The sequence below is a fragment of the Bacteroides sp. CAG:633 genome (assembly GCF_000435115.1).
Classification (GTDB): Bacteria; Bacteroidota; Bacteroidia; order Bacteroidales; family Bacteroidaceae; genus Bacteroides; species Bacteroides ndongoniae.
The window spans coordinates 1-45,844 of sequence record NZ_FR883103.1 but is presented as its reverse complement, the minus strand read 5'-3'; the positions used below and the strand labels follow the sequence as shown (position 1 = coordinate 45,844).

Annotated in this window: 44 protein-coding genes and 3 pseudogenes; 24 read left to right on the top strand and 23 right to left on the bottom strand. The window is 46.0% G+C overall.

The window, feature by feature from the left end:
* The 13 genes and pseudogenes from QVP67_RS10735 to QVP67_RS10675 all read left to right on the top strand — a co-directional run.
* Positions 1-67, top strand: a pseudogene (locus tag QVP67_RS10735) (DUF4133 domain-containing protein); the annotation flags it as partial.
* 13 nt (positions 68-80) lie between these two features.
* Entirely contained in the window at positions 81-2,915 is a 2,835-nt protein-coding gene (locus QVP67_RS10730; protein WP_022163567.1) for a TraG family conjugative transposon ATPase, read from the top strand.
* Positions 2,909-3,649, top strand: coding sequence for a hypothetical protein (locus tag QVP67_RS10725; protein WP_022163566.1), 741 nt, complete (start codon positions 2,909-2,911; stop codon positions 3,647-3,649). The genes QVP67_RS10730 and QVP67_RS10725 overlap by 7 nt, the downstream gene beginning before the upstream one ends.
* Before the next feature lie 24 nt (positions 3,650-3,673).
* Positions 3,674-4,375, top strand: coding sequence for a hypothetical protein (locus QVP67_RS10720; protein ID WP_022163565.1), 702 nt, complete (start codon positions 3,674-3,676; stop codon positions 4,373-4,375).
* Positions 4,365-5,048, top strand: coding sequence for a DUF5045 domain-containing protein (locus QVP67_RS10715; protein WP_022163564.1), 684 nt, complete (start codon positions 4,365-4,367; stop codon positions 5,046-5,048). The genes QVP67_RS10720 and QVP67_RS10715 overlap by 11 nt, the downstream gene beginning before the upstream one ends.
* Before the next feature lie 47 nt (positions 5,049-5,095).
* Positions 5,096-6,245 (top strand): annotated as a pseudogene (locus QVP67_RS10710) (hypothetical protein).
* A gap of 18 nt (positions 6,246-6,263) precedes the next feature.
* Positions 6,264-6,860, top strand: a complete 597-nt coding sequence (gene traK, locus QVP67_RS10705; protein ID WP_075316817.1) for a conjugative transposon protein TraK — start codon at positions 6,264-6,266, stop codon at positions 6,858-6,860.
* A gap of 11 nt (positions 6,861-6,871) precedes the next feature.
* On the top strand, positions 6,872-7,363 hold the full coding sequence (locus QVP67_RS10700; protein WP_022163561.1) for a hypothetical protein: 492 nt from the start codon (positions 6,872-6,874) through the stop codon (positions 7,361-7,363).
* Positions 7,360-8,559, top strand: a complete 1,200-nt coding sequence (gene traM, locus QVP67_RS10695; RefSeq protein WP_022163560.1) for a conjugative transposon protein TraM — start codon at positions 7,360-7,362, stop codon at positions 8,557-8,559. Before QVP67_RS10700 ends, traM begins: the two co-directional genes overlap by 4 nt.
* 49 nt (positions 8,560-8,608) lie before the next feature.
* On the top strand, positions 8,609-9,496 hold the full coding sequence (gene traN, locus QVP67_RS10690) for a conjugative transposon protein TraN (protein ID WP_022163559.1): 888 nt from the start codon (positions 8,609-8,611) through the stop codon (positions 9,494-9,496).
* Positions 9,493-9,966, top strand: a complete 474-nt coding sequence (locus tag QVP67_RS10685) for a hypothetical protein (RefSeq protein WP_022163558.1) — start codon at positions 9,493-9,495, stop codon at positions 9,964-9,966. Before traN ends, QVP67_RS10685 begins: the two co-directional genes overlap by 4 nt.
* A 21-nt stretch (positions 9,967-9,987) precedes the next feature.
* Positions 9,988-12,312 carry a type IV secretory system conjugative DNA transfer family protein gene (locus tag QVP67_RS10680; RefSeq protein WP_022163557.1) on the top strand — a complete coding sequence of 775 codons (2,325 nt, stop codon included), beginning with the start codon at positions 9,988-9,990 and terminating at the stop codon, positions 12,310-12,312.
* A 14-nt stretch (positions 12,313-12,326) separates the two neighbouring features.
* Positions 12,327-13,025 (top strand): conjugal transfer protein TraX, encoded by a 699-nt coding sequence (locus QVP67_RS10675; RefSeq protein WP_258973830.1) that lies wholly within the window; start codon positions 12,327-12,329, stop codon positions 13,023-13,025.
* A 57-nt stretch (positions 13,026-13,082) separates the two neighbouring features.
* On the opposite strand, the gene QVP67_RS10670 is transcribed toward QVP67_RS10675, so the two are convergent.
* On the bottom strand, positions 13,083-14,132 hold the full coding sequence (locus tag QVP67_RS10670; protein ID WP_022163555.1) for an Abi family protein: 1,050 nt from the start codon (positions 14,130-14,132) through the stop codon (positions 13,083-13,085).
* Between the two features lie 78 nt (positions 14,133-14,210).
* Positions 14,211-14,825: a glucosaminidase domain-containing protein gene (locus QVP67_RS10665; RefSeq protein WP_022163554.1), complete on the bottom strand. Its 615-nt coding sequence runs from the start codon at positions 14,823-14,825 to the stop codon at positions 14,211-14,213.
* An 83-nt stretch (positions 14,826-14,908) separates the two neighbouring features.
* Between QVP67_RS10665 and QVP67_RS10660 the strand changes: the two genes are divergently transcribed.
* From QVP67_RS10660 to QVP67_RS10610, 11 genes and pseudogenes are all read left to right on the top strand, one after another.
* The gene (locus QVP67_RS10660) at positions 14,909-15,688 is read left to right on the top strand and encodes a DUF3945 domain-containing protein (protein ID WP_200806319.1); all 780 of its coding nucleotides are present in this window, start codon (positions 14,909-14,911) and stop codon (positions 15,686-15,688) included.
* A gap of 12 nt (positions 15,689-15,700) precedes the next feature.
* Positions 15,701-16,942 (top strand): hypothetical protein, encoded by a 1,242-nt coding sequence (locus tag QVP67_RS10655; RefSeq protein ID WP_022163552.1) that lies wholly within the window; start codon positions 15,701-15,703, stop codon positions 16,940-16,942.
* Between the two features lie 55 nt (positions 16,943-16,997).
* Positions 16,998-17,228, top strand: a complete 231-nt coding sequence (locus tag QVP67_RS10650; RefSeq protein ID WP_022163551.1) for a hypothetical protein — start codon at positions 16,998-17,000, stop codon at positions 17,226-17,228.
* A pseudogene (locus tag QVP67_RS10645) lies at positions 17,212-18,571 on the top strand (ArdC family protein). Before QVP67_RS10650 ends, QVP67_RS10645 begins: the two are co-directional and overlap by 17 nt.
* A 36-nt stretch (positions 18,572-18,607) precedes the next feature.
* A complete protein-coding gene (locus QVP67_RS10640; protein WP_022163548.1) occupies positions 18,608-19,792 on the top strand; it encodes a DUF3991 and TOPRIM domain-containing protein in 1,185 nt (394 codons plus the stop codon).
* Positions 19,793-19,812: 20 nt separating this feature from the next.
* On the top strand, positions 19,813-20,529 hold the full coding sequence (locus tag QVP67_RS10635; RefSeq protein WP_390891790.1) for a hypothetical protein: 717 nt from the start codon (positions 19,813-19,815) through the stop codon (positions 20,527-20,529).
* A gap of 35 nt (positions 20,530-20,564) precedes the next feature.
* Positions 20,565-21,110 (top strand): topoisomerase C-terminal repeat-containing protein, encoded by a 546-nt coding sequence (locus QVP67_RS10630; RefSeq protein WP_022163546.1) that lies wholly within the window; start codon positions 20,565-20,567, stop codon positions 21,108-21,110.
* The gene (locus tag QVP67_RS10625; protein WP_022163545.1) at positions 21,107-21,649 is read left to right on the top strand and encodes a hypothetical protein; all 543 of its coding nucleotides are present in this window, start codon (positions 21,107-21,109) and stop codon (positions 21,647-21,649) included. Before QVP67_RS10630 ends, QVP67_RS10625 begins: the two co-directional genes overlap by 4 nt.
* 383 nt (positions 21,650-22,032) lie before the next feature.
* Entirely contained in the window at positions 22,033-22,518 is a 486-nt protein-coding gene (locus QVP67_RS10620) for a hypothetical protein (RefSeq protein ID WP_022163544.1), read from the top strand.
* A gap of 19 nt (positions 22,519-22,537) precedes the next feature.
* Positions 22,538-22,960 (top strand): PcfK-like family protein, encoded by a 423-nt coding sequence (locus tag QVP67_RS10615; protein WP_022163543.1) that lies wholly within the window; start codon positions 22,538-22,540, stop codon positions 22,958-22,960.
* A 3-nt stretch (positions 22,961-22,963) separates the two neighbouring features.
* A complete protein-coding gene (locus QVP67_RS10610; protein ID WP_022163542.1) occupies positions 22,964-24,238 on the top strand; it encodes a PcfJ domain-containing protein in 1,275 nt (424 codons plus the stop codon).
* A gap of 62 nt (positions 24,239-24,300) precedes the next feature.
* Here the strand turns inward: QVP67_RS10610 and QVP67_RS10605 are convergent, their stop codons facing one another.
* The 21 genes from QVP67_RS10605 to QVP67_RS10505 all read right to left on the bottom strand — a co-directional run bounded on the left by QVP67_RS10605 (position 24,301) and on the right by QVP67_RS10505 (position 45,621).
* Positions 24,301-26,448, bottom strand: coding sequence for a hypothetical protein (locus tag QVP67_RS10605; protein ID WP_022163541.1), 2,148 nt, complete (start codon positions 26,446-26,448; stop codon positions 24,301-24,303).
* Positions 26,408-27,478: a hypothetical protein gene (locus QVP67_RS10600; protein ID WP_022163540.1), complete on the bottom strand. Its 1,071-nt coding sequence runs from the start codon at positions 27,476-27,478 to the stop codon at positions 26,408-26,410. Before QVP67_RS10600 ends, QVP67_RS10605 begins: the two co-directional genes overlap by 41 nt.
* Positions 27,475-27,951 carry a DUF1810 domain-containing protein gene (locus QVP67_RS10595; protein ID WP_234983983.1) on the bottom strand — a complete coding sequence of 159 codons (477 nt, stop codon included), beginning with the start codon at positions 27,949-27,951 and terminating at the stop codon, positions 27,475-27,477. The genes QVP67_RS10600 and QVP67_RS10595 overlap by 4 nt, the downstream gene beginning before the upstream one ends.
* 114 nt (positions 27,952-28,065) lie before the next feature.
* Entirely contained in the window at positions 28,066-30,750 is a 2,685-nt protein-coding gene (locus QVP67_RS10590) for a calcium-translocating P-type ATPase, PMCA-type (RefSeq protein WP_022163538.1), read from the bottom strand.
* A gap of 15 nt (positions 30,751-30,765) precedes the next feature.
* Positions 30,766-31,104 carry a hypothetical protein gene (locus tag QVP67_RS10585; protein WP_390891789.1) on the bottom strand — a complete coding sequence of 113 codons (339 nt, stop codon included), beginning with the start codon at positions 31,102-31,104 and terminating at the stop codon, positions 30,766-30,768.
* 103 nt (positions 31,105-31,207) lie between these two features.
* A complete protein-coding gene (locus QVP67_RS10580) occupies positions 31,208-31,633 on the bottom strand; it encodes a hypothetical protein (protein WP_022163536.1) in 426 nt (141 codons plus the stop codon).
* 33 nt (positions 31,634-31,666) lie between these two features.
* A complete protein-coding gene (locus QVP67_RS10575) occupies positions 31,667-32,065 on the bottom strand; it encodes a hypothetical protein (protein ID WP_022163535.1) in 399 nt (132 codons plus the stop codon).
* Positions 32,066-32,259: 194 nt separating this feature from the next.
* Positions 32,260-33,093 (bottom strand): hypothetical protein, encoded by an 834-nt coding sequence (locus tag QVP67_RS10570; RefSeq protein ID WP_022163534.1) that lies wholly within the window; start codon positions 33,091-33,093, stop codon positions 32,260-32,262.
* A 1-nt stretch (position 33,094) separates the two neighbouring features.
* Positions 33,095-34,132: a PrsW family glutamic-type intramembrane protease gene (locus QVP67_RS10565; RefSeq protein ID WP_022163533.1), complete on the bottom strand. Its 1,038-nt coding sequence runs from the start codon at positions 34,130-34,132 to the stop codon at positions 33,095-33,097.
* Positions 34,132-35,295 carry a DUF2569 family protein gene (locus QVP67_RS10560; protein WP_022163532.1) on the bottom strand — a complete coding sequence of 388 codons (1,164 nt, stop codon included), beginning with the start codon at positions 35,293-35,295 and terminating at the stop codon, positions 34,132-34,134. The genes QVP67_RS10565 and QVP67_RS10560 overlap by 1 nt, the downstream gene beginning before the upstream one ends.
* 4 nt (positions 35,296-35,299) lie before the next feature.
* Positions 35,300-36,799 carry a helix-hairpin-helix domain-containing protein gene (locus QVP67_RS10555; protein ID WP_022163531.1) on the bottom strand — a complete coding sequence of 500 codons (1,500 nt, stop codon included), beginning with the start codon at positions 36,797-36,799 and terminating at the stop codon, positions 35,300-35,302.
* 12 nt (positions 36,800-36,811) lie between these two features.
* Positions 36,812-38,380, bottom strand: a complete 1,569-nt coding sequence (locus tag QVP67_RS10550; RefSeq protein ID WP_022163530.1) for a PP2C family serine/threonine-protein phosphatase — start codon at positions 38,378-38,380, stop codon at positions 36,812-36,814.
* A 3-nt stretch (positions 38,381-38,383) separates the two neighbouring features.
* The gene (locus QVP67_RS10545; RefSeq protein ID WP_022163529.1) at positions 38,384-39,430 is read right to left on the bottom strand and encodes a TerY-C metal binding domain-containing protein; all 1,047 of its coding nucleotides are present in this window, start codon (positions 39,428-39,430) and stop codon (positions 38,384-38,386) included.
* A 14-nt stretch (positions 39,431-39,444) separates the two neighbouring features.
* Positions 39,445-40,098: an AIM24 family protein gene (locus QVP67_RS10540; RefSeq protein WP_022163528.1), complete on the bottom strand. Its 654-nt coding sequence runs from the start codon at positions 40,096-40,098 to the stop codon at positions 39,445-39,447.
* 13 nt (positions 40,099-40,111) lie between these two features.
* On the bottom strand, positions 40,112-40,750 hold the full coding sequence (locus QVP67_RS10535) for a vWA domain-containing protein (protein WP_022163527.1): 639 nt from the start codon (positions 40,748-40,750) through the stop codon (positions 40,112-40,114).
* Between the two features lie 61 nt (positions 40,751-40,811).
* On the bottom strand, positions 40,812-41,450 hold the full coding sequence (locus QVP67_RS10530) for a vWA domain-containing protein (RefSeq protein WP_022163526.1): 639 nt from the start codon (positions 41,448-41,450) through the stop codon (positions 40,812-40,814).
* Positions 41,451-41,456: 6 nt separating this feature from the next.
* Positions 41,457-42,179, bottom strand: coding sequence for a TerD family protein (locus QVP67_RS10525; RefSeq protein ID WP_022163525.1), 723 nt, complete (start codon positions 42,177-42,179; stop codon positions 41,457-41,459).
* A 15-nt stretch (positions 42,180-42,194) separates the two neighbouring features.
* Positions 42,195-42,833 (bottom strand): stress protein, encoded by a 639-nt coding sequence (locus QVP67_RS10520; RefSeq protein ID WP_022163524.1) that lies wholly within the window; start codon positions 42,831-42,833, stop codon positions 42,195-42,197.
* Between the two features lie 2 nt (positions 42,834-42,835).
* Positions 42,836-43,504: a TerD family protein gene (locus tag QVP67_RS10515; protein ID WP_022163523.1), complete on the bottom strand. Its 669-nt coding sequence runs from the start codon at positions 43,502-43,504 to the stop codon at positions 42,836-42,838.
* A gap of 3 nt (positions 43,505-43,507) precedes the next feature.
* The gene (locus tag QVP67_RS10510; RefSeq protein ID WP_022163522.1) at positions 43,508-44,080 is read right to left on the bottom strand and encodes a TerD family protein; all 573 of its coding nucleotides are present in this window, start codon (positions 44,078-44,080) and stop codon (positions 43,508-43,510) included.
* A gap of 146 nt (positions 44,081-44,226) precedes the next feature.
* A complete protein-coding gene (locus tag QVP67_RS10505) occupies positions 44,227-45,621 on the bottom strand; it encodes a hypothetical protein (RefSeq protein ID WP_022163521.1) in 1,395 nt (464 codons plus the stop codon).
* Between the last annotated feature and the right edge of the window lie 223 nt (positions 45,622-45,844).

Below are 45,844 nucleotides of genomic sequence, written 5' to 3'. Positions count from 1 at the left end.
CGGACTGCACAACAAGCGGCGTGCGAAAGGAATCTATGTTTACAAAAAACTGAAAGCGAACTCCTAAAACCGGTAATCTTATGGCACACACCAGAAAAAGAGTATTTGACGGACTTTACGCACAGTTGGAAGAGACGGACGGCCATGTCGTCCTCTTCTCGGCCGGCGGGAATCCGTCCGTCATCTTCGGGATGACCAACCCCGTGCAGCAGCTGTGTACGGATGCGGAGCAGTACCTACGCTTCCAGGACGTGCTTTCCAATGTGGCGCAGACGCTCGGCGAGGGCTATGCCCTGCAGAAGCAGGACATCTTCTGCAAGCAGACCTACCACCACGACGTGCCGGAAGACGCGGAGTTCCTGAACAGGAGCTATTTCCGTTACTTCGAGGGAAGGGAGTTCACGGAGATACGCACCTACCTTATTGTCACGCAGGAGGCGCAGCACGGCCAGTTCGTGCAGTACGACCCGAAGAAATGGCAGGACTTCCACGCCAAGGTCAGTAAGGTGGCCGACATCCTGAAGGAGAAGGACATCCGGCATTGGCTGCTGACGAAAGAGGAGGTCAACGAATACTGCCACCGCTTCATGGCGTTCCGTTTCCGAAGCGGCCCGTTCTCCATGACCAACTTCAAGGCCTCGGACGAATACCTGAGAACCGGCGACCGCATCATCCGTTCCTACCCGCTGGTGGACATCGATGAGATTAACCTGCCCTCGCTGGTGAAGCCTTACACGGAGACGAGCATCAACGGTTATGCCGTCGCCACCGACCTGCTCTCGTTCCTGTCAAACGTGCCCCATGCAGACTGCGTGGTGTACAACCAGGCCGTGCAGATACCCCAGCAGCGCAAACTCCTTAGACAGCTGCAAGCCAAGGCCAAACGCCACGGCTCGATGCCCGACCCGAGCAACAGGATAGCCAAGGCCGACATTGAGGAAGTGCTGCACCGGCTGGCCGTGGACAGCACCCTGCTGGTGTACTGCAACTTCAACATCCTCGTGAGCTGCCCGCCGGACAAGGTTACATCCGTGACCTCGTATCTGGAGACCAGGCTCTACGAATGCGGCATCATGCCCTCCCGTACCGCCTACAACCAGCTGGAGCTGTTCACGGACAGCTTCCCCGGCAACGCCTACGCCTTCAATCCCGACTATGACCTCTTCCTTACCCTCTCGGACGCCGCCCTGTGCTTCTTCTTCAAGGAGCACATGAAAGAGTCGGAAGACACGCCGCTGACCACGTACTACACCGACCGTCAGGGGCTGCCCGTCTGCATCGACATCACCGGCAAGGAAGGAAAGGTAAAAATGACGGACAATGCCAACTTCTTCTGCATCGGGCCTTCGGGCAGCGGGAAGAGCTTCCACATGAACTCGGTCGTGCGCCAGCTTCTGGAACAGAATACCGATGTGGTCATGGTGGATACGGGTGATTCCTACGAGGGAATATGCGGCTACTACAAGGGCACGTACATCGCCTATTCCAAGGAGAAGCCCATCTCCATGAACCCCTTCAAGGTAACGAGGGAGGAATACGAGCAGAACTTCGGCGAGAAGAAGAATTTTCTCAAATCACTGATATTCCTGATTTTCAAGGGCAACGCCTTCCCCGACAAGATAGAGGACATGCTCGTCAACCAGACCCTCGTGGAATACTATGAAACCTACTTCCACCCGTTTGATGGGTTCAACGACGATGAGCGTGAGGCATTAAGGCAGAAACTGCTGGTGGCATCCAAGATGGAGGAAGACCCCGACAAGTACAACAAGGGCATGGAGGACATCGAGCGGCAGATCAACGAGCCGCCACCGCCGGAGGAAACGGAGAAACGGGCACTGATGCTCCCGGCGGAAGCCCGGAAGGTGAAGCTGCTACGACAGTGCCGTTCCCTGCTTGCGCTGGCACGGGACGGGGCCGCCAGCAAAGGAGAGCGGGAACGCGCCCTTGCCATCGTAGAGAAGTACAAGCAGGAACTCTACGAGAACACACAGCTGGTGAAGACGGACCGGCAGATAAGGCATATCGAGCAGCAGAGGCGCAGGCTGAAAGTCAGGGAGCTGTCCTTCAACTCCTATTACGAGTTCGCGCTGGAGCGTATCCCCCAGATTATGGCCATGGACAAGATCAGCTTCGATATCCATAATTTCGCCGCCATCCTGAAACAGTTCTACCGGGGCGGAGAGCTGGAGGCCACGCTGAACTCCGACATGGACGTGAACCTCTTTGACGAGCGGTTCATCATCTTTGAAATCGACAAGGTAAAGGATGACCCCGTGCTTTTCCCCATCATTGTGCTGATCATCATGGACGTGTTCCTGCAGAAGATGCGCATCAAGAAAGGGCGCAAGGCACTGATCATCGAAGAAGCGTGGAAGGCCATCGCGTCCCCGACCATGGCCGAGTACATCAAGTATCTCTACAAGACCGTCCGCAAGTTCCACGGCATCGCCGGGGTGGTCACGCAGGAACTGAACGACGTGATAGACTCGCCCATCGTCAAGGAGGCCATCATCAACAACTCCGACGTGAAGATACTGCTCGACCAGACCAAGTTCAAGGACAGGTACGAACAGATTGCCGCCATCCTGGGACTTACGCCCGTCCAGCGGCAGCAGATATTCACCATCAACGCCCTGAACAATCACGAGGGACGCAGCTATTTCAAGGAGGTGTGGATATGCCGGGGACAGAACTCGGATGTCTATGGCGTGGAGGAAGCCCCCGAATGTTACTGGGCCTACACCACCGAGCGTTCGGAAAAGGAAGCCCTGAAAACCTACATCGCCCACTACGGCGGGTTGCAGGAGGCCATCATACGGATAGAGGAAGACCGCCATAAGGCAGGAAGTCCGCTCTTCCGTGAGTTTGCAAGGAAAATAAACGAACATAAAAAGGTAATGTCGCTATGGTAAAATCAAGGTACATATTCATCACATTCTTATTGGCAACCGTCTCCATGCAGGCATTTGCCGGATGGCGTGTCGTCATCGACAAGAACTGCATCAAGGTGGTGGCCGCCAACACCGCCTCGCAGAAACTCATCGAGGACCAGCACAACTTGCAGCTGGACTCCATCGCTGCCAGGAAACAGAAGGTGGAGCTGTACACGGTCAGCATGGCCACCATCAAGGAACTCTACAAGCTGACGATGGAAAACGTGTCCGGTTTCGGGACGGAAAGCCTGTATTACAAGGAAATCGGCTCGTGCGCCTTTGACATCCTCAAAGACGTGCCGGAACTGGTCAAGACCGTGAATGAAGCCAAGTTTACAAATAAACTTTATTGTTTGACAGAGTTGGGTGGCCTGGTGGCGGAGACACAGCAGCTCGTGGGCGATTTCGTGAACATCGTGAACAATGCCGAGGTGCAGAATCCTCTCAAAGGACAGGGCACGGCGGAAAGGAAGAAAGACGGATACAACCTGCTCGACCGTTATGAGCGGCTGACGCTGGCCAACCGTATCTATACCGGCCTGATGAAGATACGCTACAAGGTGGACGGCATGGTACTGATGGCGCAGTTCGCCACGGCAAACGACCTGTTCTTTGCCATCGACCCGGAGGGCTGGGCCAACGTGGTGAGCATGAAAAGCCATGTGGGCGGCCTGATACAAAGCTGGAACGGACTGGTGGCTGCAAATTATTGACAATACATTATAAATCATTCGGGTATGGCACATAGAAAAGCAAAAATACAATTAGCGTGTGTGATAGTGGCACTCATGTTGTTTCCGGCCAAAAGTTTCGCATTCATTATCCCCAAAGACCTTCCGACCATCGAGGCTCTGATTGCGCTCCACAAGGCCGTGAAGAAGGACGAGGACCAGGCGTTACAGAGAGTGGCCACCAGTTTCGGCGAACAGTCTTTAATCACGAAAGGAGCCGTCAGGTTCAATGACGTGCGCACCACGCTGAACACAAGGCTTGACAACGCCCATTCCTACCTGGTGCTGGCCGGAGCCATTTCTTCCACCGCCAACTCCCTGTACCGGCTGGTAAGGGAATACAAGGACTTCACGGAAAGCACTTTCAAATATGTGAAGGACAAGCCTTTCGTGGCATGGTACTACACGGATGCCAACCTCGCCATATCAAGGGAGATAAAGCACTGCTACAAGCTCTATGCGTCCGTGGCCGCTTCGGGCATCAACCTGATGAAGGCGAGCATGGACGAGAAACTGAATCTGGTGCTGACGCTCAAAAGCACCGTTGACAAGGCACGGTACATCATTGACAACGCAAACCTGTACTGCTATCTTGTAACGGATTGCGGTTGGAAACCTGATTACATCTGGGAGATTTTGAACTCGGAGGTAAAGGATGCGATAGCGGAAAATGTCATCAACAAATGGAACGAAGGATATGCAGGTTAGAAAGACAATTATCATGGCTGTAATCATACTGGCCGGCATCCCGCTTGTCTCCAACGCCCAACGGCCTACAAGGGACAAGGAAAAGGAACGGCAGTGGAAGTCGATGGAGAACGGCCCGTGGGACTTCGCTCCCGACTGGTACTACTATTTTCTCCACAAGCGGTATTCCGGTGCGGACATGTACTGGAAATGGGCGGGCTTCCATTCCGGCTTCCGGGTGCGGTTCAGGGAGAAGGACTCCAACATCAAGCGTATCATGCCGGTGCGTGTCACGGCCGGGGAAACCCAGCGTCAGAAGGCGGAAAAGGCGGAAGAGGAACGCAAACACATCGAAGGACTGTACAGGGAGGAACTGGCACGGGAGGCGGACCGCAACGTGGATTTGAGTTACCCTGCCTACAAGGACGAGTTCAACCGGATGCAGGACTGCATCACCGACGGGCTGCTCTACTGCATGAAGAAAAGCGATGGCAGGCTCAAGTACCAGGTGAACGAGCTGAGCCGGCAGAATGAGATCCTCTGTGCGGACATCGCCTACATCCACAAGACCGGTGTCGGCTACGGGCTGGAGAACGCCAAGAGGCAGCAGGCCTACGAGGAAGCCAGGAAGAAAATGGAGGAACTGGTCAGCCGGACGGCGCATCTCTGTGCCGTGGCCGCCACTCATTATTAAAAAGGGAAACAAGAAACTGTAAAATATAAATATAAAGTAAGAACGGTATGAATATAATGTGTACACTCCTGACCATCGGTCTGCCCGCCATCGACGAGAGCCTTGACAAGCTGCTGGTCGCCATGGAGACATTCCCCAACGTGGCGGTGCTGGGTGATGCGGTCTCGCTGGCCCGTGCCCTCGGACTCTGCCTCGCCCTCTGTGTCGGCTCTTACGAGTGCTGGATGATGATGCTCGGACGGCGCGGCATGGACGTGATGAAGCTCCTACGCATCATCGGCATCTCCATCTGCATCTCCTCCTCGTCATGGATATGCGAGGCGTTGCAGGTGCCCGGCAAGAGCCTGGAGTCAGCCACCAAGGCCATGGCGCAGGCCAAGAACAAGGAAGTGGCCGCCTTCGAGCTGAAGGTGGCGCAGAAACAGGGGGATTACCTTGACCGCCTCCGGACGGTGCAGGACTCCATCGCCACCGCCAAACAGGTGGCAGCCATCGGGCAGGATGCGGCCTGGTGGGACAAGCTCATCTACAACGTGGAGAACCTCGGCACCACCATCAACAACTACGCCCAGCGTGCCGCCGTGGCCGCCGAGACCAAGGTCAGCGAGTGGATTAACGACGTCATACGCTTCATCGGCGAACTGATTTTCCAGATGTCCTACTACGGCATCCTCGTGGCGCAACGCATCTTCATGGCCATCCTCATGATATTCTGCCCCATCATGTTCGCCCTGTCCCTCGCCCCGCCGTGGAACTCGGCCTGGAGCCAGTGGATGTCAAAATACCTTTCCCTCTCGCTGTGGGGATTCGTGACCTACATGTGCCTGTACTACATTGACTTCATCCTCCTTTACAACCTCCAGCAGGACCTGGTGGCCTACGACCACCTCCTGCACGGCTCGGTGAACTCGTGGGAGCAAATCGGCGCGCTCGGCCTCCAGGGCATCGGCTCGAACTGCATGTACGCCATGGGTATGCTTGTCGGTGCCTACATCATCCGCTTCGTCCCCGAAGTGGCCTCTTGGCTGATACCGGGCGGCGTAAGTTCGGGAGCGGGTTCCGTGGCAGGCTCCACCGCCATGGGAATCACGAGNNACCGCCATGGGAATCACGAGCGCGGCAGGCTCGATGGCCGGAAGTGCGGTCGGCTCGACAATCGGTGCGGCAGGCTCCATGGGGAAATCACTCGTAAAGTAAACTTCAAAACGACAGTATATGCTTATAGAATCCCTTGCACAGAAAACGAAACTCGCCATGATGACGGTGCTGGCCACCATAGCTGGCTGTGCCGTCATCTGCGGGTTCACCGTCTGGTGCTGCGTCTCCCTCGTAAGCGAGGAGCGGCAGCAGATTTATGTACTCGACGGGGACATCCCGTTCCTCGCCGAGCGTGCGAAGCTGGAGGCCAACTTCACCATGGAGGCGAAGGCGCACATCCAGCTCTTCCACCAGTATTTCTTCAACCTGCCGCCCGATGACGACTACATCCGCTGGACGCTCGGCAAGGCGATGTACATGGCGGACGGCACGGCCTTGAAACAGAAACAGGCCATGGACGAGAACGGCTTCTACTCCGACATCATCTCCTCGTCGGCGGTCTGCACCGTCATGTGCGACTCCATCCGCTTTGACGGGAACGAACGCAAGTTCACCTATTACGGAACGCAGCTCATCAAGCGGCGTTCCCGTGACCAGAAACGTTCGCTGGTGACGACCGGGTACATCGAGAGCGTGCCCAGGACACAAAACAATCCCCACGGGCTGATGATCACCGGCTGGAGGACCATCGAGAACAAGGATTTGGACTATTAAAAATATCGGATATGAAATCATTTGGTAAAAAATTGCATGAACAGAGGCTTAAAACGCACCTGCTGATCAGGGCGTGGTTGCAGCCCAGGTTAAGTTCGGTCGGCACGAAATGCCGGTTGCCGGGGCGCATCCGGCTTGCCAACGCATGGGCTAGGAAACATCCCAAAAGGACGTTCGCCTGCGTGGTCGGTTCGTTATCCCTGTTATTGGTCGGAGGCATTGTCTCGGATTTCCTGACCGGCAGGAACGTGACGGAACCCGATGTGAGTGCCATTGCAAACATGGAACCGCTCTTCAGCGGTTTCCGCACCATTCAGGCGAACAAGGACGCGCATCGACGTACACTGCTGGAACTGACCGCCGAGGGGCAGGCCGTCCGCAAGGAACTGGACTCCCTGATTGCCGTCCCGAAGAAATCACGCGCGGATTCCGTCCGTATCGTGCGGCATTACAAAAAACTGGAAAACATCGTCAAATCCCTTAAAAACAATGACAACTCATGATCAAGATTAATTTCAGACAACCCAAGTATATCTTTCCGCTGGTCGTCTTCGTTCCGCTGTGTGCCATGGTTTACTTCCTGATGCAGACATTCGGCGGCGACGGTGAGACAGCGGAGGCGGTGGCCACGGACCACATCAACATGGAACTGCCGGAGGCGCAAACTCAGGAAACCGGAGATAAGATGTATGAGATGTCACGCCGTTTCGACGACGAGGATGCCTTCACGGCAGTCGGTGCGCTCGGGGAGGAAGAGAAAGAGAATGAAAAACTGGGTCACGGCTACACCGAGGACGAGCTTGACAGCATTGACGCCGCCGAAGCCGAGCGCATCCGCCGGCAGCAGGAAATGGAGGAACTGGAGCGTTCACTGGCCGAATCAAGAAAGCACATCAACTCCTACGCTTACGGCGACGGTTCTTCCGGTGGTGGTTCAGAAAACGGTTACACCTCGCAGGATGACTTTGCCCGTGACCTTGAAGAGATACAGAAACGGAGCTATGAACGGCAGAAGGCCATTGAAGCCGGACTCGGTTACGGCAAGTCGGAAGCGGAGAAAATTGCGGAAAAACAGCGTGCGGACTCCATCGCCAGGGTACGCAGGGAGGAAGCGGAACGCAACCGCCCGAACCTTGTCCTGAAATCCTCCGACACCAATGCCGGCAAGTTCCATACCGTCACGGCCTCCAATGAAGCAGCGGAAGCCAGGCTGATACGGGCCATGATAGACCAGACCACCAAGGCACGGGAAGGCACGCGCCTTCGCTTCAAGCTGCTTGACGACGTGACCGTGAGCGGAACCCGGTTGAAGAAAGGCACATACCTTTACGGTACGGTGACAGGATTCGGGCAGCAGCGTGTCCGGGCTGCCATCACCAGCATCCTTGTGGGAGACAGGTTCATCAAGGTCAAGCTCTCTGTCTTTGACAATGACGGCATGGAGGGGTTCTACGTTCCCGAATCCGAGTTCCGTGACTTCGTGAAGGACGCAAGCTCCAGCACGGTACAGCAGAACATCAACTTCGAGTCGGAGGACGGCTACGGTTCCGGCATATCGGGAGAGGCCATCGCCCTGCAGGCCTTGCAGAACATGTACAACTCCGCCACTTCCGCCATCTCTTCCGGCATCAGGAAGAACAAGGCGAAAATCAAGTACAACACCATTGTCTATCTGATCAATTCGGATGACGCACGGTAAACTATCAAATACTTTACACACCGAACAAGAAATCATTAAATCGCATAATATGAAAGTCAGGATTCTTTTACTTTTCATCAGCATCTTCTGTCTTACCGGCAACATATTCGCCAACAGGAGGATTTACGTCAACCGGGAAGTGACCACGCACATTGTCATGCCCGAAAATATCAAGATGGTGGACATTTCCACCCCGAAGATTGCCGGCAACCAGTGTACCGACAACATTGTACGCATCAAGCCTTATCACGAGAATGATTCCCTGCCGGACTTGGGTTATGATGACAACGAGCTGCTGGGTACGCTGACCCTTATCGGGGAACGGCATATCGCACAGTACGATGTCCTTTATACCCAATCTCCCGGCATGGCTTCCAATATATATAATGTGTCATACGACGACCTGCAGTCGTACATCAACCCGGAGGTTTCCATGCCGATGGCGGAGATGGCACGCTATGCGTGGGCGGTCTATGGCAGCGACCGCAAGTTCAACCAGATTGTATCGAACGAGCACGGCATGAAAGCCGTTGTGAACAATATCTACTCCGTCGGGGACTATTTCTTCATTGACTACTCGCTTCGCAACCGGACGAAAATACCCTATGACATCGAGGAGACGAGGATAAAGCTCACGGACAAGAAGGAGACCAAGGCGACCAACTCGCAGACCATCGAGCTGACGCCGGTCTTCACGGTCAACCACGTGAGGAAATTCAAGAAGGACTACCGCAACGTGCTGGTACTGCCGAAGCTCACCTTCCCCGAAGAGAAGATTCTGCGGCTGGAAATTTCCGAGAACCAGATCAGCGGGCGTGTCATCACGCTGACCATCGAGTACAAGGACATCCTCAATGCCGACGGCTTTGATTCGGACATTTTGAAAGACACGCCGTACTATCCCTATTATCACATCACTTATACTGACAGGCCATGAAAAAATTATTGTTTATTCTCTTGTGTGCGGTAGCCTCCATGAGCGCGTCCGCACAGGACGGCAAGCTGACGCTGAACGCCGGCTTCCTTTTCCCCTCCACGTTGAATGCGACCCTCGGTTATGAATATCCGCTGTCCTACGGCAATGCCGTGGAAGTATTCGGCGAGGCGGGCACGCACTGGCACAGGCCCGTTTCCAAGAACTTCTGGAAGGATTATTACTGGGACGGCGGTCTTCTGTACAAGCACCGCCTTGTCCGCTACAAGAACGGGATGCTCCGTTTCCGCTTCGGCCCGCAGTTCGGTGCGGTGAACCGGAAGTTCTTCCTCGGTCTGGAGGGAGGCTTCGAGTACAGCTACGTGCTGCGAAGCGGAATGGAGTTCTCAATTATCCAGAAGAACAACGTGAACTTCCTGCACGGGGACACTTTCCGCAACGGGTTGTTGCTGGGAATAAAAATACCGTTTTGACAGAATATAAATTTATAGCTTATGGCATTTGAGGAAACGAGGGAACAGCAGCAGATGTACAGTTATTTCCGTAGCTGTATCTACATCTTTCTCATCATCGAGATCGTGATGAACCTGCCGGTAACGGCGGACAACCGCGTCACGCAGTTCATTCTTGACATACTGGGACGTTTCAAGGTGTTCAACTCGGTGGCGGGCTGCAAGGTGACGGAACTGGTCTGCATCTGTGTGGTGTGTATAGGTACGAAGGCGAAGAAGGCGTTGAAGTTCAACGTCAGGACGATGGTCATCTACCCGGTACTGGCGGGACTGACCCTTGTCGGGCTGTGTTTTGTCTTTCACGGGATGGACTTCGGCGTCAGCTGGATGGGTTTCCCGGCAGGCCGTATCCTCTATGCCCTCTGCTCGGTGGCAGGCACCATGCTGGTGCATCAGGGGCTGGACGGCATCGCCAGGTATTACAACTACAAGGTGGGCGAAGACCGTTTCAACTTCGAGAACGAATCCTTCCAACAGTCGGAAGTGCTGGTAAACAACGACTACTCGGTGAACATTCCCATGATATATTACTGGAAACAGAAGATGCACAGGGGCTGGATCAACATCATCAACCCGTTCCGTGGGACTATCGTGCTGGGTACGCCCGGTTCGGGTAAGTCGTTCGGCATCATCGACCCGTTCATAAGGCAGCACTCGGCCAAGGGTTTCGCCCTCATGGTATATGACTTTAAGTTTCCGACACTTGCCAAGACGCTTTTTTACCAGTACTGCAAGAACAGGAAAGCCGGAAAACTTCCTGATAATTGCGGATTCAGGATAGTGAACTTTACCGATGTGGAGTATTCCAACCGCATCAACCCGATACAACGGAAGTATATTCCCGACCTGGCGGCGGCATCGGAGACGGCGGCTACGCTGCTCGCCTCCCTGAACAAGGGCGGCGGCGAGAAGAAAGGCGGTTCGGAGGCCTTCTTCACCAACTCGGCGGAGAACTTTCTGGCGGCCATCATCTATTTCTTCGTGAACTTCCACCCGGTAGGGTTCAAGGACGGAAAGAAGCTGAAAAGATTCATCTCACTGGAGGGAAAGGAACACATGGGCAGGAAATACGAGGTGGTCATCCGCAACTGGGACGACTTCAACGCCCTTGACGGCAAGGGCAGCGTGGTGCTGGACTTCGTGGACGAGAAAGGCAACGACGTCTCGACCGATGAAGACCGCATGTTCGTGGAGTTGGAGGGCTTTTCCTACAAGGACAGAACCGGCAAGGAGATAAGGATAAGCCGCTGCTGGTACGAGGACGACAAGGGAAACGAGGTGGAGCCGGACACCGTGACCGGGGAGTATTCCGATATGCCGCACGTGCTGTCCTTCCTCGGGAGGCCATACGACCAGGTGTTCAACATCCTGATGCAGGACGAGAGGATTGCCTCGCTGATGGCTCCGTTCAAGAGTGCCTACGAGAACAAGGCCAACGACCAGCTGGAAGGCATGGTGGGCACGCTCCGTGTCAATGCCGCCCGGCTGGTATCACCGGAAGCCTACTGGGTGTTCACCGGGGACGACTTTGACCTGAAGATTTCCGACAGGGAACATCCGAGCTATCTGGTCATCGCCAACGACCCGGAGAAGGAACAGGTCATCGGCTCGCTGAACGCACTGGTGCTGAACCGACTGATTACCCGTGTGAACTCCAAGGGGAACATCCCGGTGAGCATCATCGTGGACGAGCTGCCGACCCTGTACTTCCACAAGATAGACCGGCTTATCGGCACGGCACGCTCCAACAAGGTGGCCGTGACGCTGGGCTTTCAGGAACTGCCACAGCTGGAGGCGGACTACGGCAAGGTGGGGATGCAGAAGATTATCACCACCTGCGGCAACATCTTCATGGGGGCGGCACGCAACAAGGAGACGCTGGAATGGGCGCAGAACGACGTGTTCGGCAAGGCCAAGCAGACCTCACGCTCCATTTCCATCAACGACAGCAAGGTGTCGACCACCATTTCCGAGAAGATGGACTACCTCGTTCCGGCGGCGAAGATTGCGGACATGGCCACCGGCTGGCTGGCCGGGCAGGCGGCGCGTGACTTTACCGCAACGGACGACAGTATGCTGGAGCGATTCGACATCGAACGGTCCGAGGAGTTCAAGACCACCAAGTACTTCTGCAAGACGCACTTCGACATGAAGAAAATCAAACGGGAGGAGGATCACTACGTGCCGCTTCCCAAAATCTACGAGTTCCGGAATGACCGGGAGAGGGAAATCATGCTCAACCGCAACTTCAAGCGGGTGAACCAGGAGGTCGAGGACATGGTAAAGGAACTGTTGGGCATGAGTTGAATGACTATACGATTATGGATACAAAATTCTGCTTACCGGGATGGAGCGGCAGCGCATTGAAAGTCATCGCCATGGTTTCCATGGTGACAGACCACATTGCCCTCTATTTTTTGAAAGATGATACTTTCCTATACGGGGTGATGCGTTGCGTGGGGCGTATCGCTTTCCCGGTGTTCGCTTTCCTAATAGCGGAAGGGTTCACTCATACCCGGAACAGGATGCGGTATTTCCTGACACTGCTGGGGTTCGCTGCTGTTAGCGAACTGCCGTGGCATCTGCTGAACGGGAGTGACGGAACGCACAACGTGATGTTTACGCTGGCTTTGGGTGTGGCGGTACTGGCGGCTTTTGAAAGGCTGGACGGGCATAAAGTCATTTGCTACTGCACAATCCTTCTGACAGCATGGTTGGCCACATGGTCAGGTGTGGATTATGAGTGGAGAGGTATTCTGATGATTGTAATCTTCTATCTGTTTCAAAAGTGCGGGAACACTTTCCCTTCCCACTTATGCAGAATGGCTCAATTGCTTTTTACTTTTCCCTTGATGATGCACTATGGAGTGATTGGCGCAATGCTCGCCTGCACCGTTATTCTGTTTTATAATGGCAGAAGGGGATTTATACAAGGCAATGTGGCCAAGTATGGATTCTATGCTTTTTACCCAGCGCATCTGTTTATACTTGTCATCATTGTAAAATACCTAAATTTATAACAAACTGACATATAGATATTTTTCAAGATAAAATTCATGTTGTTTCATAAATACCGATTATTTCCACAAATCTTCACTTCTCCAATTTGGGCTGAATCCCATTGCAGCAATATCTATTGAGGGAAATTCGTTCAACAAGACTGATAGTTTTTCATTGAAGTTGTTATTTGGAGAAGCCGAAGCAAGAAAATACCGGATTATACACAAGCGATAGTAAATCCTTTTCTTATCCACATTTGAGGCGTCAATCCATGCGTATGTGGTCTTACGTGGCTCGGCAGGATTCAACATGAAATCACGATTCCATACCCTTGCGTGGTGACAGCACATATTACGAAGATTGGCAAGCACCGTCAGCCAAGAAGTAAATACCTGTGGTTTCAACCCAAAATAACCGGCAATACGCTTCATCAGTTTGTTACTCGCTATATTTGAGTAAATATAGTTAAGGTTGCCGAATGAAAGCACTTCAGTTATCATCCATGCCGGAGGATAGTCTTCAATGTAATTCTGCCGAAAGTCCTCTATGTAATCTTCCTTACTCGATACCAACTCCTTTTCTATGATTGCCAAAGTCTGGTTGAACTTGTCAGGGTTAGCGAAGTATTCGGATTTGGTAATCCAATACTTATCACCTAATTCCTGACATCCTATATTGGCCAATACACTTCGTATAGCAACCTCTATCTTTTCAATTTCATTGAAAAGCAGAATACGCAGTTTCTTGTCAAATCGGTACAAGGTCAGTATCTGCCGGAAAGATATGCCTTCCTTCAAGACCCTATCACTCTTTGGAATCCGATAAAAGGGGAAAATATATGCAGTAAGCCTATGATAACCAATATTCATCAAATAATTTTCCACTTTCTGATCATCGTCCATGAGCATACCACGGGATTTTAGAATTTGAGCAATCTCTGCCGGGGAAGAATATGGTTTGGCAAAACTTGTTTTCATATAGGTATAATAAAAAAACGACCCGCCGATTTGAGCATTGTAAAGAGGCTTGGCAGGTTCTAATGCCGCAAAGGTAATAAAACAATTTTGATTTGCAAAACATTTAATAGATTTCCACACGATTTCCACACGATAATCTGTTGATTTCATGTTTCTTGTCTGTACAAAAAAGTTATCTTGTCCTACATAAGCTTCGCTTTTTGCATTTTTGATTTGTTCTTTTCCTACCTAAAGTTGTTTCAGTACACGAATAACGGAGCGAATATACCCGGGGTCTTCCGCATATCCAATTTCATCAAGCCATAGCAAATAATTGCCACCCTTATATCTGTATTGCACTTTCGTGTAATAAGCCCGGACACTCTCCGTCCAATGCCCGAACTCATAGTATTTCCCTGTACGGGGATTGGTCAGCCCGAAGAGGTTGTGCTTGTTCCGGCATACGGCAGAGCGGAACCAGCCCGTTTCGAGGATGGCCTGCGCCAGCACGATTTTCGGATGACGAATACCGTTACGGAGAATTTCCTCATAGAGATTAGGGATAGTAAGTTCGGGAAGCTTTTTATCCGGCTTTATCTCGCTTAACTTTTGGGACGTGCTTTTGTCACTGTTTCGGCTTTTCCTGTTACTGTTTTCCTGACCGACAACTGTAAGGTTCAATGTATCTTTAGCCAATGAATTTATTGAACCAGCCTCCGTATTCCATTTATTATCAACATATTCAATGGTATCTCTTACAAAAGGAGGCATGATTTTCGACTCTTTTGTAATCGTATAGAACTGGGCGGATGCCGCTACCGGCATGAGCGTCAGCATGAATACTATAAGAATAGTGTTGCGCATTTCTGTTTCAGGGATTTGATGCGGATAAATTTGTGGCAATCAGACGGCCACGGCCGCAAAATTAACAGCTTAACAACCATAAAATGGAAATGCACAACAGAAATCAACCCGAACCGCTGCCATACGAGAGACTGGCAGCACTGGGCATCGACCGGGAAAAGGCCGACCTTCTGCCGCAGGAAGTGAAGGACAGGCTTGTTTCCGGCGAGGTCACACCGCTCATGCAGGTGTCGATAAGTGCCCGAAACGGTGACGTGATCACGTTACCGCTCAAACTGCAGATGACCGCTGACAAGAACGGCAATCCCGTACTCATGGCCTATCCTGTCCGTGCCGCTCTCGAAGCGGAACGTAGCGGCATCCTCCGACTGACGGAACAGGAAGCCGCAAGGCTCAATAGTGGTGAAGTCATCCAAAAAGCCGTGGAAATCAACGGCGAGAAGACACGGCAGTATCTCCAGCTTGATCCCGAAACGAAGTCCGTCATACACCGACGGGTAACTGATGTTCAGATTGAACAGAAGCTGAAGGACATGGAGAAGGTGAATGACATCGAACTGGGGACACAGCAGAAGCAGCAGGTACGTGAGGGAAAGCCCGTGGAGCTGAACGTGGGCGGTGAAAAGGTCTCCGTCGGCGTGGACCTTAAAGAACCGCAGGGGTTCAAGGTGATACAGGGCGACTTGAAAGAATGGGAACGGCAGCAGAAACTCCGCTATGACGAACGGCATCCCGAATACCTCGGACTGGTGATGACGGACAAAAACCGCTGGGAATACCTGAAGGTGGTTGACCGTCAGTCACAGGAGCGGGCGTTGAAGTTCCATTCCTCCCCGAAAGAATCCAAGGGTCTCAAAATCTAAAACCAGTTTCCCATGGCCAAGAAAGAGAATACAGACAAGGATACCACCCTTCTCGGAAAGTTTGACGCATTGAAGAAGAAGCACCCGGACGCGATGCTGCTTTTCCGCAACGGGGACTTCTATGAGCTGTACAGGGAGGATGCCGTCAAGGCTTCCGTACTGCTTGCCTTGAAGATTTCGGAGAAAATCATTCCCGGCGAGAAAGAGCCTGTCAAGCTGGCCGGGTTTCCCCATCATGCCCTGGACACGTATCTGCCCAAACTGATCCGTTCGGGGCAAAGGGTCGCCATCTGTGATGCGATTGAAGACCCGAAGCTGATGAAGAAAGCGAAAACGCAAGAAGAAATAACTCCAAACAATGAAGCTATGGCAAAGAAAAAGAAAGAGAAGGCTACGCAGGAAGAGCCTGCCAAGACAGTGGGAAACGCTGCCGTGGAGAAACCTGCCGACGAGAAGAAGGCCGAGACGAAAGTCGAAGCCGGGAAGGAGCGCAAACCCCGTGAACCGCAGATGGTGACGGCCAACGGTGAAAAAGTGACGCACGGCCATGCCTACCAGAGCAAGGACAACCCGGAAGACTGGTATTTTACAGCCAAGATTGACGGGCAGCAGCTGAAACCGCAGAAAATGGATGCGGCTGACCTTGCCGCCTACCAGAAGAAGGAGATGACCGTACCCCAGCTGATGGAACGCTACTACCCGACCAAGCTCATGCCCAAAGTGCCCGAAGAGGCTTTCCGGATGCCTAAGTCGATTGACGGGCCGGAGGGCAGCGTCACGGTGGAGAAGTTCAACGTGTACAAGGAGAAGGACGAGCAGCGTCCCGATTACGGCAAGTACAAGTTTTACGCGCAGGTCGGCGATACCAAGATGTCGGCCGTCGCCTCCCGTCAGGATTTGAACGCCTACTTCGACCGGGTGATGACACCAGAGCAGCTGTTGGAGAGGAACTTCGGCGAACGGCTGCACCTGAAATCCGCCTACGAGAAATACCGGCTTCCCGAAGGCATCGACCCCAAGGGTGTCCGTGTGGCCAAGGACCATGCCGACAACAAGTGGAAAGTGTCGGTGGACATGGGCGACAGGGGCAAGACCTCCCGGCATGAAATCTCCTTCGACGACGGCTATTCGCTCTTCAAGACCAAGACCGCCACACGGGAGCAGATAGCGGCCAAGTACCTGAACACGGAAATCACCGATATGCTGGCGGGCAACACCGCCAGGGTGGAAAAATCAGCTTCCATGAAAATGTAACTGAATGAGAAAGAGTAATTAATAATTCATATCACATTAAAAACAGTAAACGATTATGTCAAAAGCAATGAGACACGAGGAGCTGGTGGAACTCCTCCAGGAAGGCAAGATAGGTTTCCTCCGCTTTGTCATGGAGGGAGAGAACGCGCAGGACTACCTCGACTGGTGCCGTGCCCACGGTACGGACCCGTCGGACGAGTCGGCGGAGTTTTATGTCGAACAGACGGACACCGAGGGGATGGACCGCCAGCTAACGGACGACGAGGACTATGGCATATGGAACTAACTCACTGTCGTCATCGGGCGGTTCCGGCCAGGCAGCTCTGGAACGGTTTACGGCAATGATGATCGAGCGTATGCGGCAGATGAAGGAAACCGGCTGGAAGAAAGGCTGGATAGGCGGCGAGTCGGGCTATGCCGGGCTGCCGCAGAACGTGGGAGGACGCAACTATTCCGGCTCCAACTCTTTCTTCCTGCAATTGCACACGGCCGCCATGGGGTATCAGCTCCCGGTCTATCTGACCTTCAAGCAGGCCCATAACCTGAAAGCCCATGTCCTGAAAGGCGAGAAAGCCTTCCCCGTGGTGTACTGGGACATGCTGGTAAAGGACAGGGACGGCAGGCGCGTCAGCTCCGACGAGTACCGTGCCATGACGAAGGAGGAACGGCAGGGGCTGGAGGCCATCCCGTTCGTCAAGTCCTTCCCTGTCTATAACGTGGCGCAGACCAACCTGGCCGAGATGCAGCCGGAAAGGATGCAGAAACTCCTTGACAGGTTCAAGGTGCCCGAACTCCGGGACACGGAGGGAATGTACGCCCATGCCGCCCTCGACCGCATGGTGCAGACGCAGCAGTGGCTCTGCCCGATACAGGCGGACAAACGTGTGGACGGGGCTTTCTACTCTCCCTCGCAGGACCGTATCGTGGTGCCCATGAAGGCGCAGTTCAACATCGGCAGCTCGCCGGAGGAGACTTACCGGGGCGGCATGGAGTATTATTCCACCATGCTGCACGAGATGACGCACTCCACCATGACACCCGAACGGCTCAACCGTGAAACGGGCGGACGCTTCGGCGACCCGAAGTACGCCAAGGAGGAGCTGGTGGCCGAACTCACGNGAGGAGCTGGTGGCCGAACTCACGGCTGCCATGATCAGCCACTCCATGGGCTTTGACTCCAAAGTGACCGACAACTCCGCCGCCTACCTGGACTCGTGGATAGGCACGCTGAAACAGGAACCGAAATTCATCGTCTCCGTCATGGCGGACGTGAACAAGGCGTCGGACCTGATTCTCGACCACGTGGACAAGCAGCGGCTGGCACTCGGCGAGCAGCCGTACCTGGCCAAGAACGACCCACTGGCCCCGTTGGATGCCGGTGAGGAGGTGCCTTTCAAGAATGCGGCCATCGTCAAGACACGCTCCGGTGACTATGCCATCCGCGCCTCCTACGACGGGGTGGAACTGGGACTGAAGAAAGTGTCGAAAGACACCGCAAAAACCTTCTTCCAGCTCACCGACATGAAGGACAAGGCGGCGTTCCTGAACATGACGGCACGCAAGACCTACGGGCCGGAACTGGCGGTCATGCAGCGCACGCAGAAAGCCGGTACGGGAATCAGCATTTAACAAGAATATGAATATCACCGTAATACGGACGGGCTTATGACGGACTACAAGGTAAACTTCAAGGAACTGAAATCCCGTGTGGGCATTGACGACATCGCCTATGCCCTGGGCTACCGTCTGGACCGCAAGGCCGGTGTGGGAAGGTACATCGAGCTGGTGCTGGGCGAAGGCAGGGACAGGCGTGACACCATCATCGTCAGCCACCCGAACGACAAGGCGGCGCAGACGTTCTTCCGCAGGAACGGCTCGAAAGGCGATGTGGTCACGCTCATACGGGAGAACCTTTCCTCCTTCACGGTGTCGGGCAAGGACGAGTGGCAGAAAATCGCCAAGGTCATGGCACGCTTTGCCAACATGCCCGAACCCGAATACCGGGAAGACCGCGAGTATGTGAAATCCGCCATGCACACTGCCGTATTTGACAGTTCACGGTATGAGGTGAAGCCTGTCGATACGGAGAAGACACCGGGACTGTTCGCCCTCAGGGGCATTTCCGCCGAGACGGTCAGGGAACTTTCTCCGTTCGTCTGCCTCATACGTGACCGCCGGAACGGCAAGTTCGACGGCTACAACATCGGTTTCCCCTACACGGACGCACGAAATGATGAAGTCAGGGGCTACGAGATACGGGGGCACAGCGGCTACAAGTCCAAGGCGGCCGGCACCGATTCCTCCTCCTCGGCATGGGTGGCCGACCTGACGGGCGGCAACCGTGAGGCGGTCCGGAGCGTGTTCTTCTGTGAGTCCGCTTTCGATGCGATGGCATTCTACCAGGTGAACCGGGCACGGATAAATGCGGAAGTGGCACTGGTGTCGCTCGGCGGCACGTTCTCGGACAGGCAGATAACCGGTGTCATGGAGCGTTTTCCCCATGCCCGTGCCTTCGACTGTTTCGACAACGACCTTGCCGGGCGCATCTACGGGCTTCGCATGATGGCCCTTCTGGAAAATATCCCGATGAAAATCCATAAGGCGGAGGACGGCATACGGATAGAGGCGAAAGGAAAATCCTTCACACTGGACACGGAACGCTCCCTTACGGCACAGGCCGGCGAGCGTCTGGGCATCCGCTACCGCATGGGACAGTGGCTGCCTCCCAAGGCTTTCAAGGACTGGAACGACTGCCTGATGAACAGGCCTTTACAACCAGTCCTTTCCCCCAACAAGGATGACCGGGAACGGAAGCTGGCCGAATATCGGAATACTGGACTTAAAATGTAAGGTATATGGAATCATTGAAAATGAAACTGAAAATAATCGCCGTCATTTGCGGTTGCATGACAGGAAATCTGCCGGTATTCGCCCAGCAGACCGACCCGGCACTGACCGGGGCGGTCATCGCGCAGACAGCCGAGCTGAAAAGCATCCACAAGAAGCGCAAGGAAAGGCAGGAGAAAATCATTGCGGCAGAGACCGCCGTAACAGTGGCTCTTGACCGGGTACATAACGTGGAGGACAAAATGCTGGAATACCTTTCCAATGCCCAGGGTGCGGTACAGAACCTGTACCAGATCAAACGTGTAGGGGAACTGGTGACGACGGAAATCCCCAGGAACTGCGACCTGCTCCTGAAATCGGTGGGCGGAAACCTCAAGGGCACGGCCATCGCCGCACTGGTGTCGGACGAGCTGGCGGATGCCGCCACGCAGATGGCTGCACTCTACCCGTTCATGAAACAGCTCGTGACATCGGGAAGCTATGACGTGGGCGGCACGGACGGCAAGAACGGGAAGCACAAGGTGAACCTGTTGAGTTCCTCCGAACGCTACTACATCGCCAACGAGGTGGTGACGAGGCTGGAGGCCGTCAACACAGACCTGTTCATACTGGCATGGCAGGTGCGAACGCTCTCGTGGAACGACCTCTGGTTCTCGCTCGACCCGGAAAGCTGGGCAAGCGTGATGTCCGGCAAGAACATCGTCGGCGGCATCGTGGCCGAATGGAACCGGGGTTTCTGAAAAGATAAAAAAATAACAAAGTAACATCAACAATCATGGAAACTGAAAAAAGAATCATCGGACGCTGCCCCCTGTGCGGCGGGAACGTGGTAAAGACCTGCAAGGGCTACCGCTGCGAGCATAACATCGGGGAACAGCCGTCCTGCGTGCTGAACATCAACGGCATCATCGGCAACCGCAAGATGAACGATGCGGAAATCACGGAACTGCTGGAGAAACGGCATGTCCTGTTGGACGGCTTCACCTCCAAGGAGGGCAAGGCGTTCCCGACCGTGCTGGAGCTGGCGGACGACGGCAGCGTGCCGATGCAGCCGGTCATCGGCAAATGCCCGCACTGCGGCGGAGAGATACGTGTCGGAAGCCGGGCGTTCAACTGCTCCAACTACAACAACGAATCCGCACCGTGTTCATTCTCCATCTGGAGGAACATCGGAGGGCACCAGCTTACACTCGACGAGGCGAAAGAGCTGTGCGAGAAACAGATTACGGCATCCGAACTGGAAATGTACCGGGAGGACGGCACCGTGTACCGTAAGCGGCTCGGAGTGTCTCCCGACAAACTTCAAATCATCAAGGTATGAGACAGGGTACGTTATTAATTGTGATACTGATTACCGGCATCCTCTTCTGGGGCGGCGTGTTCTATTTCATGTTCCGGCCAGACAACCCCGGCAAGAGAGCCGTGGAGGTGGCGGAGCTTGCGCTGAAAGCCTCGGTGGACAACCCCGAATCCGTCAGGGTCATCGGTATCAGCAAGGCGGATTCCGTCTTCGGCAGGGAGTACGTGAACATGGAGGAAAAGATGGCACTCTCCATGGCGATGATGAAAATCAACGAAAAAGTAATGAAAGAGACGAATGGGCTGGAGAATTTTAACCCGGACAACAGGGATATGGCCGGGCTGATGGAGCGGCAGATGGAAGCTATGGCCGTCCTGCGGTCGCTCACAATTCCCGGTGGTCAGAACGGCAAGACCCTAAAACCTTTCAACGGGTGGAAAGTCAAGATTGAGTTCGAGGCGAAAACGGCGGAAGGAAAACCCTACCGCTCCGAATACTGGTTCATTCTTGACAAGGAGGCCCGTTGCGTAATCAAGTCGTTTGAGATCCCATTGGTTTAAGCATACTTTAATTTTATGTACACTTTCAGAGTCCCGGCACGTCGGTGTCGGGATTTTTTTGTGCCGTCATTAACTGAATGAATACAAGTACATCCCTGTCTGCCTCAAGGCTTGGCGCATCCGTGGATTTTCCGATACAAAATAACGGAGGGCCGTGGCGACGGCAAACACCGCTATGCTTGGCCGCACGGAAAACGACCGGCAGCCTTCCGCAATTTGTGCCAAATTGGGTATTCCGTCCGCTTTCCGCTTGCCATGTCCGCCTTTTGCCACTTCAAGCCCTCCGTGTGGGTAAGTATCGTAAAAATCCCCCGGATGCGAGAAGCCGTAAGGCTTCAGACAAGAGGGAAAAGAATTAAGAATTACATAAATATATTAAAATTATGTTTAGCACTATTTTTCAACTCAGCAACAGACCAATAGAAAAAAGGGAGTATATCGGCATCGAACACGTGGGACAGGGCGACATGGTCTTTATGGACTACACCTGCGAGATTGACAACGAAGACCGCAAAAGGGAAATCAAGAACCTTGCGGGGCGCATTTTGCCCGAGGGCATGTTTACCCTCAATGCGGACGAGACGCTGGCCTATAACGGGGGCTTCACGGAGTGGCGAAAGACTTATCTTGACCTTATCCGCAAACGGACGGACGCACTCACCGAGAAGAACATCATGGAATGGGCAGGGACTGCCTACCACCTTCAGAAAGCCATACTCAATCCGCTCGCCACGGACTGCCTTTTCATCACGGAGTTTTGTGACGGACACGGAACGGCTGAACGGTCAAGGGAACTCATGCGGTTGGTTGAAACGCTTGCAGCAGGGGAAAAACTATATATCGGGGCGGTAATCGGCTATCGCTTCTAATACTTAAAACGGAAACATCATGAAAGGAACGGAACATTTCAAGGAAATCATCAGGAACTATCTTGACAAGAGGGCAAAAGAGGACGAACTCTTCCGTGCCAAATACGAGACCACGACACGCACCATTGACGATGTGGTTACGTTCATACTCAACGAAGTGCAGAAATCCGGCTGTTGTGGCTTTGCAGACGAGGAAATCTATTCCATGGCAGTCCATGCGATAGACGAGCCGACACTGGACATCGGCAAGCCAATAAACTGCTCGGTCGTTGTCAATCACCACATTGAACTGACCGAGGAGGAAAAGGCGGAACAGCGAGCCATTGCGCTCAAACGCTACCAGGACGAGGAAATGCGCAAGTTGCAGCAACGCAACTCCAAGCCCAAGGCTGCAAAGAAGCCCGAACCCAAACAACCCGAACTCTCACTTTTTGATTTTTGAGCCATGAAACCGAGAACGAAATTTGAAAAGACGGTGGCAGCCTCCAACGAGGGGCTGTCCGCCATCAGCCCGAAAGCCGTGGAGTGGGCTGTCAAAAACGTGGTATCGCATATTGCTTTCCGCACTTCCGGCCACAAATGCACGTGCAGCGATTGCGGAGGAAAGTTTGACTACAAGGGAAAAGGAAAGTCTGTACGCTGCCCCCATTGCGGACACCGCTTGCAGGTTACTGACACGATGAAACGGAAATGCAGGGAGACAAGCTATTTTTCCACTCTTGAAGCCATTGACGGGTTGCAGGTGCAGCGTGTGTTCCTGCTGAATGTCTGTTACAGGAAAGGCGAGCCAATGAGAACTACCTGTTGGGAGGTGTGCCGTCTGTGGCTTGGTGGGGACGGAAAGACTGCCGTCACTTCAAGGGCGAGGACGATAGGCTATTATCAGGACAGCTTCAACTGGATGACCGATATTGAGTTAAGGCAAATGTCCGATGTGCATTGGGTTATCTCAAACACGTATGTCTATCCCCGTTATTCAGTCACGGCAGGACTGAGACGCAACGGCATGAGAGGCAGGCTTCCCGACTGCCACCCCATGCGTCTTGCAAAGGCTCTTTTGTCAGACCACCGCATCGAAACCATGATGAAAACCAAAGACCGCAAGGCGGTTGCCTATTTCGTCAGCAATACATTCGAGCTGGACAGGTGCTGGCAGTCATACAAGGTTGCATCACGGCATCATTACCGGCCTGTTGATTACAGCATGTGGTGCGACACCGTCCGTCTGCTTGAACGGTGCGGAAAGGACACACGCAGCCCGAGGTATATCTGCCCGATAAACCTCAAAGCCGAGCATGACAGGTGGCTGGCCAAAGTAAACGGCATGGAGGAGAGGCGCAGGAACAGGGAGCGGATGCAGAGAGCCAAGGAGCATGAAGCCGAGTTTTACAGGGACAAGTCCTGTTTCTTCGGGATTGTCATCAGCGACAGCGACATTGAGATTTCCGTGCTTGACACCATTGAAGCCTACAAGGAGGAGGGCGAACACATGCACCATTGTGTGTTCCAGTGTGAATATTATGCAAAGACGGACAGCATTATCCTTTCGGCACACGACCGACAAGGCAACCGCATAGAGACCGTGGAGTTCTCATTGAAAGAGGGTAAGGTGATACAGAGCCGTGGAGTGTGCAACTCCAACACGGAATATCACGAACGAATTGTCAAATTGGTCAATGATAACGCACACCGCTTCCTGGAGGCAAGAAAAACAGCATGATTTCTGATATATGTTCCGAACCCCGTTCTACGCTGGGAAGCGTGGAACGGAGTGCCTTTACATCATAACCAGGAATGCCAATTATCGCAAGACTTCTTGATGTATCGTGCAGTAGTGGTATTACCATAACACTTTATAATTGTGCGAAGATTACCCAATATATATTCTGCTTCGGCTTTAGCTTCCTCAGATTGGAACATTTCCAAAGCCTTTTTAATTTCTGCCTGATAGATTTCTTCTGTTTTTTTATGCCCGACAGAATGCTTGTAATCGTATAGGATGTCATCATAACCTTTTATATAATCAATTGACCAATAATCCAATCGAGGCTCAAACAAGCCGATATATTCTCCACGCCAATATTGGGTTAAAGCCCAACACTCTTCAAAAGAATTACGACGGCCTATGGCATATTTGAACCGTGCCATACCTCGTATGTCGGCAGTCTTTCCGTATTTCATCTGGTCTTGCAATTCCAACATTCTTTTGGCAAACCTGTATTTAATTCTTTGGGAGTCTTGCAATGGTTTATTGACAGTTTGTGCCTCCCATTCCCATTCTCCGCTTTTAGACCATCTGTCCGGATAAGCATAGAAAGGATTCCGATTAAGATAGCCTCCCTTATATACATTCATGGCTTGCAAATATTCATCAGAAACACTGGTAAAATATCCGACAGCCCTTTGATAGTTTTCCTCACGGAGGGCAAGAGTCCCTATAAGTTCATTGAAATAGTCTGAATCGTGCCGGATATACTTTTTCAGATAAGTAAACAATTTATTTTCAGAAGCAATACCCCGCTTCACGTCTATAAGTTGACTGGACGAAAGAGACCCCATCAACTGAAAAGAAAGAGAACTGTAATCTTGCGTATTCCAAAATCGTTCACTTCTTCTCATTTCTTCAATTGTCTGTGTTTGGGTAGCTCCTCCCCAAAAAGCGCATGTATAATCTGTCTCTATTTCATCATGGCGTTGCTTGGTGGCAAGCAGATTGTCTGCATAACCGCATAGTAATATAGCTGTAGTATAGTCCTTATTATTCCACAAGTTCGGAATCAGGCTGGCATAAACTATGTTCTGCATCATTCTGTTCCATTCCACAGCATCTGGCAAAAATATGTCAATCTTTGATTCCATCCATTTCAAATCAGACAAAAGTGATGAATTATCATCGTTCTCTGCATCTATCTTCATGCGATAGGCACGGGCATGGTCGTGTAAATCGTCTGATGAAAACGTGTGCCGCAAAGCCTTACGGATATACTGTGAGGCTTTGCGACTGTCAGAGTAAAACTCTCCGTACATATATGCCAAAGCAAACTCCCAGTCACCACGATTGTTTACTTTCTTCTTGCTTAGCACATTTTCTGCAACAGATTTTATTGCACAAAACTCGGCAGAATCATTTGAGATAGTCTGGATGTATGATAATAATTCCGGGTTGTCTGGATTGCGTTCTGCCATGAACGCAACAGGATTGTCGGTTTTGATAGAATAAAAATCACCAGATTGGGCGAAATATTCATTTGCCATATCAACATTTCCCAGCCGGTACCAACATCCGGCTACATACCCCTGTGCCATACGCTTGAACAGGTTGTCATCAGAAATTTCCTGAAAAGCCTCATTGAAATATGCCACACATTTATCGTAACAACGTGAAGCAAAAAGTGCCCGTACCACTTGCAAGGCATAACGGTCCTTGATGCGGGTTCCGGTGTAACTCTTGCACTTGTCAATTATATCCTGGAAATCACCTGTTACATCACTTGAATCTCTGGATGATGGGTAGTACCACGGTGAATTGATTTCATTTCTGCGTTTTTCCAACTCTTTGGCTGTACTCAAAAAATCAGCTAATTCCGAATCGTGAGTATTTTTCAGATAGATATAGAATAAATTATCCGTGCTTACACTTTCGTCATAACTGAACATTATATCATTGACTGTATCACTGTTATCTTTATATACCGCCTGCTCAATGTCGTTTAATGGTATTCTTTCAGAAGTAAGTTTTTGCCACAACCGCAAGTTCTCCTGCTTGTAAAAGTCTTTAGTAAGCAAGCCGTCCCAATTGGATGTGAAGAACTTGGGTGTTGGTATTATCGGAGGATACGGACCGCAAGCATTGGCATGGAATGATACGGAAAATACTATTATTACTATGCTACTTAACTTCAGAAGTAGAGAGTATTTTTTTGATTTCATCGTCTGTATATTTTGAGAGATTGCGTAAATCGAAATGATATAAAATATTACTGTACGGATTATTGGATAGCTCTTGCTCTATCATGGACTTTACGCTTATTATGTCCTGATATTTGGAGGTTTCTACTCTAATCTCGTCTCCTTTCCGGATTATCATTTCTTTATAAGGAATATCTTCAAGACATTGGTAAGTATGATGATTCTTAGTGTTTTTGAACTTAGTGGAATCCTGTACGTTTATCCCATTCAACAGACCGACAAACTGGCGTTTATGAAACAACAACTGCCATGAATAGGTGGGATAGGCTACATCAAGGTGCAATGGATAATCGCTCAGATATTTCAGATATGGCTTTATATCTTTTGGGTCTAAGATGGAATTTGCCGCATCCGGGTCACTGAAATCTCCGGTATTATAAACCATCAGCACACCGTAATCAACCGGTGGAACCTTCTGTGCCAGTTGATGTAGTCTGATTGTCGAATTAAGATTCCAAGTCAGGTTCTGCTTGCGGATTTCATGTCGGACAGAATCACATAACGCAAAAAACGAACGTTCAGTAGAAGTTGTCCAATCACAATCCAACTGTAAGCCGGACACATTTGACAATCCGTTATATGAACACATATTCTTGACGCGCGTCACGATATTTTGGGCCAACTGTCCTTCATGTCCTTTTGCATCTTTCATTGCATCCAATGTAATATACACCACAGGAACAAATTCTATAAAGCCCAAAGAATCGTTTAATATATAATAAGTCTTTTCCGGAATCCTCATAGTGGCATTTGGCACAGTACGGTTTCCGTCAATCGTACCAACGTTATCAACCGACACATCAAACATACGCAAATAAATACGTCCAATATCGTGCTTGCGCATGAATGCGAAATCGGACGAATCCGGTGCAAATACTGTTTTCCAATAATACACACTATTTTTCTCTTCATGAGAAAAATCTGTTTTATTTACATGGCGACAGCCACTGAGTATTGCAAATAAAGCGAGAAATAAGAGAAGGTGTTTCATGTACTCAAATGATTGATTATTTTAATTGTACATTTGTCTTGCTGCCCATTGAAATACTTGTCTATAATTCGGGCAAAGACTTCATCAGGCGAAACGATGTCAAAGAGCGTCATGCAGGAACAGAGTTTACGGCTGTCAATGCCTCCGAATACTTCAACAGCATCATTGGTAGAAAGATGAAGTATTGTTTCTGAAACTTCTCTTAACCGTTGGGCGAGAACTGGATTTCCTAAATATGCAGTAGCTTCCTCTATTCCGGATATTCCATAAAACTTTGAGTTAAAAGAATACCCGAGCTGTTTGAGTTGCGGAAAGATATACCACATCCAATGCCCTCGTTTCCTGCCTTCCTGTAACTCTTTGAGAACTATTGGATATATCAAATCCTGTGCTTCTATAAAGCGTTGAAGATTATAGTTATCTTGCTCCATATCTTTGTTTTGCTTATGCAATACCCAATAGCTCTTTTCCATGAAGGAGGAGAATCAGGAATGCCTGTATTTGATTTTTACCATATTTAGATAAAATTAAAGGGTTGGAATAACCCCGGTATGATGTATGGAGCTATTCCAACCCGTAATATTTAGTTATCGCTTAGTTATCAGATGCCATCCTTCACGTACCCAAAGTACAAGGGAGGAACCAAGAATAATAATTATCCAATCTTGCAAACTCAATCCTTGAACATTGAAGAATTGTTGAATACCAGGTATTTCCACCATTGCCACTTGCCCTATCATGATAATAGCCACAATGATAAGTAATCCCTTACAACCTTTGAAATGTAAAGCACTACGACCAGTCTCGAATGCACGCGCATTGAAGAGATAGAAGAAATGGGTCATCACAAAAATAGTGAAGAGCAGAGTCAACTCATACGTAGATACATGGCCTTTTTCACCCAATTGAAGTGATAACAAATCTGTGAGTTGGTGAATGTCTGCGTGTTGGAATATATAAAGCAAACCGAGTAACATTGCAAAAAAGAATCCACCTACACCGATAATGTTAGCAATCATTGATTTATTAAGAATAAAAGCATTACGGTCGCGGGGTTTGTCCTGCATTACGCTCTCTGAAGGAGGAAGTGATGCCAATGCCATTGCTGCAAAAGTATCCATAATAAGGTTTATCCACAACATTTGAGTTACAGTCAATGGACTTTCTGTTCCCATAAATGCGCCGCAAAGAACTAAGAAACAAGCTGTTACATTTACAGTAAGTTGAAATAACAGGAAACGCTGAATGTTTTGATAGAGTGAACGTCCCCACATCACAGCCTTACCAATGCTTGAGAATGAGTTATCGATGATGGTAATGTCAGATGCTTCTTTGGCAACAGATGTACCATCGCCCATTGACAGTCCCACATGAGCAGTATGTAATGCAGGTGCATCATTTGTTCCATCACCAGTAACAGCTACTACCTGATTTTTCTTTTGCAAGGCTTCTACCAACCGTTTCTTGTCCATAGGACGTGCGCGGGCGATAATCTTTAGATCCTGTACACGGTCAAGCAATTGTTCCTCTGTAAGTGCAGCAAAATCGGGGCCAGTAATGATGTTGCGTTCTGTATCTGTAGAAGTCCAAAGACCTATTTGACGACCTATTTCCTTTGCCGTACCCGGAGTATCACCAGTTACAATCTTTATGTTTATACCTGCATCCAAACATTCTTTTACTGCATCAGGGACATCTACACGAACAGGATCTGCAATAGCAGCAATACCAATGAAATGAAGTGATGTAGCAACCAGTTTGCCATTTTCAATCACAGCATTATCGTTTTCCAACACTTGATAGGCAAAACCAAGTGTACGCATGGCTCGTTCCTGATAGGAAATTAACTGCTTATCAACAATAGTTTTATCTACATTGGTGACTTTGCATAAGTCAAAGATTATTTCCGGAGCACCCTTCACATAAAGTATTTTCTTGCCTGGTATGACAGCAGATTCAACAACAGTAGCCATATATTTACGCTCAGTAGAGAATGGAAGTTCTTGTACAACATTTACACTTTCACGCAGCATACGATAGTCCACCCCTTTGTTGTTTAACCAAAGTAGTAATGCCCCCTCTGTCGGATTACCCAGTACTTGAGGTTTCTTGACGTCTGAGAAATCAATAGATGCGGTGGAGTTTACTGCCATTCCTTCGTTGATAACACTATCGGAAATATTATCTGCATAAACTTTTATATCGTCCACTTTCATTTGATTTTGAGTCAGTGTACCTGTTTTATCTGTACAAATTACGGTAGTTGCTCCCATTGTTTCGCAAGCGTGCATTTTACGAACAAGATTATTTGTTCGAAGCATTCTTCTCATAGAATATGCCAATGAGAGTGTAACAGCCATAGGCAACCCTTCAGGTACCGCTACAACAACCAATGTAACGGCAATCATCAATGTTTGTAGAACATATGCTATAAAAGGAGCAATTTGTTCCATTGAGCCAAAACAATCTGTTCCGTTGCTGATTAAATAACCTGCAATACGTCCAATTATAATCAATGCAGCAAAACCATAGCTCAATTTGGTAATCCAAGCACTTAATCCGTCAAGTTGCTCGTTAAGCGGAGTTTTCACACTGTCATCAATCTGTGCTGCCTCAAACACTTTGCCTTGTTCGGTTGCATCACCAACTGCAAGTACACGGAATATACCATGCCCTTCCATTACCTTTGTACCTTTCATTACATGATTGGTTGGGTAAGTAGCATTCTTATCAAACTCTTCTTCATTGATACTCTTACCACATACAGGTTCTCCAGTTAAGGTGGATTCATCCAAATGTAATTGTACAGCTTCTATCAATTCGCCATCAGCAGCAACTTCCTCACCGGTATTAAGAATGACTATATCGCCTACAACAACATCTTTTCGAGGTATTTGTGTGGCATTCCCGTTACGGATTACCTCAACAGGTTCATCATCGTTTACTTGATTAAGAATTGTAAATTCTTTATCAGCTTGGAGCTCAAAATAAAATGCCAAACCAGTAGCAAGCAGAATAGCAACAAAAATTCCTGCCGGTTCAAAGAAGACTTCTCCACCTTCTCCCAATCCAAAATATTCATAAAATGAGATTCCAATAGAAAGCACACCTGCAATCATCAAAATTATGATAAGAGGGTCGCCAAACTTTTCAAGAAATTGTTTCCATAACGGGTCTTTCTCTGGAGGTGTCAAAATATTAGCGCCATGTTTTTTACGGCTTTCGAGCACCTCGGCATCGGTTAAGCCTGTGAAATGATGTTTTTGTTCCATATTATTCTTTATAAATTAATTATTCTTCGGTATCTGATTTATTCTTGCAGATTCAAGAATAGGTAAATTTGATTCTGTTGGTACATATATTACAGTCTTATCGCTCAAATCTGATTGTTGGCGAACCCAAAGATATTGGATGTAAGTAGGAGTAATACTACCGTTCTCTATTTTAATCGCTTCAGCAGCCCCTTTAGCTCTCTCTATTTCTGCTTGTGCATTCAATTTCTCTGCTTCAAGATTTGCTCGTGCTTCCTCTATCTTTATTTTACGATTCTGTTCGGCTTTGGCAAATTCTGCTTTACCTTCCATTTCCTGCGACCAAACATTATACCAAGGTTTGATAAAAGCCATACTTACCGTTAATAATATTACTGTTAAAATTCCCCATAATGCTTTTTTAATAAGACTGGGGGTGAAATCTAAATCCATATTCATACGATATCAATATTAATACTTATTCATTACTTTCAAATTCTTTAGCTGATATAGATGGCCCAAGACCACTGCCATATGTTGACATTTTGAAAACCATTTCTCCTTCCGTCCATTCGGTTTCAGTAGATGTTACAGAGAACTTTCCCCCATCGTGATATGAAGATTGTCCGTATGAGGATGTAGCTTTGATTTTCAGCTTAAATGTGCCACTTTTATTAAAGTTTACCGTTCTTGATGAATGTGCAGGTAAAGACACAGTCGTATATAGTCCTCCAAAAGAGTAGATAACCTTCAATGTCATTGTATAATCTGAACTGTTCCTAAATGTGATCGAAGCGTTTTTCTTTTGACTGTTATACTCATAATCATACACAGATTGAGCCATAGCTGTTGGTGCAACTAATAACATCATAGTAAACACAACATATAAAAATTTTACTTTCATATTTCCCTCGTTTATTATGCTTTATGAAATAAATTATCTTCTCTTAGGTACATATGTTTTGTTACCCTTACTATTTATATAATATTGTCCACCACGACTACCGGTATGAATAGTGCGACCTGATCCATAATTGTATGCATTGGAAGAGTAATCACGGGCATGGGTTCCAATAGTACCCGTAAAAGTGTTAAGATTTCCACTGGTTGAAAAATTATCATGATTAGTCGTATTAGTAGATGTCTTGTAATGCCCTTGTACATAAGTACCGTCCTTTCGGGTATATCCCTGTTGGTATCTTACAGAACTATTCGTTGTGCCGATACTCAATGAAGAGGTTGAATTACGTTTGGACGAAGTTCCGTAGATATTTTGAGCGTGAACTCCAAAAGTTGCGCAAATAGCAATTGCTGCTGTCAAAATAATATTTTTCATTTTCTTCGAATTTTATTTGTTATACATTTGATTTCCTTTTGATGCTGCAAAGTTAGTTTCAACTTTACGGAGTTTTTGGATTTCCAAAACATTACAACACCTTTACATTATTGCTATCGCTAAAGGGTTGCAAGGTTATAACATCGTCATGTTACGACTATATTTCAGAAATGTAATATTTTACATCTATGCCTCTATACATGTCTTAAATTCATTATTACATTATACACAAACCAACTATTTATTCCTTCCAAGAATATAGGTTTGCTGTTTGCCCCATCTTTTTGTAGACCAACTCCATTTGAATATGTATCAATGTTTATAATTTTATCAAATGACAATCTGAAACTCTTCTCTGGCGAAGAAAAGTAAATATGTTTATCTGTCAGACAAACACTACCTACTGAAATCCTCTGCATATAAGTAGTTTCTACCGGGTGTCCCCTAAAGCCTCCTGTCCTATAATAAATACCTTTCGCCACCCTTACACTAATACCACTACTTCTTCCGACATATTCTCTTTTTATTTTTTGCTCATAGAATATTATGTCTCGGAATAACCATATCATAGTTTCATTTCTTGAAAGCATAAATGGAAAGTTTCCGGCAATAGTTATTTTAGGTGATGGTTTGTTTCCATTCAGTATATCCTGAATAACATCTGCTTGCAACATTTTTTCTATGGAATGATGCTGGTTAAGTATCGCTTGTGGAATTTGAGAAAATTGTATAAAACGGGCTACACTTTGTTTTTCTGCATCATTTATAATATTGTCTTCAAGATATTTCTCTATTACATCGTCTAATACATCTACAAAAATTTTTTCTTTTGTTGCTTCATCAATGTATGAACTACTTATTATTTCATTTATTTCTTGTTCTCTACAATAAAAATCCTGAAGATTAGAGAAACAAGACATTAGTATATTGCGAAGTTTTAATTTCCCGTCGTTATATTTTTTCTCACATTCTGAATGCGAATGTTGAAACCATCCCGCATCTCTATGGCAATATTTACATTTTCCCATATTAATTTCGAAGTTTTGATTGATAATTTACGCTTTGTTTTAAGTAAGTCATAAGCATGATAACTCCTATAAAAGTAATAGGCAATGCTATTAACATTCCTAATGAGCTTCCACAGAATGTATCATATAAACCATGAATAATGGCTGGAATTGCAATTGCTAAGAAATACAAGGATATTCTATATTTGGGATATAAATTTGCAAAGGCTATAAAATAGCCTGCTATACCACACCAAATAGCATGAAGAAAAGGAAGACTTGTTAAACGAGCTATATTCATAAAAAATGCTCCGGTATAATCCAATTGAGTATTTACTTCCATTTGGTATTGTACTCCTTCAAAAACGCCAAAAGCAATACCTGACATTAAGCCATAATATACTAATGTCTGTGGCAATAACGGTTCTTTTGTTTTTCTATAAATAACAAACAGAGGAATTGCTTTAGCCAATTCTTCCATTAAACCGACTCCCAAGGTATATCCAAATAGATTCAAAGGGAAAGATAAATCTATCAATCTATAGAATGGATTTATACGTGGAATACCTAATACATCCCAGGCGACAAATACGAATAACTGAGTCAAGAAGAATATTGAAATAGTATTCTTTATAGATACTTGCGGTGTCTTGAAGAGGTAATAAAAGAAAAGTCCCCATATACATGAAAAGTACAAAGCAATCGCATAGAATACGCCAAAATTCCACATTGGTATAACCATTAACATACTAGGAGACAATCCAACTATAGCCAAGGTTAACAAGCGTTTCTCCGAAAGCCATTGCTTGTTGATAAAACTATTCTTTGGTATAATAAGTTCTGTTCCTATTTTGCGTAGCTGTGCTATTAAATCGCCACCATGAGATACTTTTGGCTTCAATCCAGCCCTATGCAAAAAATAATATACTGTATTTACTTCATTTGTAGATACACTTTTAGCTTTGTCATGAAGTAAAATTTGCCCATTGTTTACATATGACAAGAGAGTATTCTCATCGTATGGGCCATAATCTTGATTATTTCGTACAATATATACCATTAGAAACGGATGGATTTTAATAATGTATCAAGATAGTTGTAACCATCCCCAATTTGATAATATGATACTACGCAAACTTTTTCCGTTCGTTCATTAAATAATAGCACATAATGCCATTGAATAGGAGTTTCTGTTTCATATTGAATCGTTTTAATAAAATATGGATTGTCATTAACAAAACGCTTTTCATTTAGGATTTCCTTATAAGAATATTTTTCAAGTTCTGAGTCTTTCCAATTTTCCCAATAAGAATTGAAATTATCGGTTGTAATATCGGAATCATAATCGCTGCATATTCTTACCCAAGCACAATCACTAAGTTCCAAATCAAACAGAGTGATTTTGGGTTCATCTATTTCTTGTTTTTCACATATAAATCCATCAGGTTTTGTGAACACTATGCGTCCATCTGTGTATTCATTATATGCTAAATCTACCGATGAAATGAATTGAGCTTCTTTTTTATCGTATTGTGACTGTATATCTGCGATACCAATGCCAAGCATAAATAGGGGAACTATAACAAATGCTGCTGTAATATAATAGTCACGACTATATATTTTACGGTATGTTTTTGGAATGATATTATTGACCTGCTTAGAAGTTGTCAGATACAAGAACCAAACGATACTCCATATCAAAGAACGTATAAGACGAGGCATACTCCCCATACCAGATTCCTCAAATTCACCACTAAATAGAGTTATAACATTTGATATAAAGACAGCAGCTATATATACCTTGGCTAAATAAACTGCATTTGGCTTTCTTTGGAGGAAAGCATAGATAGTGTAAATGGCTAAGGCTAATAACATTATACCCAAAAACACATCTGCAAGTGCTAAAAAATGACTCCCATATTCTTCTATATTATAAGTAAGTATAGGATATAAAGCACTTACCAGACCACCAAGACCAATGGAAAAAAGTAGAAATCCTAACCATCCATGAATGTTATCATTGGGATTAGGATAATCTATTTGAGGGCACGATGCTTTTTCCTGTTGATTGAAATTTGCATTGTCATGTATGACTTGATTTGTTTTTTTCTCCAAATTTATACGCTTTATATAATGGTCACATGACTGCCCATTAAATTCTATATTTTCTATACAAGTACTATTATATTTCTTGCATTGTTCGCATTGATCCTTTATAGCCATAAATCTAATTATTAACAAGTTGAACAATGACTAATCTACCTCCTTGACTTTTGTCAAGGAGAATCTGCCGACCTTCTGTAAGTGGAACATATCCGCCGATTGGAATATCTTTTTGTTCAGTAATGTCACGCATATCAGGGAGACGCCTATTGATAAGTATCCATTGTCCATTATGGAAATGAAAGTCTCCGACTGGCTTCTTATCATTATCGCTTGTCTTTTCATTTGCTGATACCAAGTTGTTGGAGTGCCACCGATAAAGAGTCTGCTTATCATAAATCATTAAGCGATAGTTTTCCGAAATGAACTTTCCATGAGCAGGTGCATAATAAAAGTTAAGAATTGGTAGCTGTCCTTTATATTCTCTACCACAGAACGGACAGTGAGGCTTGGTAGTATTGTCGAAAACATACCAGTGAGCCTGACAATCTGGATTTTGGCATGGCTGTACCAAATCACATGTCTTGATAAGTGCATCTTCCCATTCAGCCGCACTGGGACGCATAGATGGATTGTGCAGCCCATCAATGAATGCTTTGTCGAACAATTTTTTCAAATACGGACCACAAATAGTATAGGGGAGCCGATTTGGATCGCCTTGTGGCAATTGGGACGGTGCCAGCTGGTTAGGTTTAACGCGATTGGTAGAATCAGTGGGATGTTCAATGAACAAGGCCTTTGCTCCATAACGCATATCATCGTCTTTTTGTGGATCGTCTATATTCCACACTTTTCCACCGTCCAAAGGATGGCGGTTGAGCAGAAAAGTATAGATGAGTACTGCAAGTGCGTAGCGGTCTGTAGTAATCTTAGGCAAATTTTTTTTTGGATCGTCTATTTTTAGTGTCTTTGTGGCGAGAACTTCGGGTGCTATAAAACCAGGAGTACCTACCACCTCTGGCGGGAACTTGCCGGGTACAACCAATCCATCATCATCAATAATGCAGGCCGAACCAGAAAGGGGGTCAACAAGTACATTATTGTAGGAAAGATCCGAATGAGCTAGTCCTGCGGCATGTATGCGGCGAATACCACGTGCTATCTTCAAACACATATGCAAACGCGACAGAAATGTACCTTTCTGATCGGCAGGAACGAACTTGTTGATGAGTTTTGCCGAAGAGAACCATTTGCCGTTCTTTTCCTGACCGTTCTTAATGAAAGGCCATTGGGCATCAATTCCTGTAAAGAAGAACTTTTTGTTATAGAAAGGAATAACAATACCCGTGAGTCCTTTCCATTCCACCATTTTAGTAGGCCATGCAAATATGTCATTCCAGTAATCTCCATCTGAGTTCTGAACGAAAATCTTTTCGCGATACACCCCAACAATGTTTTCCAATCGGGCTTTGTCGTTGGCATTTGTAGGATTACGGTAGAATGCCACAACATAAGTTTTATCGGTTGAGAAATATACATCCTTAACTCCGCCTTGAGCCTTAATCTCGTCATAGAACTCAACGGTAGAACCGTCGGATGCAGTCAGTTTAATTATATTAGCCATAACTTCTTCCTTTTAAGATTCTACATTGATTTTATCAGAAGAAATAGTTCCTGTTTCATTTGTATCGGAGATTTCTTTTGCCATTTGTTCTGTTACTTCTTCACATTTTGGATCAGTCTCTTCACCCTCATATAAAATGGCAATAGTGCGGTCATCGTGATTTCCTGGCGACCAAAAGTCAAGCCAATTCAATAATTGCTCTTTTGATGATTCGTTGTCGTCAGTAAGTTCCACTCCATTCTCTTTAAGGTCGTTCCACAAAGCATCCCATCTGTCAGGATTGTTCAGATTGACATCTGTTTCAAACTTCGGGTCACTTACACCATCTGTCATCATAAAAAGAGCGGTGAAGTCATCTACTATATTGAAACGAAGTCGCTGGTATAAACTTTTGGCATCCTTGAAAATGTCCGGCATGGTGAGAAATCGAGTCTGCCCTGCAAATTCTCCTTCGTCCGGTACACCAAGTATTTTAGCCGTATGTGTATGTTTGTCATAAAGACAAATTGCACCATCACCCACCCAAAATGAAGCTAGAAACCATCCAAAAGAAAATTTTTTACTAATGACAAGCAAAAGTGTTGTCGCATATTGTTTAGGTTGATTGTTGACGGTGGCCGCTTCAGCGTTAATCGCACGATGAGCCTTAAACGCTGCAGTTCCAACAATCTTATATATATGATCTCCAACTTGTTTGCGTGCATCGCTTTCGCCGTCACCCATCTGTTCGTTGTATTTCAATATTGCATTTTCAAAATCTTTATTGCCATTAAGTTGTACAATACAATAGTTCACTGATTCCTCACATGCAATACGAGAACCTTCACGTGAAAATTTAGCAGAACCGGCACCATCAGCTACGGCCATAACATACCATCCATTGTCCATATGAGCCATTTTGAAATGGTCATCGCGAGGTTTAGCTTCTTGTGCATGGCTACGTCCACGCTTACTGGCTGCCACAATATCTTTCTGAGGTGTTCCGTCAGCAAGGGCTTCTACTTTTATATACTCTACCTGAATATCATTATTTTGATACTTTGGTTCAGGCATATTTCCCCAATCCACAGGTAGGTCTTTCCACAATTTACGAGGATCTTGATTAATTACGAAAGGCACTTTCCGTTCCAAAATAGGATGTTCTTCTGGCATATCCACACCTACAAACTGATAGCGTATAATCAAATCAAATGTTGATTGAGCTGTTGCACCATTTTTACGGAAATATTCCAAAGACGGGCATCCTGAGATAGTAAAAGACTTCCCATCTGCAGCTGTTACAAGGCTCAACCCATGAATATTTTTATCGAGTCCAGATACGCTTACGAGAACAATCTCCATACCGTCTAATCCATCGGGATCTAAAACAGGCATATCTACAGTCACTTCATATTCCTGATTTTCCTTTGCATTAGGTATATTAAGATCCCACACAATTTTATTCTCTGCCATTTTTATTTTATCCATAAGATAGTCATTGTATAAATTCCACAATTTGTCTGACAAAAAACGGAGAAAATTTTCTACTTTCTTATCATCTTTATTTCCAATGAGAGTGTCTATGATTTTATCAATATCCATATTTTACCCCCTTCCTCTTGTAATGTCTATTCCTCCTTCAGCAATTTCACCTAAAGTTCCTTCCATACCACACCAAGGACAAGCTGTCGTTTGACCGCCCGAACACATAATGTTACCACATTCACAAACTACTACTCCGAGCTGATTTCCACAACAGGGACAAGTCGGCACACCCCGCAATGACATCGTATTGATATTACGGTTCGATTTTCCATCACTCAAATCATTGTAATTTTCTTCATCAATAGGATAGGCTCCCACGAGTTTGAAGTCTGTTGTTTTTATATTCAGAGTTTCAAGCCCTTCTATATTAGCAAGATGCTTTGCATATTTAACCAAATAAAGTCTCTTGGTATTGGAACATTTACCAAGCAATACTACATAATTTTCATCCACCATGCAGGGCTTGGTTGTATCAACTTTTTCCAAATTAATACCATTGGTAGAAGCCAATTTTACATCATCATCTCCTACATCGGTCACTGATACACTGGTAGCCTTAATGGAAGCCGTCACCCACTTAAAGAACGCTTTGAATGATATATCATCTGTCTTATTTAGCCGAAGTACATTGTCAGATATTTGTCCTAAAAGTTGAGTATTTACATTGTCTCCAATGGATATGGCTACAATATTTGCCTTTCTGCGATATGAATTGTTCCAGCGAGCAAAAGCAGAAGATGGATTATCAGTTGGTGTACCGTCAGTAAAAAGAAAAACTATCGGCTTCCAATCCCCTTTTTGCTCCGTTGTGGTTTTAACTAAATTCTTATCCATATCATCCATCAAGAAATTCAGAGCAACACCGAGAGACGTGCCACCACCTATAGGAAATATAGGTGGATAAAACTTATATAACTCTGTCAACGGTGAAATACATTTTGCCTTTCCTGCAAAAGCAATAATAGATATAAACGCAGTTTCAAGAGCATAGGGATCTGTACGCAATTCCTGTACAATCATTCTCATGCCATCCTGAACTTGTTGGATAGGGGCACCAACCATTGATTCTGAAACGTCAACAAGGAAATATACGGGTAATCTTCTCATTGTTTTATACTAATTTAATTTCGATTGATAATTATAGGTAAAGGACTGAGATAGATTTTCCCAGGTCCTGTTATTTTCATAAGACTTAATCCTTCTCCTCGCAAAACATTACCGACAGACCATCCTGCCTGTATCTGTGAAGAAGAAAATCCGTGTAAGGCAATGATGTGATTTTCATCCACTTCTATAGTTTCACCATTCCTTAACTGCTTTTCAATGGGATTTCCCAACGAATTGAGAAAGACGGTTGCATTACCTTCAATTTTTTGAAATAGTCCAATACCTCCAAGTAGACCTTGGAGATTCAGATTGAGGTTCAAGGATACCCGACCAGTTGAAGCAACATAATGTCCTCGACGACATATAAGATTTTCTCCTTGTAATTTAACAGGAAGTAAAGCACAAGAAGAACCTGACAACACAAGTTTCTTCTCCGTATTCGTTGGATTAGAAAAACGGATAATCAATATGGACTCGCCAGACAAAGCTGATTTAACCACTCCACCAATAATAGTTCCTAAACCGGTACCACCATTTGTAAATTCAACTTCGCGCTGCAATGATTCCTCTACATAAACTATACTGCCACGTTCTGCATAAAATTCCTCTCTTGGAGCCAATGAGACTTCAAGTGTCTTAAATTCATATCCAACAAATTTGCAATTCATATCATTGTTTCTATTAAATTACCAAGTTGACTTCTGCTGGTGGAGGCGGTAATTCAACCTGATCCGTCACACCCATTGTTCGCCCTCCTTGTTGTACATTGATAGTTACCCATTGGAAAAACTTCTTGAATGTATTACTATCCATTGTATCAAGCGTAAATACATTGTCGGTAAGCTTTTTCAAAGGTTCTGTCTTTGCTTTCGGGCCAGCTGCACAAGCTACGATATTAGTAAACTGATGGCGTTTCACTTTCTGTATAGCTTCATCATATGCCATTAAATCTGCAGGCTTCCCATCTGTCAGAACAAACATTATAGGCATCCAATCTCCTTTCTGCTCACGTGATCCCATATTGACTTCTTCATCATAACGTTGGCACATCAAATTCAATGCTGCTCCCAGAAATGTAGCACCTGAGTCTGGCACATGAATATCAGGTAGCTGGAGATTTTCCAATTCTGTCAAAGGAAGAATTTGCTCAACCTTACTGTCAAACGTAATAATACTAACACAAACTGTTTCCAATGCATAGGGATCCAATCTTAATGACGCAATCATGTCTGAAAGTCCGACCTTGACGCTCTCAATAGGTTCACCCCTCATGGAACCACTTGTATCTATAAGAATATATACTGGTAATCTTCTACTCATGATTTTAGTTTTTATACCCGAAAGGCATTTGACTTATCAATGTCTTTCGGGTCAATGTCCATTATACAACAATGTTTACTTCTGGAGGGGGAGGTGGAAGTTCACTCATTGTAGTAGCTTCTGCCGCCGTTTCCTCAACAGATTTACTACTTGTACTGATGCTGGCAGATACCCACTTAAAAAATGCTTTGATTGTGGCACTGTCCGCAGTATCCAGTTGAACCACATTTTCTGTGATTTGCTTTAAGGTATCTGTACTTGCTCCTTGTCCAGCTGCACAAGCCACAACCATACCACATTTGCGTTTCTTAAATTCAGCAAGTCCTTTCGACATATCATCGGTAGGCACACCGTCAGTCATAATAAAAACCAAAGGCCGCCAGTCACCTTTCACTTCTGCGGTTGTCTTGGTAATCTCACTATCAATTTTCTTGGCTAAAAGATCTAATGCGCCTCCTAAAGCAGTACAACCACTCGCATCAATATTAGGTTGCTGGAATGCAGCCAATTCTGTCAGCGGTGTTACTTGTTGAGCCGAAGAATTGAATGTTATGATACTGATATAAGCAGTTTCCAATGCGTAAGGATCGCTTCGAAGCGTAGAGATCAAAGTCTGAACGCCATTCTTTACAGCTTCAATAGGCTCTCCGTACATCGAACCCGATGTATCGAGCAACAGATAAACAGGTAATCTTCTCATTGTTCGTTATTTTGAATAGTTTTCTATGATTCGTTTGATTGTTTTACGAAGATCATTATTATCTCTATATGCATCACCTATTGCAGCAAACTTCCAATTATTGCTTCTTCGATAAAGTTTTCCCATTATAAGAGCATCGGTTTCTGTGAACTGAGCATTCTTTGCAACATCATACTGAGCAAAAACTGATGTTACTTTTTCTGGAGTTCCTTCATACATGCGAATAGCCACATAAGGAATTTTCTGAAAATCAATGTTTTTAGGTGAATAAATGTTTAGAAAGAAAAAGATTTGGTCAATTTGAGGATTTACTTTTGTTAAATCAACAGTTATTATTTCATTGTCTAATCCATCATCTCCACCTTTGTCTCCTTCTGTATCATCAGGAGTATGATACATAGCTTTATCAGTTGACCAATCTTTTCCTATAGGCAAGCCAGCAGAAGTGAAGAACTCTTTTTTGTATAATGGAGAATATAATGTATCAACAAGTTTCCCATTAGTATCAAGCATGATACAACTCAAGTCAATATCTACATCTATTTCTTCTTTTACAGGACGCATTTCTGTTTTTCGTCCAAATCCTAAGAAGCCCTCATTTACGACAATTTCTTTCATTTTAGAGACTTCTATTGCTCCCCAATTACATCCCACACAAAAATTTGTGAGTTTTGCACCAGATTCTTTTTCAAGATTGATACGTTGTCCTTTTTCAAGTTTTATTGCCATAATTTTTTTATTTTATTAATCTTTACTACCCGGTGAATAATTGAACCCCCATCCATACTGCATATCACAGTCACGATGACCATCATGAAATGTAACGAGTTTCTTCACGGTTATGGAATTATCACCTCCAAAGTTGAGTTCTGCTATTGCACAAAACTTTTTGTTACTGAATTGCTGTCCCATTTCTACGACAATATCTTCATAACCTGGAACTTTAACCTTGACTACAGCATTTGTTTCAGACCATTTTGCAACACCCTCATATATAAAAGTATAGACAATGATACGCTTGATGTTATTTACACCGGCAGAATTAATTAATATTGTTTCACCGGATGAAGAACCACCACCTCTGTCATCCCCTTGATGCCATATATAAGGCGCATTATCGTAGCAACCCTGACGGGTAACATGATGGCGGTCGCCACCACGACCATGTGAGAATTGCAAACCGTCTATTAAACTTTTTTGTCTATTACACAATTCATAAAAGCAGCCAAGGTCAAGATCTACAGCTTTACCCAATAGGCCTTTGAAAAAACCGCCTTTATTCCAATCACGATTGACGACAATTTCACCAATCAGAGGTTTACCTGCGCGTTTTTCCAAATTGATACGATGTGTATCCCCACCTTTTTCAAGAATGATAGCCATGTCTACATAAATTTAGAAGCATATTTCTTACAAATAGGTTCAAGTCCATCCGTATGAGCATCCCCAACAGCTTGGAATTTCCATTCAGTTCCACGACGATACAATCGGCCGAACTCAACGCCTTTGTCTGTAGAAAAATCTTCATCTAGATCATAACGGCAAATTATTTCTCCAGTTAGTGCATTTTTAATCTGGATAAAAGCATCACGAACTTGACCAAAATTATATTTGCGACGTGGGTCATTGAGGTTATTAGGATTCCAATAGATACTTACAGTGAAGAGTATTTCTTTTACAGCTGAAGATGTTTTAGTCAAGTCAACATCAATTTCTTCGCTTCCTTCACCTGTATCGTCTTCATCATCACCAAGATCGTCAATAGAACCAAGCACACTTTTATCTACTGAGCATGGGCGATAGACAGGATTACCATTCCCGTCATATATTTGTTTTTCTTCATTATCCAAAGCAGGAACTTTGTTTGAAGAACCGTAAAATACAAAATTGTACTCATGTTCAATTTGTCCGCTATTACCTAACAAAAATGTAGAAGCGTCCAAATCATAAGGCGGATTGGCATTGGGATTGACTTTCCAGCCCATTTCTACTTTCAAGTGGAATAAGCTGTTGTCTATTTCTACCCGTTGTCCTTTTACAAGATTGATAGCCATGGGTTATTCGTATTTACTCGCATATTTATGAACGAGTGATTGCATTCCTCCTTTATTACCTGTCCCCATAGCCTCAAATTTCCATTCAGTACCACGACGGTATAAACGCCCAAATTCTACAGCTGTTTCAATTGAAAAATCCTCATCTAGGTCATAACGAGCGATTTCCATATTTGTTTTAGCATCATATATGCGAATATACGAGTTGCGTACTTGTCCAAAGTTTTGCCTACGTTCTTCTGCCTTATAAATAGTTGCAGTAAATATAATTTCTTGTATATTTGAGCTAACTTTGGTTAAATCAACATTTAATGTCTCGTCATCACCACCATCGCTGTTTCCTCCAGTTAAATCATCACCACTCGATTCTACAGAACCATCGGGTGATTTTTGATTACCATAGAACACAAAATATTCTTGTGCTGGAACTTGCCCATCACTACCAAGCATAAATGCCGAAGCATCCAAATCAAAATCATAGCCTGTTCCTTTATTGGGATCCCATCCGAGACCAACGCCCACCAGCGTAAGACCTTTGTCCATGCTGATTCTTTGTCCTTTTTCAAGATTAATCATAATACTGTTGTTTTAATTTTGAATTTCTTTTGATGCAAAATTATAAATGACTTCTCTTATATTCTTGGTTTCAGAAATGTTACAACTGTTATCACTCGAAATACAAGAACTATGGTTGCAACCTTTGAACCCTATTTAACCACTACCTATAATGCCGCTATCTTTATCCAATCTTCCGATTCAGTGAAGAGTTTGATATCGTTTTTCTCAGCCCCACAACAAAGGCATAATGAAGAAGATATATTCACGGCATAATTACCATATATATTCCGTTGTATCATATAGTCATCTACATGGTACAGCACATTATCTAATTTTGAGAGTTGCCGTTTCAATAAACTTATCATAGGAAGCCGAATTTCTGGAACTCCAATATTAGGGGCTTTATCTTCATCTCCTCCGAACATTCTATAAATTAATTGATACTTATGTATAATTGCTTTCATGCGTTTCTCATATCGCTCCATTTGTTTGGGAGATTGCGGCTGATTGAAATTAATTCCTCCACTGGCAGACTCCATTAGAAATAAAGCATATAGAGCTTTCTCACGTCTATGTACTTTCTCTAACATAACATCCGCTTCAGGAAAATATATTCGTTCTCGCATAGGATCTACCACAACACTACTTCTTACACTTTTCCTTAGCATTAGGATATCAAAAATCAGTTTATAATAACCTGTAAAAACGAATCTTCCTTTGTCCTCTTGTATATAATTCAAACGTAGGTTATGATAACTCTCGGCAAATAAATCCAAGATCATTCTTATCGTAAATAATGGATTATCCACTATCTCTACTAATAGAAAATTAGAGATATTTTTATCGTTAACAATCGATTCCCCTATTTTAATAAGAAATGACGGATTGATAACACGAAGTTCTTTAATAGATAATTTAGTTGCCAAATGATCACAGCAAAAAGATGCGGTAGATAAATTTTGCACCTGTTTTACAATAGTATATATACGTTCATTACTCACTTTTGGATAAAGGAACTTTGCAATCCGAAGTAAATCGGCTTCCAAAATACTATTATAGTGTTCTGAGAGTTTGGGTAGATATACCAATTCAAAGCCAGCCAATCTCACTTCCGTACATAATTCCCGATACAATAGCTTCATTTGATTATTCGTTACACTATTATATTCGCTTTCCAAATATAAAATCTGCGATTTCTCGAAATTTAATGTAGAGGATTCAACAGAAAGAACAGTAACTTCATTAGGTATTTTAACAGTGAGATTTAGGCGTAAGGCAAGTAGTAATAAGGCTTCTTCTTTTGTACAAAAATCGTCAGACATGGTAGTCTTCCAAAAGTCGTTCATTAAAGAATGTCTATCTTTTTCATCAAAATTGGCTATAACACTTAAAGATTGGGACAAAGTACATGATTCAGCAAATATTTCATCCTCTTCTATAATGCCATATTTCTCTTTAAGGGCATCAAAAAAATCTATTTCCCTTATATCTATTATGCCATCTGCTTTTATTAAATCAGAGACGATTCTTACAACACTTGCTCTTTCTATCTGCCTCATATCTTTTTTGTTTATTAACCCAAGATGTAAAAGAAATTTCGATAAGACTTAAATAATAGAGCTGCCGCTTTTACATGTCAGACTTTGATATTCAAGCATTTTCTTTTTTAATTTCTTATATTATTCCCATAATAATACTTTCCTATTATTGGGGAAAAGATGGAAAAAGTTGTTTTTAACCATCTTGAGTGTACTTCTCTTTTTAAGAGACGGACATTGTAAT

Excerpts from the sequence above, each read along its gene's own strand:
- QVP67_RS10540 (WP_022163528.1), bottom strand. The coding sequence starts at position 40,098 with ATGAATTGCAAATTTGTTGGATATGAATTTAAGACACTTGAAGTCTCA.
- QVP67_RS10675 (WP_258973830.1), top strand. The coding sequence starts at position 12,327 with ATGGATACAAAATTCTGCTTACCGGGATGGAGCGGCAGCGCATTGAAA.
- QVP67_RS10545 (WP_022163529.1), bottom strand. The coding sequence starts at position 39,430 with ATGAGAAGATTACCCGTATATTTCCTTGTTGACGTTTCAGAATCAATG.
- QVP67_RS10510 (WP_022163522.1), bottom strand. The coding sequence starts at position 44,080 with ATGATTAATCTTGAAAAAGGACAAAGAATCAGCATGGACAAAGGTCTT.
- QVP67_RS10505 (WP_022163521.1), bottom strand. The coding sequence starts at position 45,621 with ATGAGGCAGATAGAAAGAGCAAGTGTTGTAAGAATCGTCTCTGATTTA.
- QVP67_RS10555 (WP_022163531.1), bottom strand. The coding sequence starts at position 36,799 with ATGGCTAATATAATTAAACTGACTGCATCCGACGGTTCTACCGTTGAG.
- traM (WP_022163560.1), top strand. The coding sequence starts at position 7,360 with ATGATCAAGATTAATTTCAGACAACCCAAGTATATCTTTCCGCTGGTC.
- QVP67_RS10610 (WP_022163542.1), top strand. The coding sequence starts at position 22,964 with ATGAAACCGAGAACGAAATTTGAAAAGACGGTGGCAGCCTCCAACGAG.
- QVP67_RS10615 (WP_022163543.1), top strand. The coding sequence starts at position 22,538 with ATGAAAGGAACGGAACATTTCAAGGAAATCATCAGGAACTATCTTGAC.
- traN (WP_022163559.1), top strand. The coding sequence starts at position 8,609 with ATGAAAGTCAGGATTCTTTTACTTTTCATCAGCATCTTCTGTCTTACC.
- QVP67_RS10630 (WP_022163546.1), top strand. The coding sequence starts at position 20,565 with ATGGAAACTGAAAAAAGAATCATCGGACGCTGCCCCCTGTGCGGCGGG.
- QVP67_RS10625 (WP_022163545.1), top strand. The coding sequence starts at position 21,107 with ATGAGACAGGGTACGTTATTAATTGTGATACTGATTACCGGCATCCTC.
- QVP67_RS10660 (WP_200806319.1), top strand. The coding sequence starts at position 14,909 with ATGGAAATGCACAACAGAAATCAACCCGAACCGCTGCCATACGAGAGA.
- QVP67_RS10620 (WP_022163544.1), top strand. The coding sequence starts at position 22,033 with ATGTTTAGCACTATTTTTCAACTCAGCAACAGACCAATAGAAAAAAGG.
- QVP67_RS10635 (WP_390891790.1), top strand. The coding sequence starts at position 19,813 with ATGAAACTGAAAATAATCGCCGTCATTTGCGGTTGCATGACAGGAAAT.
- QVP67_RS10730 (WP_022163567.1), top strand. The coding sequence starts at position 81 with ATGGCACACACCAGAAAAAGAGTATTTGACGGACTTTACGCACAGTTG.
- QVP67_RS10595 (WP_234983983.1), bottom strand. The coding sequence starts at position 27,951 with ATGGAAAAGAGCTATTGGGTATTGCATAAGCAAAACAAAGATATGGAG.
- QVP67_RS10525 (WP_022163525.1), bottom strand. The coding sequence starts at position 42,179 with ATGGCAATAAAACTTGAAAAAGGACAACGTATCAATCTTGAAAAAGAA.
- QVP67_RS10580 (WP_022163536.1), bottom strand. The coding sequence starts at position 31,633 with ATGAAAGTAAAATTTTTATATGTTGTGTTTACTATGATGTTATTAGTT.
- QVP67_RS10685 (WP_022163558.1), top strand. The coding sequence starts at position 9,493 with ATGAAAAAATTATTGTTTATTCTCTTGTGTGCGGTAGCCTCCATGAGC.
- QVP67_RS10725 (WP_022163566.1), top strand. The coding sequence starts at position 2,909 with ATGGTAAAATCAAGGTACATATTCATCACATTCTTATTGGCAACCGTC.
- QVP67_RS10570 (WP_022163534.1), bottom strand. The coding sequence starts at position 33,093 with ATGGGAAAATGTAAATATTGCCATAGAGATGCGGGATGGTTTCAACAT.
- QVP67_RS10590 (WP_022163538.1), bottom strand. The coding sequence starts at position 30,750 with ATGGAACAAAAACATCATTTCACAGGCTTAACCGATGCCGAGGTGCTC.
- QVP67_RS10715 (WP_022163564.1), top strand. The coding sequence starts at position 4,365 with ATGCAGGTTAGAAAGACAATTATCATGGCTGTAATCATACTGGCCGGC.
- QVP67_RS10535 (WP_022163527.1), bottom strand. The coding sequence starts at position 40,750 with ATGAGTAGAAGATTACCAGTATATATTCTTATAGATACAAGTGGTTCC.
- QVP67_RS10585 (WP_390891789.1), bottom strand. The coding sequence starts at position 31,104 with ATGGCTTTTATCAAACCTTGGTATAATGTTTGGTCGCAGGAAATGGAA.
- QVP67_RS10640 (WP_022163548.1), top strand. The coding sequence starts at position 18,608 with ATGACGGACTACAAGGTAAACTTCAAGGAACTGAAATCCCGTGTGGGC.
- QVP67_RS10600 (WP_022163540.1), bottom strand. The coding sequence starts at position 27,478 with ATGAAACACCTTCTCTTATTTCTCGCTTTATTTGCAATACTCAGTGGC.
- QVP67_RS10530 (WP_022163526.1), bottom strand. The coding sequence starts at position 41,450 with ATGAGAAGATTACCTGTTTATCTGTTGCTCGATACATCGGGTTCGATG.
- QVP67_RS10565 (WP_022163533.1), bottom strand. The coding sequence starts at position 34,132 with ATGGTATATATTGTACGAAATAATCAAGATTATGGCCCATACGATGAG.
- QVP67_RS10670 (WP_022163555.1), bottom strand. The coding sequence starts at position 14,132 with ATGAAATCAACAGATTATCGTGTGGAAATCGTGTGGAAATCTATTAAA.
- QVP67_RS10650 (WP_022163551.1), top strand. The coding sequence starts at position 16,998 with ATGTCAAAAGCAATGAGACACGAGGAGCTGGTGGAACTCCTCCAGGAA.
- QVP67_RS10560 (WP_022163532.1), bottom strand. The coding sequence starts at position 35,295 with ATGGCTATAAAGGATCAATGCGAACAATGCAAGAAATATAATAGTACT.
- QVP67_RS10720 (WP_022163565.1), top strand. The coding sequence starts at position 3,674 with ATGGCACATAGAAAAGCAAAAATACAATTAGCGTGTGTGATAGTGGCA.
- QVP67_RS10520 (WP_022163524.1), bottom strand. The coding sequence starts at position 42,833 with ATGGCTATCATTCTTGAAAAAGGTGGGGATACACATCGTATCAATTTG.
- QVP67_RS10575 (WP_022163535.1), bottom strand. The coding sequence starts at position 32,065 with ATGAAAAATATTATTTTGACAGCAGCAATTGCTATTTGCGCAACTTTT.
- traK (WP_075316817.1), top strand. The coding sequence starts at position 6,264 with ATGCTTATAGAATCCCTTGCACAGAAAACGAAACTCGCCATGATGACG.
- QVP67_RS10550 (WP_022163530.1), bottom strand. The coding sequence starts at position 38,380 with ATGGATATTGATAAAATCATAGACACTCTCATTGGAAATAAAGATGAT.
- QVP67_RS10665 (WP_022163554.1), bottom strand. The coding sequence starts at position 14,825 with ATGCGCAACACTATTCTTATAGTATTCATGCTGACGCTCATGCCGGTA.
- QVP67_RS10700 (WP_022163561.1), top strand. The coding sequence starts at position 6,872 with ATGAAATCATTTGGTAAAAAATTGCATGAACAGAGGCTTAAAACGCAC.
- QVP67_RS10515 (WP_022163523.1), bottom strand. The coding sequence starts at position 43,504 with ATGGCTATCAATCTTGTAAAAGGACAACGGGTAGAAATAGACAACAGC.
- QVP67_RS10655 (WP_022163552.1), top strand. The coding sequence starts at position 15,701 with ATGGCCAAGAAAGAGAATACAGACAAGGATACCACCCTTCTCGGAAAG.
- QVP67_RS10605 (WP_022163541.1), bottom strand. The coding sequence starts at position 26,448 with ATGAAATCAAAAAAATACTCTCTACTTCTGAAGTTAAGTAGCATAGTA.
- QVP67_RS10680 (WP_022163557.1), top strand. The coding sequence starts at position 9,988 with ATGGCATTTGAGGAAACGAGGGAACAGCAGCAGATGTACAGTTATTTC.